The organism is Saccharothrix mutabilis subsp. mutabilis (assembly GCF_039521145.1).
Lineage (GTDB): Bacteria > Actinomycetota > Actinomycetes > Mycobacteriales > Pseudonocardiaceae > Actinosynnema > Actinosynnema mutabilis.
In genome coordinates this window covers 54,882-105,110 of the sequence record NZ_BAAABU010000027.1, presented here as the reverse complement: position 1 = coordinate 105,110, position 50,229 = coordinate 54,882, and the positions used below count along the sequence as shown (strand labels likewise).

Genomic DNA, 50,229 nt, shown 5'->3' with positions numbered 1-50,229 from the left:
ACGCCTCCGCCGCCCCTGGCCACAGTCGATACGTCGGACCTTCCGATCATCATGCCGCTTAAGTAAGCGGCATTGGCCCGAAGGGCTACCACAGATTCGCCTGGGTGCAGCCGAAATTTTTGTGAGGGACGAGCAAAAATTTCAGCGGCACCCAGGCGAATCTGTGGTTGGCTCCGCCAGGCCATACGGGGAGGACGGAAAAGCCCCCTCTTTTGCTCTTCCTCCCCGGCGGCCTGCCCGCCGGCGAGGCTCTCTTGATCTTTGAACTCACGCTGTCGCTCTCAAGCCCTCGCTTCGCGGGTCCTAACAGGACGCGCTCCGCTCTCTTGACCTCGGACGCGCTTCGCGCTCTTGAGCGCTTCGCGCGTTGAAGGACGCGCTGGCGCGCTCTAAAGCTAAAAGCGGCCGGGAGGCCTCCAGTGGGGGGAAGGGCCTGCGTGTTCCCCACCGCATGACCTGGCGGAGCCGACCACAGATTGCCGGGGTCGGTCGAAAAACTTTGCTCGTTCCTCGCAAACTTTTTGGCCCGACCCCGGCAATCTGTGGTAGCCCTTCGGGCAGGTCATACGGTGGGGAACACGGAGGCCCCTTGTGGCTGGGAGCCCAGCCCGCCGCGCGGAGCGCGGCGAAGAACGCCGCTGCGCGGCGAAGAACCGCCGCTGCGCGGCGAAAGGCCGCGCGCCGCGCGAAAAGAAGCGTCGATTGCGGCGTCAACGGCGGCGGGATCGTGAGCGGTGTTCCCGAACGGGTTCCGCCACCCGAGGGCCGCCGTTCACCCGCAACCCCTCCACCACCCGCACGATGGTGCGCTCGACCTCCGCACTCGCCTTCTTCGGGTCAGCCGCCCCGGCGATCATGCTCGCCCCGGCCGACAACGACCCGAACAGCAACCGGGCCATCGTCTCGACCGGCAGCTGCTCCAACTCGCCACTGGTGATCAACACCTCGATGGTCGACCGCAGCAGCCCGTAGCTGAAGTGCTCCTCCGCCTCGCGCCACCGCTCCCAGCCCATCACCACGGGAGCCTCGTGGATCACGATCCGCTGGTACGACGGCTCCAGGCACACCCGCACGTACGCGCGCAGGCCCGCGATGGCCGTGTCCCACGGGTCGCCGGGTGCGCTGACGATCTCGCCGAGCTTGCGCATGAACGCGTTCTCGACCGAGTCGAAGGCGGCCTCGAACAGCGCCTGCTTGCCGCTGAAGTGGTGGTACAGCGCGCCCTTCGTCAGGCGGGCCCGCTTGGCGACCTCGTCCAGCGAGGTGCCGGCGTACCCCCGTTTGGTGAACAGCTCGACGGCACTGTCCACCAGGGCCTGCCTGGTGGACTCCGAGTACTCGACACGCCTGGACCGCACTGTCACCACGTTCACAACCGTACGACATACCGACGGTACGTACTCGTGGTATGTTCGCCCTATCGGCCATACCGGCGGTATGCCAGAGACCTCAGGTATGAGCCGCATCACGAGAGGAGGGCGTGATCATGAGCTGGACCGACTTCTACCGACGGCGTGACGCTCTGGACGCCGTGCTCGACGCCGCGTCCGACGACCCCGCGGCGCCCCTGACCTTCGACCACGACCTGTTCGCCACCGAGGACGAGCTGCTCGCGGCCCTGCACTACCGGTGGATGCAGCAGCTCACCGGGCGCCTGGGCGTCGCGCTGGAGGACGCCGCGGGCGACCGCGTCGAGACCGTCACCCACACCTGGCGCGCGCTGGCCGCCGAGCAGCCCGTCCTGCGGGCCGTGCTGGACGAGCACCTGACCGCCCAGGACGCGGTCGAGCGCGAGCAGCGGCTGCTCGCCCTGACCGCCGGGCTCGCGGACCTCACCGAGCCGTCCGACGAGATCGCCAAGGTCGGCGCCGCGTTCCTGGCGCTGGTCCGCAACGCGCCGCGCGCGAAGGCCCCGGCCCGCCACCGCAGGCTCGCCAAGAGCGCCTGACTTGCTGTTGGGTGGTGACCATGGCGAAGTGGACCGAAGCGGACATCCCCGACCAGACCGGCCGCACCGTGCTGGTGACCGGGGCGAACTCGGGCCTCGGGCTGCGCACCGCCGAGGTGCTGGCCGGGAAGGGCGCGCGCGTCCTGATGGCCTGCCGGTCGCCTGAACGCGGGCAGCGCGCGCTGGAACGGGTCGGGAACAAGGCCGAGCTGGTCGAGCTGGACCTGGCCGACCTGGGCTCGGTGCACGACGCCGCGAAGGCCGTCCGCGAGCGCACCGACCGGCTCGACGTGCTGGTCAACAACGCCGGGGTGATGGCGGTGCCGCCGGGGCGCACCGCCGACGGCTTCGAGCGCCAGTTCGGCACCAACCACCTGGGCCACGCGGCCCTCACCTGGCTGTTGATGCCGCTGCTCAAGGCCACCCCGCACGCCCGCGTGGTCACCGTGTCGAGCATGGCCCACCAGCTGGGCGCGATCGACCTGGCCGACCCGAACTACGAGGTCCGCCGCTACTCGTCGTGGGGCGCGTACGGGCAGTCCAAGCTGGCCAACCTGCTCTTCGCGCGCGAGCTGGAACGCCGGTGCCGGGCCGCGGGCGTGGACGTGACGTCGGTCGCGGCCCACCCCGGAGTGACGGCGACCGAGCTGAGCACCAACATGGCCCGCTCGCGGCGCAACCCGGTCATGTCGGTCGGGGCCAAGATCAGCGACTTCTTCGCCCAGTCCGTCGAGATGGGGACGTTGCCGCAGCTCTACGCGGCGACCGCGCCGGACGTCGTCGGCGGCGCGTACTACGGCCCCGACGGGTTCCGCGGGATGCGCGGGCACCCCACCCGTTCGGGGTCCACGGCGGCGGCCAAGGACGAGCTGGCCGCGAGCCGCCTGTGGGACCTGACGGCCAAGCTCACGGGCGTCGCGCCGGACCCGGCGTGACGTAGTGTTGAGGCCGTGACCGTCGTACCTGAAGGTCGGAAGCTGCTGCGCCTAGAGGTGCGCAACAGCCAAACGCCCATCGAGAAGAAGCCCTCGTGGATCAAGACCAAGGCGAAGATGGGCCCCGAGTACCGGGAGCTCAAGGGTCTGGTCAAGCGCGAGGGCCTGCACACGGTGTGCGAAGAGGCCGGTTGTCCCAACATCTACGAGTGCTGGGAAGACCGGGAGGCCACCTTCCTCATCGGTGGCGAGCAGTGCACCCGACGCTGCGACTTCTGCCAGATCGACACCGGCAAGCCCGCGGACCTCGACCGCGACGAGCCGCGCCGGGTCGCCGAGTCCGTCCAGGCCATGGGCCTGCGCTACTCCACCGTCACGGGTGTGGCGCGTGACGACCTCGAAGACGGCGGCGCGTGGCTGTACGCCGAGACCGTCCGCCAGATCCACGCGCTCAACCCGGGCACGGGCGTCGAGCTGCTGATCCCGGACTTCAACGCGGTGCCCGAGCAGCTGGCCGAGGTGTTCGACTCGCGCCCCGAGGTGCTCGCGCACAACCTGGAGACCGTGCCGCGGATCTTCAAGCGCATCCGCCCGGCGTTCCGCTACGAGCGGTCGCTGGAGGTCATCACGAAGGCCCGCGAGGCCGGCCTGGTGACCAAGTCGAACCTCATCCTCGGCATGGGCGAGACGCCGGAGGAGGTGACCGAGGCGCTGCACGACCTGCACGACGCGGGCTGCGAGATCATCACGATCACGCAGTACCTGCGCCCGTCGCCGCGGCACCACCCGGTCGAGCGCTGGGTGAAGCCGGAGGAGTTCGTGGTGCACAAGGAGACCGCCGAGGGCATCGGCTTCTCCGGCGTCATGGCGGGCCCGCTGGTCCGCTCCTCCTACCGCGCGGGACGCCTGTACGCGCAGGCCGTGCAGAAGCGCGGCGACGTGCTCCCGGAGAACCTGCGCCACCTGCTGGAGGCGGGCGGCGCGGCCCAGGAGATCACCTCGCTGCTGGCCCGCTAGGCAGCTCGTCGGAAGCCCCCGGCCGGCGCGGTCGGGGGCTTCGTCATGCCGAAGACCGCCGCCGCACCACCGCGGCCCCCACGACGAACAACGCGCCCACCACGGTCACCGGCGCGGCCCAGGCGAGCCGCTCCACCCGCAGCCGCGAGCAGATCTCGACCAGCGCGCCCCCTTCGGCCTCGACGGCGACCTCGTCGAACCCCATGCCCACGCTGTTGCCGCACGAGACGGCGACGCCCGAGGGCGAGTCGGTGGACAGCGGCAGCAACATGATCAACAACCCGGCCAGGAAGAAAGCGACCCCCACCACCGCGGCGACCGTCTTGGGCGACATGGCGGACAAGCTACGTCCTGAACGCTGTTAGGCATAGGGGGCGCACCACCCCCGCAGCCCCGGTTGGCAACCCCTAATCCGGCGTGGCGAGGCGTCGGGAGGGCGTGCGGACGGCTCAGCGGCGGTCGGCCGTCCCCCGCGCCACCGCGTCGACCAGGAGCGGCGTCACGTCGTCCACGCCCCACAGTTCGAGCAGGCTGGACACGGCGTGACGGATGCCTTCGTAACTTTCCGTCGGCAGATCCGGGGGGAGCTTGACGTGGAGCTCCGGGTTGTGCATCGGTCCAGCGTCCCTGTCGGCGTAACCGGTCCGCAATACCCTGATGGTGGACATCGCGGGTGCGGAATTGCGAAATGCCGCGACCGCCTCGGGAAGGCGATTACCGGCGATTTGTGAAATACCCCACACTGGTGGGCGCGACAGGATTCGAACCTGCGACCGCTCGGGTGTAAACCGAGTGCTCTTCCGCTGAGCTACACGCCCGGTCCGGGGTCGGCCGACCGGCCGACTCCGGGGCAAACGCTATCAGGCCCCCAGCTCGGCGACGGCCTTCTTCCACGCCTCCTGGTCGCGCGCCTCGCCCGGCGCGTTGACCTCGGCGTAGCGGACCACGCCCTCGGTGTCGATCAGGAACGTGCCGCGGTTGGCCAGGCCCGCGGCCTCGTTGAACACGCCGTACTCCGTCGCGACCTTGCCGTGCGGCCAGAAGTCGGAGAGCAGCGGGAAGGTGTAGCCCTGCTGCTCCGCCCACGCCTTCAGGCTGAACGGCGTGTCCACGGACACGCCGATGACCTGCACGTTCTCGCCCTCGTACGTGGCCAGCTCGTCGCGCACCTGGCACAGCTCGCCCGTGCAGATGCCGCTGAACGCGAACGGGTAGAACACCAGCAGGACGTTGCGCTCGCCGCGGAACGACGACAGCGTCACCGGCTGCTTGTTGTAGTCGTTGAGCGTGAAGTCCGGAGCCTGCGAACCGACCTCGACCGACATTCCTCGCCCTTCCGCCAAGTGGAAATGTGCCCAGCCCAAGAAGACGGGCTCCGTGCGGAGCCCGCCGTCGAGCCTAGCGGCACGGGTCGGGGCGGCCGAATGCGACGTCTCAGCGCTTGGACTTGGCGGATTTCGGCGAGACCAGCTTGGTCGCCGCCCAGTCCGCGCTCGCGCTGATGGCGGAGGTCTGGGCGAGCCCCGCGGTCGGCACGGCCTCGGCGATGTCGCTCGGCTCGACGTACCCGGGCCGCCCGGTCTTGGGCGTCAGGACCCAGATCACGCCCTCGTCCGCGAGCGGGCCGATGGCGTCGACCAGGGCGTCCACCAGGTCGCCGTCGTCCTCGCGCCACCACAGCAGGACCACGTCCACGACCTCGTCGGCGTCCTCGTCGAGCAGATCGCTGCCGATGCGCTCCTCGACCGCCGCACGGAGGTCGTCGTCGACGTCCTCTCCCCAGCCGATTTCCTGGACCACAGCGCCCGGGTCGATCCCGAGCCTCTCGGCGACACCGACCTTGCCGGCGTCTTCCGCGGCGACCACGGCTTCCACTCCTCCAAGTACACAAGAGCGGCAGCCGGGTTCGACTGCCGCGCGACATCACTACCAGTCGCGGCTAGCGAACACTGTCACACCAGGCAAGCGCAACCGTAAGGGCCGGGACACGCCGCATCGGGTACCCCCGGATGCGGTCCACCATCCGGATGAGGCAGGCTCTACATACCTCCTATTCGCGCGCGCGAGGGACACGATCCAGAACTACTCACCGGTAGCGGTGACGGGACGGTGTCTTGAAGGCAACGATGGGAACCAGAGAACCCCGGATTGAGGAGATCCCTTGAGCCCGCAGAACACTCCCGAACGGGTGCGCGTCATCCGTGACGGCCTGGCCGCCCACCTGCCGGACATCGACCCGGAGGAGACCGCGGAGTGGCTGGAGTCGTTCGACGCCGTGCTCAAGGGCGGCGGTCAGCAGCGAGCCCGGTACCTGATGCTGCGCCTGTTGGAGCGGGCCCGCGAGAGCCACGTCGGCGTCCCCTCGCTGACCAGCACGGACTACGTCAACACCATCCCCACCGAGCGGGAGCCGTGGTTCCCCGGTGACGAGGAGGTGGAGCGGCGCTACCGGGCGTGGATCCGGTGGAACGCGGCGATCACCGTGCACCGCGCGCAGCGGCCCGGCGTCGGTGTCGGCGGTCACATCTCGACCTACGCCTCCAGCGCGAGCCTCTACGAGGTGGGTTTCAACCACTTCTTCCGGGGCAAGGACCACCCGGGTGGTGGTGACCACGTGTTCATCCAGGGCCACGCGTCACCCGGTGTGTACGCGCGGGCGTTCCTGGAGGGCCGCCTGAGCGCCGAGCAGCTCGACGGCTTCCGCCAGGAGCACTCGCACGCCGGCCCCGGCGGCGGCCTGCCGTCCTACCCGCACCCGCGGCTGATGCCGGACTTCTGGGAGTTCCCGACCGTCTCCATGGGCCTGGGCCCGATGAACGCGATCTACCAGGCGCGGTTCAACCGCTACCTGCACGACCGCGGCATCAAGGACACCTCCGACCAGCACGTGTGGGCGTTCCTGGGCGACGGCGAGATGGACGAGCCGGAGTCGCGCGGCCTGCTCCAGGTCGCGGCCAACGAGCAGCTGGACAACCTGACCTTCGTGGTCAACTGCAACCTGCAGCGCCTGGACGGCCCGGTCCGCGGCAACGGCAAGATCATCCAGGAGCTGGAGGCGTTCTTCCGGGGCGCCGGCTGGAACGTCATCAAGGTCATCTGGGGCCGTGAGTGGGACGCCCTGCTGCACGCCGACCGCGACGGCGCGCTGGTGAACCTGATGAACACCACGCCCGACGGCGACTACCAGACCTACAAGGCCAACGACGGCGCGTACGTCAAGGAGCACTTCTTCGGCCGCGACCCGCGGACCAAGGAGCTGGTCGCGCCGATGTCCGACGACGAGGTGTGGAACCTCAAGCGCGGCGGCCACGACTACCGCAAGGTCTACGCGGCGTACAAGGCGGCGGTGGAGCACCACGGCCAGCCGACGGTCATCCTCGCCAAGACCATCAAGGGCTACGGCCTGGGCCCGCACTTCGCGGCGCGCAACGCCACCCACCAGATGAAGAAGATGACCCTGGAGGACCTCAAGCTCTTCCGGGACAGCCTGCGCATCCCGATCTCCGACGCCGACCTCGACCCGTACCTGCCGCCGTACTACCACCCCGGCGACGACGCCCCGGAGATCCAGTACCTGCTGGAGCGCCGCAAGCAGCTCGGCGGGTTCGTGCCCGAGCGCCGGGCGAAGTCCAAGGCGCTGGTGCTGCCCGGCGACAAGGTCTACGACGTGGTGCGCAAGGGCTCGGGCAAGCAGGAGGTCGCCACCACGATGGCGTTCGTCCGGCTGGTCCGCGACCTGGCCAAGGACCCGGAGATCGGCGGCCGGATCGTGCCGATCATCCCGGACGAGGCGCGCACGTTCGGCATGGACTCGATGTTCCCGGCGCAGAAGATCTACAACCCCAACGGGCAGATGTACACGTCCGTGGACGCGCAACTCATGCTGGCGTACAAGGAGTCCGAGCAGGGGCAGATCCTGCACGAGGGCATCAACGAGGCCGGTTCGACGGCGTCGTTCACCGCCGCCGGCACGTCGTACGCGACGCACGGCGAGCCGATGATCCCGATCTACATCTTCTACTCGATGTTCGGGTTCCAGCGGACCGGTGACGGCCTGTGGGCGGCGGCGGACCAGATGGCGCGCGGCTTCGTGCTGGGCGCGACGGCGGGCCGCACGACGCTGACCGGCGAGGGCCTCCAGCACGCCGACGGCCACTCGCTGCTGCTCGCGCACACCAACCCGGCGGTGATCGCCTACGACCCGGCGTGGTCGTTCGAGGTGGCGCACATCGTCAAGGACGGCCTGCGGCGGATGTACGGCGAGAACGCCGAGAACGTCTTCTACTACATGACCGTCTACAACGAGCCGTACCAGCAGCCGGCCGAGCCGGCGGACCTGGACGTGGAGGGCCTGCTCAAGGGCCTCTACCGGTACCAGGCGGGCGGTTCGGCGTCGGGTCCGCGCGCGCAGGTCCTCGCGTCGGGCGTGGCGATGCCGTGGGCGGTCAAGGCGCAGCGGATGCTGGCCGAGGAGTGGGGCGTGCAGGCCGACGTGTGGTCGGCGACGTCGTACTCGGAGCTGCGCCGCGAGGCCGTCGAGGTCGACCGGCACAACCTGCTGCACCCCGACCAGGAGCCGCGCGTGCCGTACGTGACGCAGGTGCTGGCCGACGCGGCCGGCCCGGTCGTGGCGGTGTCGGACTGGATGTCGGCGGTGCCGGACCTGATCCGCCCGTACGTGCCGACCGACATGGTCACCCTGGGCACCGACGGGTTCGGCTTCTCCGACACCCGCCCGGCCGCGCGCCGCCACTTCCTGGTGGACGCGGAGTCGGTCGTGGTGGCCACGCTGCAGGCGCTGGCCAAGCGCGGCGAGGTCGACCAGGCGAAGGTCGTCGAGGCGGCCCGCCGCTACAAGATCGACGACGTGTCGGCGGCCGGCCCGTCCACCACGGACGCGGGCCTCGCCTGACGCACGCGCCGCCGGCGGCGGTGCGCTCGGACGCGGACGCCGGGGATTCCACTCGATCAGGTGGAGTCCCCGGCGTTCGCCGTTCCCGGCCCTGAGCGGCCCGCTGACGGCCGCGACGCCCCTACCGGGGGTCCCGGGAGCCCTCAGACGATCTCCAGGGCCCTGCGGGTCCCTGGCGGTCCGCGCGACAGCGGTGAACCCCCTGTGATCCACGCCATAGAATGGGGTGAGCCCGGCGACGAGGGGGGCAATGGGGACGCCTCGACCCGCCGTCCACCGCACGATGCTGGCCGTGGACGTGTCCGGTTTCGGCGCGCGCGGGCGCACCGGGCAGGAGGCGGTGCGGCGCGGGCTGTACGAGGCGTTGATCCGGGCGTTCGCCGAGTGCGGCGTCCCGTGGACCGACGACTGGGACGGCACCTACCACGAGGACCGGGGCGACGGGCTGTTCGTGCTCATCCCCCACGACGTGCCCAACGGCCGCGTCGTCGGGTCCCTGCCGCACGTGCTGGCGGGCCAGCTGCGCAAGCACAACAAGGCCGCCGCGCCGGACGCCGTGATCCGGCTGCGGGCCGCGATCACCGCGGGCGAGGTGTCCAACGACGGCAACGGCGTGATGGGCGACGGCCTGGTGCTGGCGTTCCGGCTGCTGGAGTCGACGGCGCTGCGCGAGGAGCTGCGCCGCCGGCCGGGCGAGCTGGCGCTGATCGTGTCGGACCGGTTCTTCCGGGACGTCGTGCGCGACGACCCGGTGTGCGACCCCGACTCCTACCGCGAGGTCGCGGTGGACGTGAAGGAGGTCCGCGGCAAGGCGTGGATCAGCCGGCCCGACCACCCCAAGGCGCAGCCGCGCCGGTCGTGGCCCCGGCCCCGGTGGTCGGTGGTGGCGCTGGTCGGGCTGCTGGCCGTGCCGCTGTCGTGCGACGCGCTGGCGGCCCGCGCGCCCGAGGCCGTGCCGTGCCCGGAGCCGGTGCAGGTCAACGTGCTGTCGTCGGCGGAGAAGGCGGACGTGGTGCGCGGGTTGGCGGCGGACTTCGCCGACACCTATCGCGACGGCACGGGGTGCGCGCGGGCGCGGGTGCACGTGACGTCGCGCCCGTCGGCGGCGTCGGTCGCGGCGCTCGGGCGGGGCTGGCCGGACCTGGACCTCGCGACCAACGGCCCGGAGCCGCACGTGTGGCTGCCGGACGTCCGGTGGGAGTGGGACGAGGCGGTGCGGGTGCTGCGGGACACCGGCCGCCGGGACGTCGAGCTGCTCGACCGCGGCACGATCGCGCACTCGCCGCTGGTGCTGGGCGTGCCGCCGAACCGGGCGCCGGCGGACGGGTCGTTCCACTGGCGGGACCTCCCCGCGTTCCGGTTGGCCGACGTGGACCCCTCGGCGTCGGGCGCGGGGCTGGCCGCGGCGGTGGCCGTGGTGGGAGCCGAGCTGGGCTCGACCGCGCTGGACGACCCGACGGCGGCGCGCCGGTTGCGGGAGGCGGCGCTGCGCACGTCCCCGGGGCCGGTGTGCCCGGACGCGACCGGTGCCGTGCTGGCGTCGGAGCGGGCCGTGGGGCGCGCCGACCTGCCGTGCCTGACCCCGCTGTACCCGGTGGAGGGCACGTTCGACCTGGACCACCCGTTCGTGGAGGTGCGGCGCGGGAACCGGCCGCCCAACGAGCGGCGGCAGGCGGCGGTGGCGGCGTTCCGGGAGCACCTGCTGGCCGACGGCGGGCAGAGCGCGTTCCGGCGGGCCGGGTTCCGCGACGCGGACTGGAACCCCGGCGTGCACGAGCGGGTGCGGCACGACAAGCCGGAGCTGGTGCGGCCCGCGGTGGACCCGGCGGCGGCGCGCGCGGCGTGGCGGGCGGCGGCCGACCCGACCGGGGTGGTGCTGGCCGTGGACGGGTCCGCGCCCGCCCGCGCCCTGGCCGACCGGGTCGCGGCGCTCGCGCCGGGCGCGCCGCGGGTCGAGTTCACGCCGGCGGGCGCCGCCGACGTGGTGGCCGAGGCGGTGCGGCGGCACGGCCCCGAGCGGCCGGTCGTCGTGATCACCGCGGCCACGACGCCGGTGCGGCCGGGCGCGGTGGTGGACCGCTCGATCGACGTGCACGGGATCGGGCTGGTGGCGGGGGCGTGCGCCGCGACGACCCAGTTGGGGGCGTTCGCCGCGGCCTACCCCGGCGACTGCGCGGAGTCGGCCGACCCGGACCGCGCGCTGGACTGGGTGGCCGACCGGCTGTGGGGTGCGCGGTGATCCGGTGGTTGGTGGTGTGCCTGCTGGTGGCGGCGTGCGGCGCGCCGGCGGTGGACCCGGCGCGCGAGGGGCGCGGGCGGATCACGTTCGTGGACAGCCACGACCTGTCGTCGTCGGGGCCGATCCGGCAGCGGGTGGAGGCGTGGAACGCGCGGGCCAGCTCGGTGGAGCAGGTGACCTACGTGCCGATGCCCACGCCGACCGACGACTACCGGGCGCAGCTCATGGCGCGGGCCGGTGACCTGGCGGGCCGGCGGGGCGCGGACGCCCGGTCGCAGTGCTACGACGTGGTCACCCTGGACGTGGTGTGGACGGCGGCGTTCGCGCAGGCCAACTACCTGGCGCGGTGGCCCGAGGGCGAGATCGGGCCGGACCGGTTCCTGCCCGCGGCCGTCGAGTCGGCCCGGGTGGACGGGACGCTGTGGGCGGTGCCCTGGCGGGCGGACGCGGGCGTGCTGTTCTACCGCGGCGACCTGCTGGCCCGGGAGGGCGCGAGCCGGCCGACGTCGTGGGACCAGTTGGAGCGGCAGGCGGCGACGATCGCGCCGAAGTACGGGGTCGCCGGGTTCGTCGGGCAGCTCGGGCAGTACGAGGGCGTGACGGTGAACGCGTTGGAGGCGGTCTGGGGGCACGGCGGCAGCGCGGACGACTGGGCCGGTCCGGGCGCGCGGGCCGGGGTCGGGCGGCTGGCCGGCGGGGTGGAGCGGGGCTGGATCCCGCAGGAGGCGTTGCGCTACGACGAGGCGGCGAGCCTGCGGGAGTTCCTGGAGGGGCGGGCGCTGTTCCTGCGGACCTGGCCGTACGCGCGGGCGGAGCTGGAGGCGTCGCCGTTGAACGGGAAGTTCGGGATGGCGGCGTTGCCGGGGCCGGCGGCGCTGGGCGGGTGGAACCTGGCGGTGTCGCGCTGCTCGGCCCACCAGGCCACCGCGCGGGACTTCATCCGGTTCCTGACCGACCCGGACAGCCAGGCCGCGCTGCTCACCCAGGCGGGCTACCCGCCGACGCTGACCAGCCTGTACCGGGAGCCCGAGCTGCGGGCCCGCCTCCCCCACCTGGTGGTGCTGGAGGCCGCGGTCCACAACGCCCGGAACCGACCGCGGACGGCGCACTACGACAACGTGACCAGGGTGGTGCAGCAGGCGGTGCACAACGTGCTGCGCAACCCCAAATCGCTGGACGCCGAGCTGCGGCGGTTGGCCGAGGACGCGGCGCGCGCGTCAGCCGGTCGCTAGCCCGATCGCCAGCCCGCGCGTCAGCCGGTCGCCAGTCCGGGGTCGTTCGCGAGGGACTTCGCCGCCCGCCTGGCCTCGCGGTTCCAGTCGATCCAGCCGCGGATCACCAGGACCGCGAAGATCGTGTAGACCAGCGCGCTGAAGTACAGGCCCGACTGGATCTGCAGCGGCACGCCGATCGCGTCCACCACCAGCCACACCAGCCAGAACTCGACCAGGCCGAAGCCCTGGAGGGTGAAGGCGAGGACGGTGCCGACGAACAGCGCGGCGTCCGGCCAGGGCGCCCAGGAGGCGTTGAGTGCGTCCAGGACCAGGGCGAAGGCCGTGGTGCCCACCGCGAAGGCGGCGACGACGGCGAGGCGTTCCTTCACCGTGCCCTTGCGGACGACGACGCCGAAGACCGGGTCGCGCCGCTTGGTCCAGGCCCACCAGCCGTAGAGGGTGATCAGGGCGATCACGACCTGCCGGGCCGCGGTGCCGCCCAGGTGCGCGGAGACGTACACGACGAAGAGCAGGGTGACCGAGACCAGCTGCACCGGCCAGGTCCACAGCGAGCGCCGCTGGGCGAGGTACACGACCACGAGGGCGAAGACCTGGCCGATGAACTCGGCGTAGGACACCTTCTGGCCGAAGACGGTGAAGCCCTGATCCAGCAAGACGTGCATCGCGTCCTCCAAGCGTCTACTGCGCGGCAACACCTGGCCGGCGCCGTGTGTTCCTGCCGTCGGTGTGGCGCGTGACATGGCCTTGCGTGCTTGCGGTCTCGCGTACACCTTGCCGTCAGCGGGCGTACATCGGTGGTGCGTACTTTGCCGCGAATGCGAGCCCTTGTCCTGGCCTTTGTGCCGTTGCTGGCCGTCGCACCCGTGGCGGCGGCGTCCCCTGACCCGGTGGTCGTGCCGGTCGCGCAGACGCGTGCGTTCGTGGACGACGCGTCCGGCGCGCCGGCGAACGCCGACGCCGACGACCCCGCGATCTGGGTGCACCCCTGTTCCGCCGAGCGCAGCGTGGTGCTGGGGACGTTGAAGGAGGGTGGCTTGGCGGCGTTCGACCTGCGGGGACGCACGCTGGGCACCTACCCGGCGCCCCGGCCGCCGCACCCCGACGCCAAGCCCGGCCGGTACAACAACGTGGACGTGCTGCGGGCCGCCGTGGGCGGTGTCCGCCGTGACCTGGCGTTCGTCAGCGACCGGGGCCGGGACCGGGTGCGCGTGTACGAGATCGACGGCCGGGGTTCGGCGGCGGGTTCGGCCGTGGTCAGGGATGTCACCGACCCGGCGGCGCGGCCGGTGTTCTCGGCGTCCGAGGAGGAAGTGGACGAGCAGCGCACGGTGTACGGCCTGGCGGCGGGACAGGTGGACCGCACGCCGGTGGTCGTGGTGAACCGGCGCGACGAGACCCGGGTGGCCCTGCTGCACGTCGTGCCCGCGGCCGGCGGGACGGTGGGCACGAAGGTCGTGTCCACTGTGGACCTGCCCTCGACGTTCCCGCTGCCCGACGGCACGTCGTGGACGCCGTGCGGCGAGCCGGGCGAGGGTCCGCAGTTGGAAGGCATGGTCGTCGACTCGGCCAACCGCGTGCTCTACGCGGCGCAGGAGGACGTGGGCATCTGGCGGATCCCGCTGGCGGCGGACGGGTTCGGGACGCCGAAGCTGATCGACCGGGTCGGGTCCTTCGGGGTGCCGCGGACGTACGACCCGGAGACGGAGGAGTGCTCGGTGTCGGGTCCGGACCCGGGCTTCGGCGGGCGGCACCTGGAGGCGGACGCGGAGGGCCTGACCATCGGCGGCGACCACCTGGTGGCGTCGAGCCAGGGCGACTCGCGCTTCGTGGTCTACGAGCGGACCGGCCGCAACCGGTACGTGGGCGGGTTCGCGGTGGGCGCGGGCGACGGGAAGGACTCGGTCGAGCACTCGGACGGGGCGCAGCTGGTGGTGGGCGACCTGGGCGACGAGTACGAGGAGGGCTTGCTGGTCGTGCACGACGGCGAGCGGACGCCCGCGGTGGGTGACCTGGCGACCACCGGGTTCGCGTACGTGAGCTGGGAAGACGTGCTGGACGAGCTGTAGCCGGGGCGGACGGCTGCGGAGTGGCGGTGGCGCGCGTGAGCCCCGTCCGGTGGTTCCGAACGGGGCTCCGCGAGCGTGCCTGAAGCCGGCCTGCCCGGGTCAGCGCGCCCGGGTCAGCGCGCCCGGGTCAGCGCGCCCGGGTCAGCGCGCCCGGGTCAGCGCGCCCGGGTCAGCGGCCGTCGGCCGGGGGCATGGGCATCCCGGCCGGCGGGGTCGGGGTGTCCATCGGGGACGTGCGGGCGCCCGCACCCACCCGCGTCGCGGACTGCGGCTGCGACATGGGGTCCTGGGACTGCCGGGGCCGCGGGGCGCTCTTCGCCTCCTCCTGCATGCGGTCCAACCAGCCCTCCCAGCGTTGCTGCATCGGGCGCACCAGGCCGCCGCCCACGCCGATCACGATGACGCCCGCCACCGTCGCCAGCACCGTGATGAGCACCGGCATGGTCACCGACACCGCGATGCCCAGCTGGTTCAGCGCCGCGATCACGCCCAGCGCCACGACGAACCCGTACGTGATGCCGCCCAGCATCCGCGTGTACGGCCGCGCGCCCAGCGCCCCGGTCACCAGCCCGCGCAGCGCCTTGCCGATCGCGGCGGCCACCAGGACCAGCACGATCGCCACCACGATCCGCGGCAGGTAGGCGATCACGTCGTTGAGCAGCGCGCTGACCGCGTTGCCGGTGCCGAACACCCCGAACGCCATCTGCAACGCGATGAGCAGCACGAAGTAGTAGACGATCTTGACGATCAGCCCGGACGCGTCGATGGGCGTCTGCGCCATCGCCCCGCGCAGGCCGGACCGCTCGACCAGCCGCTCGAACCCGACCCGGTTCAGCAGGAACCCGACGGCCTTGGCGAGCGCCTTGGCGATGAGCCAGCCGATGAACAGGACCAGCAGGAAGCCGAGGAGCTTCGGCACGAACGTGGCCACCATCGCCCACGCCTGTCCGAGTCCTTCGGTGATCTGGGAGCCCACGACGCCCCTCCTCAGAAACGAATGTGCCGAAACGCTTGCCGAGATCGTTTCCCACCCCGCATCACCCGGCAACCTGAAGTGGTGGCACGAAAGGGTGACTGACGTGGCACTTCGGCCGGCGACAGTCCAGAGTGGAGTCACCGGTGGGGACCGGGGAGAGGGAAACGCCCGGCGCGCTTCGTGCGTGCCGGGCGTTTCCGGCTGTGGGGGCGTTTCCGGCTGTGGGGGCGTTTCCGGCTGTGGGGGCACAGCGCGACGCCCGGCACCGGGAGGGCGCCGGGCGTCGCGGTGACCGCTCAGAGGCCGGTGAAGGCGGCCAGCCCGCGGTTGTCCAAGTAGGACCGGACGTGGTCGACCGAGGTCACCAGCGACGGGTTCGGCCGCGGGTCGCCCGGACAGCTCGAACTGCTGTCCGGCAGCACCCCGTCCACCAGGTACCGGTCCACCTCGCGGTCCACGCACGCGTTGCCGCCGCCGTAGATGCCGTGCCGCCCCTCGTCCCGCACGGTCAGCAACTGGTGGCCGAGCCGGGTCGCCATCGCCGGACCGCCCTCGTACCGGGTCTGGGTGTCGCCCTCCGCCTGGATGACCACACCCACCGGGTAGCCGTCGCGCTTCAGCTCGACCGCGGGCTCCGGCGGCGTGAACGAGCGGTAGGTGCACGTCGTGGGCGCCGCGCGGACCACGCCGAAACCGTACGGGTAGCGCTCGCGGAAGATCCTCATGTCCTCGAAGTAGGTCTGGACGTCGGCCGGCCAGTCGACCTCGCAGATGACCGTGCTGAACACGCCGGGCACCAACTCCTGCTTCACCGAGTCGGCCAGCACGCGCGCGGACTCCGCGGCCGTGCCCGCGGCCAGCTGCCGCACGACCGCCGCCAGGTCCGCCCACAGTGGACGGTAGCGGGAGCCGACGCCCACGGCCGCGTCGAACATCGTGCGCGTCTGGCCCGCGACGGGCTTCACGGCCAGCGCCGACGCCACCGCCTCCAGCCCGGTCATCACCTCGTCGGCGGTGGCCCCGAGCTTGAGCACCGCGTGGTGCTCCGCCGCCCACGCCGCCCACAGGTCCACGTTGCGCCGGTACGCCACGGCCTGCGCCCCGAACTGCTCGCGCCAGATCCACTCCGGGTGCACCGACGAGTCGAGCACGTTGCGGTCCAGGCGCTGCGGGAACAGGCTGCCGTACACGGCGCCGAGGTAGGTGCCGTAGGAGTAGCCGAGGTAGTTGAGCTTCTCCTCCTTGAGCACCGCGCGCACGACGTCCATGTCGCGGGCGGTGTTGGGGGTGTTGACGTACGGGCGGATGCCGCCGGCCGCGCGCCGGCACGCGTCCTCGGCGGCCTGCGCCTCGGCGGCCCACTTGTGGAACTCCGTGTCCGGCGGCCGGGTGTCCACGGCGGCGAAGTCGGGGGCGGGTTGGCAGGCCAGGGCGGTGGACCCGCCGACGCCGCGCGGGTCGAACCCGATCAGGTCGTAGACCTGGGCGGGTTTGGTCTTGGCCAGGAACACCGGCATGCCGACGCCGGACCCGCCCGGCCCGCCGGGGTTGAGCACCAGGATGCCCCGCCGCCGCGCCGGGTCCTGCGCCTTGAGCCGGCTGATGCGCACCGCTATGCGGTCGGCCTCGGGCCGGGTGTAGTCGAGCGGGACCACGACCTCCGCGCACTCCAGGGCGGGAACGTTCGCGCTGCACGACTTCCAGGTGAGCTGCTGCGAGGTGTAGGGCGCCAGCGGGTCGGCGGTGGCGAACGACGGGACGACGGCTGTCGTCAGCGTGGTGATGAGCGCCAAGCCAACGGACACGTACCTGCGCACGGGCAACCTCCCACGGGTCGCTGGGGTGTTCCCCGAAGGTAGGACGGGCAGCGCCCCGGTTCAGGCTGTGTCACTCGTTGGTGGACCGCGCAGGCACGTCCGGGTGGTGTGCGATGGTGGTGCCCATGAGCGGCTCGGAGGTCCTGCCGGTGTTGTCGAAGGAGACGCTGCGCACGTTGCAGCGCGCCTCCGGCGACCTGGCGGCGTCCAGTGTGGCCGCGATGGAGGAGCAACTGCCGTGGTTCCGGCGGATGCCGGCCGAGCAGCGCGCGGGCGTGCTCCTGTTGATCCAGAACGGGGTCGCGGGGTTCGTGTCGTGGCTGCACGACCCGCAGCAGGCGATCCGGCTGACCGCCGAGGCGTTCCGGTCCGCGCCCAAGGACATCTCGCGGTGGGTGAGCCTGCGCCAGACCGTCGAGCTGGTGCGGATCGCGCTGGAGCTGTTCGAGCACCAGCTGCCCCGCCTGGCCCGGGACGAGGCGGAGCGGGCGCTGCTCACCGAGGGCGTGCTGCGCTACGGCCGGGAGATCGCGTTCTCCGCCGCCACCTCCTACGCCGCCGCCGCCGAGGCCCGCGGCGCGTGGGACGCCCGGCTGGAGGCGCTGGTCGTGGACGGCATCGTGCGGGGCGACGCGGAGGAGTCGCTGCTGTCGCGGGCCACGGCGCTGGGCTGGGACCCGGCGTCGGAGGCGACCGTGCTGGTGGGCAACCCGCCCTCGGACGACCCGCCGGCGGTGGTGTTCGAGGTGCGCAGCCGGGCGGCGCGCATCTCCCGGCCGGTGCTGCTGAGCGTGCAGGGGTCGCGGCTGGTGGTCGTGCTGGGCGGGGAGACCGAGAGCGGGGACGCCCTGGTGCGGCTGTCCGACGCGTTCGGGCCGGGTCCGGTGGTGGCGGGGCCGACCGTGACGAGCCTGGCCGACGCGCACCGCAGCGCCGGTGACGCGCTGTCGGGGCTGCGGGCGGTGGTCGGGTGGCCGGCCGCGCCGCGCCCGGTGCGGTCGCTGGACCTGCTGCCCGAGCGCGCGTTGGCGGGCGACCCGGAGGCGGAGTGGCAGCTGGTGGACCGCATCGCCCGGCCGCTGGAGGACGCGGGCGGGTCGCTGTTGGAGACCGTGGACGCGTTCCTGGAGGTCGGGGGCGTGCTGGAGGCGTGCGCGCGGAAGCTGTTCGTGCACCCGAACACGGTCCGGTACCGGTTGCGGCGGGCCACCGAGCTGACCGGGCGCAACGCCAACGACCCCCGGGACGCCCTGGTGCTGCGGGTGGCCCTGTCCGTGGGCCGCCTGGCGAGGGCGCGCGGCCTCTGGTGAACCACACGACCGGGTGATCATCCGGGCCGGTGTGATGGAGAACGCATGTCCCATTTGGGTGCGGATGAGCTGCCCCCGACAACACGTGACGTGGTTCAACGTTCATCCGCGAGTCACATTTGTGGAGACCCTACAAACCCGTAGTCGCGGTTTCGTCAGCTCCGGCATCCCGCGAAGCCGCCGGGAACGTGTTCAGTGAGCGGGTGATCGCGCTGCTCGCCCCCGGACAGGGGTCCCAGACACCCGGCATGCTCGCCCCCTGGCTCGAACTGGAGGGGGCCGGGCAGCGCGTGGCCGCGTGGTCGGAGGCGACCGGGCTGGACCTCGCGCGCCTGGGCACCACGGCCGACGCGGACGAGATCAAGGACACCGCGATCACCCAGCCGCTCGTCGTGGCGCTCGCGCTGCTCGCGTTCGAGGAGCTGCGCCGCCGGGTCGAGCTGCCCGCCGACACCGTCGTCGCCGGTCACTCCGTCGGCGAGCTGGCCGCCGCGGCGGTCGCGGGCGCGCTGTCCGCGGACGACGCCGTCGCCCTCGCCGCCGTGCGCGGCGCGGAGATGGCCGCCGCGTGCGCCCTGGAGCCGACCGGCATGGCGGCCGTGCTGGGCGGCGAGGAGGCCGACGTGCTGGCCCGCCTCGACGAACTCGGGCTGGTCGGCGCGAACCGCAACGGCGCGGGCCAGATCGTGGCCGCCGGGCCGCTGCCCGCGCTGGACAAGCTCGCCGAGAACCCGCCCGAGCGGGCGAAGATCCGCAAGCTGGCCGTCGCGGGCGCGTTCCACACCGCCTACATGGCCCCCGCCGAGGAGGCGCTGCGGGCCAGGGCCGCGGGCATCGCCGTGGAGGACCCCACGCTGCCGCTGCTGTCCAACGCCGACGGCGCCGAGGTGACCTCCGGCGCCGAGGTGCTGAACCGACTCATCGCGCAGGTCACCCGCCCCGTGCGGTGGGACTCCTGCCAGGCGACGCTGGGCGCGAAGGGCGTGACCGCCGTGGTGGAGCTGCCGCCGGCGGGCGCGCTGACGGGCCTCGCGAAGCGCGAACTGAAGGGCACCCCCACGTTGGCACTGAAGACCCCCGACCAGCTGGACCAGGTCGTGGCGCTGCTCGGGGAGGCCTGACGCATGGCCTCCTTCGCCGTCCCCACCGGCCACGCGGGCACCCGCGTCCTGGGCCTGGGCAGCTACCAGCCCGACACCGTCGTGAGCAACGACGACCTGACCAAGGTCATGGACACCTCCGACGAGTGGATCCGGGACCGTGTCGGCATCGCCAACCGCCGGTTCGCCGCCAAGGACGAGAAGCTCGTCGACATGGCGGTCGAGGCGGGCGCGAAGGCCGTCGCCGACGCCGGGCTCTCCCCCTCCGACATCGGCGCGGTGCTGGTCGCGACCTGCACCATGCCCTCGCAGATCCCCAACGCCGCCGCGCAGGTCGCCGACCGGATCGGCGTGAAGGCCGCGCCCGCGTTCGACCTGAACGCCGCGTGCGCGGGCTTCTGCTACGCCGTGGCCATGGGCTCGGACCTGGTCCGCGCCGGCACCGCGAAGCACGTGCTGGTGATCGGCGCGGAGAAGCTCACCGACTGGGTGAACCCGACCGACCGGTCCACCGCGATCATCTTCGCCGACGGCGCGGGCGCGGCCGTGATCGGGCCGGCCGACGAGCCGGGCATCGGCCCGGTGGCGTGGGGCAGCGCCGGCGACCTGGTGGACATGATCCACGTGGCCGACCGGGACTCGTTCATCTTCCAGGAGGGCCAGTCGGTCTTCCGCTGGGCGACCACGCAGATCGCGCCGATCGCGTTGCGGGCGGTGGAACTGGCCGGCATCGAGGTGTCCGACGTGGACGTCCTCGTGCCGCACCAGGCGAACCTGCGCATCGTCGAGGCGATCGCGAAGCGCCTGCGCGCCAAGGGTGCCCGCGAGGACCTCGTGATCGCGCGTGACATCGTGGACTCCGGCAACACGTCCTCGGCCTCCATCCCGCTCGCGCTGGACCACATGCGCGCGTCGGGCGAGGTCAAGAGCGGGGACGTGGCGCTGCTCGTCGGCTTCGGGGCCGGCCTGTCCTACGCGGGACAGGTCGTCCGACTGCCGTGACCAACCCCAGGACTCCGGTGGGACAGCCCAGCCGGCGGATGCAAGAAGGAAGGGATTTTCAGTGAGCAACGAGGACATCCAGAAGGGGCTCGCCGAGATCGTCGAGGAGGTCGCCGGTGTCGAGGCGGCCGACGTGACGGCTGACAAGTCCTTTGTGGACGACCTGGACATCGACTCGCTGTCCATGGTGGAGATCGCCGTGCAGGCCGAGGACAAGTTCGGCGTGAAGATCCCGGACGACGAGCTGGCCAACCTCAAGACCGTGGGCGATGCGGTGAACTACATCGCCAGCAACGCATGACCACTGGCAACGACGTCGTCGTCACCGGGCTGGGTGCCACCACCCCGCTCGGTGGCGACGTCGCCTCCACCTGGGATGCTCTGCTCGCGGGCCGCAGCGGCGTCAAGCCGCTGGAGACCGACTGGGTGGAGCGGTTCGAGCTGCCCGTGCGCATCGCCGCGCAGCTCGCGGTCGAGCCGACCGAGGTGCTGCCGCGCGTCGAGGCGCGCCGGCTGGACCGCTGCGAGCAGGTCGCGGTGGTCGCCGCCCGCCAGGCGTGGGCGGACGCCGGGCTCGGCGAGGACGGTGTCGACAAGGAGCGGCTGGGCGTCGTCGTCGGCACCGGCATCGGCGGCGCGCTGACGCTGCTGAACCAGGACGACCTCATCGAGGAGTCGGGGCTGCGCAAGGTGTCCCCGCTGACCGTGCCCATGCTCATGCCCAACGGCCCGGCCGCGCACGTCGGCCTGGACCTGAAGGCGCGGGCGGGCGTGCACGCGCCGGTGTCGGCGTGCGCGTCGGGCGCGGAGGCCCTCGCGTGGGCGTGGCGGATGCTGCGCTCCGGCGAGGCCGACGTGGTCGTGGCCGGTGGCGCGGAGGCGTGCATCACGACGATCACCATGGCGGGCTTCATCCAGGCCCGGACCATGAGCACCCGCAACGACGACCCGACGCGGGCGTCCCGCCCGTTCGACGTGGACCGCGACGGTTTCGTGCTCGGCGAGGGCGCCGGGATCATGGTGCTGGAGCGCGAGGAGTTCGCCCGCGCCCGCGGCGCCCGGATCTACGGCAAGCTGGCCGGCATCGGCACGTCGTCGGACGGCCACCACATCACCGCGGCCGACCCGGAGGGCCTGGGCCAGTCCCGCGCCATCGCGGCGGCCATCCGCACGGCGGGCCTGTCGCCGACGGACATCGGCCACGTGAACTGCCACGCGACGTCCACCCCGGTGGGCGACGTGATCGAGCCGCAAGCCGTGAAGCGCGCGATCGGCGACCACGCGGTGCTGACGGCGCCGAAGGGCAACCACGGCCACCTGCTCGGCGCGTCCGGCGCGGTGGAGGCGATCACGACCCTGTTGTCGGTGCGCGACGGCATCGTGCCGCCGACGCTGAACCTGGACAACCAGGACCCGAAGGTGCAACTGGAAGTCGTGACCGGCGAACCGCGCAAGATCGACCTGGTCGCGGCGGTCAACAACTCCTTCGGCTTCGGCGGCCACAACGTGTCCCTGGTGTTCACCGGCGCCTGACCGGTCTTGGTGCACGACCCCGCGGCCCGGCTCCTTCCGCCGGTCCCGGGGTCGTTCGCTGTCCGGGGTTCGCGAGGCGGCGGTGCGGCGGCGGCTTCGCGGGCTTGGCGCGGCTTGGCTTGGCGGGCTCGGCTTGGCGCGGCGCGGCGCGGTGCGGTGCGGGGCGGCGGCGGGCGGGGCGGCGGCGGCGAAGCGGAGGTGTGTGTGGGCTTGGCGGTTGGCTCTGGTGGTTGCGGGTTCGTGGTCAGCAGGCGGTGAACTGGGAGCTTGAGCCCTCTGTGCCCAGGTCCACCCGCAGCGAGCCCGCCTCCTCCTGCAACGGGTAAACCACCCGCCACCGGATGCAGTCCGCCTGCAACTCCGCCGGCGCCTTCGCCACGTCCTGCGTGCTGACGAACGTCATCAGCACCCGCAGCCGCCCCGCCGTCACCGTCTCCACCCGGTGCACCTGGATCGTGCCGTCCCGCGAACTCTCGTAGTCCGCCTCCCAGCGGATGCGGGGTGTCCGGTTCACGCGGTCCGCCGTGACCGTCTTCGCCCACGCCTCGTAGTCGTGGTCGTTGATGGCGTCGAAGTAGCGCTGCAGGACCTCGCGCACCCGCTGGCCGTCCGGGTGCAGGGCGGCGTCGATGCTCAGTTGCACGGTCGGCGGACCCGGCTGCGCGCTGCGCGGCACGGACGACGACGCGGTGGGCAGCGCGATCTGGTCGCCCACCGCCTGAAGGGGTCGCCGGTAGGCCTCGCGGGCCAGGACGCCGGCGCCGGCGGTCAGGGCGGCGACCACCAGCACGGTGGGCAGCAGCAACCGGGACGACACCACCAGAGGGTGCCATATGAGCCCGAACCCCCGGGTCGCCACCCGGACGGAGCAGCCCACTACCCGATCTCTGCGGGTGGTTCAACCACCGCCGACCACCGCAATTCGGTAAACACGAATTTCGGCGTAGATTTCACACCCTATCGGCGCACCGCCGGACCCGTTTCCGGAGTAATCGACGGCACTATCCCCCGATGGGACCAGCGCACCACGCGCGGTGACGCGACCGCAAAACAGCGGATTGCGAAACAACGTGCCTGGTCGCACACAACCAACCATTTGAACGATCCAGTGCCGTTTAGCGACGACACGCCGACGACACCGCTCGGACCAGCACTAAACATGGCGTTCGGGTGGTTTCGGACCGTCCGGTCGCACGGATGGTGCGATTCCGGGCAACCCGTGCACGCACGAACGGCGCAGCACCCTCGCCGGTCTGGCGGATTGGCCGGAAGTGCACCCACGTGCGGGAATACACCGGTCGAAAGAATCCTGGGGAGGGGAATTCCGGTGGATCTCCGCTATGAGGCTTACTGCTTCGCGGACCGTCTCTTCTACGACGTGCAAAGCCACGCGGAAACCGCCGTCGACGATTTCTCGCAGGTGCTCCCGGCGCTACCGGCCGGCTGGTCGCGGACCGACCTCACCATCTGGCGCTACCTCCAGCCCGACGGCGCGACCCTCCCCCGCCAGGGCTGGAAGGTCCACGTCTCGGCGACCGTCAAGAACGCCGGCGAGGTGCTGCTGACCGCCTACGAGTACCTGGTCGCGCGCCGCATCCCCTTCAAGTACCTGCGCACCCGGTCCATCGTGCTGGCGCGCAACTCCAAGTACGCCCCGCGCGAGGCCAGCGGCAAGCTCATCACCATCTACCCGGCCGACGAGGCCCAGCTCGACACCACCCTGCGCGAGCTGGACGCCCTGCTGTCCGGCAAGCCCGGCGCGTACATCCTCAGCGACCTCCGTTACGGCGCCGGCCCGCTGTACGTGCGCTACGGCGGGTTCGTCGAGCAGTGGCTGGAGCTGGACGGCCGACGCGTGCTGGCGATCGAGGGCCCCGACGGGGAACTGGTGCCGGACAGGCGCAAGCCCACGTTCTCCGTCCCCGAGTGGGTCGCGCTGCCGTCCTTCCTGGACGAGCACCTGGCCGCGCGCAAGGCCGGCGACGCCGAGTCGTTCCCGTACCGGGTGACCGGGTCGCTGCACTTCTCCAACGGCGGCGGCGTCTACCGCGCCACCCGCAAGTCCGACGACGCGCCCGTCGTCCTCAAGGAGGCCCGGCCGCACGCCGGGCTGGACCGGGACAACGTGGACGCCGTCACCCGGCTGCGGCGCGAGCACGACATCCTGACCCGGCTGCGCGGGGTGCCCGGCGTGCCGGCGGCGTTGGACTACTTCACCGCGTGGGAGCACGAGTTCCTCGCGATGTCGCCGGTCCCGGGCCGCCCGGTCGGCCAGTGGCTGGGCCGCCACTACCCGCTGACCCACCACGAGACCACGCCCGAGCAGATCGCCGAGTACACCGGGCGCGCGCTCAAGATCGTCGAGAAGGTCGAGGACATCGTGGCCCGCGTCCACGAGCGCGGCGTCGTGTTCGGCGACCTGCACCCGTTGAACGTGCTGGTGGACGAGGACGACTCGGTGTCGCTCATCGACTTCGAACTGGCCTCCACGCTGGAGGAGGGCCGCAAGCCCACCCTCGGCTCCCCCGGCTTCCAGGCCCCGCCGGACCGCTCCGGCTTCGAGATCGACCAGTACGCGCTGGCGGCCCTGCGGCTGTACCTGTTCCTGCCGCTCAACGCGGTCGTCGAGCTGGCCCCGGTCAAGCTGCGCAACCACGTCGAGTTCGTCCGCCGCCGCTTCGACCTGCCCGAGGACTACTGCGCCCGCGTCCTCGACGTGCTGACCCCGCGGGTGGACGCGCCCGCGCCGGCCTCGACGCCGCTGGAGGAGCCGCGGCCGGACTGGAAGGTCGTGCGCAAGTCGATCGCCGCCGCGATCCTGGCCTCCGCCACCCCCGAGCGCGCCGACCGGCTGTTCCCCGGCGACATCGAGCAGTTCGAGGTGGGCGGCGCGGGGTTCGCCTACGGCGCGGCGGGCGTGCTGCACGCGTTGGACGCCGCCGGCGCGGGCCGGTTCCCCGAGCACGAGCGCTGGCTGCTGGACAAGGTCCGCCGCGACCCGCCGAAGGAGCCCGGTTTCTACACCGGCGCGCACGGCATCGCGTACGTGCTGGAGAACTTCGGCTACCGCGACGAGGCCGACGAGATCGTGTGCGCGTACCACCGGCTGCTGCCCTCGCTGAAGGACCACGGCCTGAACTCGGGCCTGTCCGGGGTCGGCCTGAACATGCTGCACTTCGCGTGGACCCGGCAGGACGAGGTCTACGCCGACCAGGCCGTGGAGATCGGCGCGAAGCTGGTCGGGATGCTCGCCGAGGCCGCGCCGCCCGGCGACAAGGCCAAGGCGGGCCTGCTGCACGGCTGGTCCGGCCCGGCGCTGCTGTTCACCCGCCTGTTCGAGCACACCGGCGACCGGGCGTGGCTGGACGCGGCGGAACGCGCGCTGGAACGCGACCTCGCCGAGTGCGACACCGCCCTGGACGGCTCCACCCAGGTCCGCGACGGCAACTTCCGCACCCTGCCCTACGTCGGCATCGGCAGCGCCGGCATCGCCCTGGCGCTCAAGGAGTTCTCGCGGGTCGAGCCGGACGCGCCGTGCGTGCGGCGGCTGCCCGAACTGGTGGCGGGCCTGACCGGCGAGTTCGTGATCCAGCCCGCCCTGGCCCTCGGCCGCGCCGGTCTGCTCGCGTCCCTCGTGCACACCGGCGGGCCGCGGGAGGCGGTCGAGCGGCACCTCGCCGCGCTGGCCTGGCACGCCGTCCCCTTCCAGGAGGGCACGGCGTTCCCCGGCATCCAGTTGCGCCGGCTGTCGATGGACCTGGTCACCGGCGGCGCGGGCGTCCTGCTCGCGCTCGCCTGCGCACTGGACGGCAGCCCCGTGCTGCCGTTCCTCAAGGCCCCGGCCCACGCGGGTCGGTCGTAGTAACAGCAACACCCTTCGTCCCCCCGGAATGAGGAGTTCGAGATGGAGTTCATCCTCGACCTGCAGGACCTGGAGACCCCCGAGGTCCAGGACAGCGCGATGGCCAGCGGCGGCAGCGGCGGTGGCGGCAGCACCACGGCGTCCAACGCGTCGCTGCTGCTCCCGTGCAGCCACTCGACGGTGAGCCTGCTCGCCTGCTGACGCCTGCGCCAGGTCGAACACCGGTGAGCGGCGCAGGCGAAGTGCGCCGCTCACCAGCCACACGAGGGTCCGGCGAACGGTGAGGCCGCGTCGGGTTGTCGGGTCGCCTTTCCCGCCGATCACGCTCTTCGATCGGCGGGAATCGCGACGCGACGAGCCGACTACCAGGCGGCCTCGCCCGCGACGCCGGAGGCGGCGCAATCGACCCGGTCCCCCGGCTCGCACCCGGGCGGCCGACGTCGGGCCCTCACCCATGATGCGCCCCCTTCGGACGGTGTGGAGCGGGAATGTTGTTGCGGACGGTCGTCCGGCGGGACCCGAGGTGGCTGCTGCTCGCGCTCAACGCGCTGCTGGCGACCACGGCGGGCCTGCTGCTGCCCACGGCGCTGGCCCGCGCGGTGGACCTCGCGCTGGGCGGCCGGCTCGACACCGGCGCGGTGCTCCTGCTGGTCGGGCTGGCCGGGGTCGAGGTGGTGGGCGACGCGGTCGGCGTGGTGCTGGCGGCGGCGATCACCGCGCGCGGCACGGCGTGGCTGCGCGACCGGCTGGCCGGGCACCTGGTGGCGCTGGGCCACCCGGCGCGGTTCGAGCCGGGTGACGCGATCAGCCGGTTGACCGGCGACAGCGCCATCGCGGGCGGGTTCGCGGTGCTGCTGGTGAACCTGGGCGTCACGGCGCTGACGGCCGGTGGCGCGGTGCTGGCGCTGGCGTTGCTGGACTGGCGGCTCGCGGTGGTGTTCCTGCTGAGCGTGCCGCTGGCGACGCTGCTGGTGCGGTCGCACCTGAAGCTGACCGCCGAGGACGTGACAGCCTACCAGGAGGTGTCCGGCGAGCTGTCCGCGCGGCTGGTGGACGCGGTCGGCGGGTTGCGCACGATCGCCGCGTCCGGGCGGGCCGAGCAGGAGGCGCGGCGCGTGCTGCGGCCCCTCCCCCGGCTCGCGGCGGCGGGCATCGGCATGTGGCGGACGCAGGCGAAGATGATCTGGCGGGCGGGTCTGCTGCTGCCCGCGGTGGAGCTGGCCGTGCTGACCGCCGCCGGGTTCGGCGTGGTCGCGGGCCGGTTGAGCGTCGGTGACGTGCTGGCCGCCCTCGGCTACGCGGGGCTGGGCATGGCGGTCGTCGGGCAGGCGACCGTGCTGACGGCGGTGCAGCGGGCGCGGGCGTCGGCGGCGCGGATCGACGAGGTGCTGCTGACCGAACCGGAACCCGTTGTCACGCACGGGTTTTCCGCGCCCGGCGTGGTGGAGCTGCACGGCGTGTCGGTGGGTGACGCGTTGCGCCAGGTGGACCTGTCGGTGCCCGCCGGGACGTTCCTGGCCGTGGTGGGCCGGTCCGGCGCGGGCAAGTCGGCGCTGGCGGCGGTGCTCGGCGGGTTGACCGCGCCGTCCTCGGGACGGGTGCTGCGCGGCGGGTCGGTCGGGTACGCGTTCGAACGGCCGGCGCTGCTGGGGGCGACCGTCGCGGACGCCGTGTCCTACGGCGCGGCGCTGGAACGGGACGAGGTCGTGGCGGCGTGCCGGGCGGCGCAGGTGCACGACGTGGTGGTCCGCCTCCCGCACGGCTACGACACACCGCTGGCCGAGACCCCGTTGTCCGGTGGCGAGGCGCAACGGCTCGGGCTGGCGCGGGCGGTCGCGCGCGATCCCCGCGTGCTGGTGCTGGACGACGCCACGGCGAGCCTCGACACCGTGACCGAGTCCACTGTGGAGCGCGCGTTGGCATCGGCTTTGCCCGGTCGCACAAGGGTTGTCGTGACGCACCGGGCCGCGACCGCGCGGCGGGCGGACCTGGTGGTGTGGCTTGAGGACGGTCGGGTGCGGGCGAGGGGTCCGCACGAGGTGCTGTGGGACGACGCGGAGTACCGGGCGGTGTTCGGCTGATGGGACCGTACCTGCGGGCGTTGGCCGCTCAGCGGCGCGCGGTGCTGGCGCTGCTGGGCTGGTCGGTGGTGGAGGGCGTGCCGGCGCTGCTGTCCGGGCGGCTGGTCGGGTTGGCCGTGGACCGGGGTTTCGCGGTCGGCGACGTGCGGACCGGCGTGCTGTGGCTGCTGGCGTTCGCGGTCGTGGCGGTGCTGGGCGGGTTCGGGCTGCGGCAGGTGTTCATGCGCCTGGGCGAGGTCGTGGAGCCGTTGCGGGACGCGCTGGTCGGGGTGGTCGTGCGGGGCGTGCTGCACTCGTCGCGGCGGCAGCCCGACGCCGGTGCCGTCGCGCGGATCACCCGGCACGTCGAGGTGGTGCGCGACGCGACCGCCGGGTTGCTGGTGCAGGCGCGGGCGTTGCTGGTGACCACCACCGCGGCTCTGGTGGGTCTGGCGACGTTGGTGTCGTCGGTGGCGTGGCTGGTCGTGCTGCCGGTGGTGGCCTCGCTGGTGCTGTTCGGCGCGTTGCTGCCGATGTTGGCGCGCGGGCAGCGGGCGCTGGTGCTGGCCGACGAGGACGCGGCCGAGGCGGCGGGGTCGGTGCTGCTCGGGATGCGCGACGTCGTGGCGTGCGGGGCGGGCGCGCGGGCGGTCGCCGACGTGCGGCGGCAGGTGGACCGGCAGGCGGCGGCGACCGTGCGGCTGGCGTGGGCGACGGCGGTGCGCGGGATCGTGATCTCGGTCGGCGGCTTCGCGCCGCTGGCGCTGCTGGTGGTGCTCGCGCCGGGGTTGGTGGCGCGCGGCGAGCTGACCGCGGGCCAGGTGCTGGGCGCGGTCGTGTACCTGAGCACCAGCGTGCAGCCGGCGCTGCGGCGGCTCGCGGACACCGTCGGCACGGTGGTGCTGCGGTTGGCCGTGGCGCTGCGCCGACTGGCCGAGGCGGCGCCGGTTCCGGAGGACCCGCCGGGTGAACTCGTTCCGGGGGGTGACGAGGTCGAGCTGCGCGGGGTGACGTTCGGGTGGGGCGCGGGCGTGCCGGTCGTGCGGGACCTGTCGCTGCGGTTGGCGCCCGGGTCGCACCTGGCCGTGGTGGGGCCGAGCGGCATCGGGAAGTCGACGTTGGCCGGGCTGCTGACGGGGTTGATCGCGCCGCACGCCGGGGACGTGCTGTTCGGCGGCGTGCCGGTGCGGGAGGTGGAGCCTGCGGTGCGGCACTCGCGGATCGCGCTGGTGCCGCAGGAGACGTACCTGTTCACCGGGACCGTGCGGGAGAACCTGGCGTTGTTCGCGCCTTCGGCTTCGGACGAGGCGTTGCTGGCGGCCGTCTCGGCGGTGGGCGCTTCGGGCGTCGTCGCGCGGTTGGGCGGGTTGGACGGGGTCGTCGGGCACGGTGGCGGCGGGTTGTCGGCCGGCGAGGCGCAGTTGCTGGCGGTGGCGCGGGTGTACGCGTGCCCGGCGGACGTCGTGGTGCTGGACGAGGCGACGTCCAACCTGGACCCGGCGGCGGAGGCCGTGGTGGAACGGGCGTTCGCGGCGCGGGGCGGGGTGCTGGTGGTGATCGCGCACCGGCTGTCGTCCGCTTTGCGTGCTTCGTCGGTATTGGTGATGGACGGCGGCGAGCCGTTGCTGGGGTCGCACGAGGAGTTGCTGCGCCGGTCGGCGGCGTACCGGGACCTGATGGCGGCGTGGCAGCCCGTGGCGTGATCTATTGGGCCGGTGGACGCCTCCGAAGAACACCGGCCGCGCCTGAAGGCCGTGGCGTACCGGATGCTGGGTCCTTCGCCGACGCGGAAGACGCCGTGCAGGAGACGTGGCTGCGGTACTCGCGTTCTCCGTCGGACGTGGACAACCTGGCGGCGTGGCTGACGACCGTGGTGAGCCGGGTGTGCTTGAACGTGCTGCGCTCGCGGGAGCGGCGGCGGTAGGCGCTGGGCGTGTCGGTGCCGGACCCGGTGGTCAGCGGCCCGGACGAGGACGTGGCGCTGGCCGACGCGGTCGGGTTGGCGCTGATGGTGGTGCTGGACGCGCTGGCGCCGGCCGAGCGGGTGGGGTTCGTGCTGCACGACATGTTCGCCGTGCCGTTCGAGGAGATCGCGGGGCTGGTGGACCGGTCGCCGGCGTCCGTGCGGCAACTGGCTTCGCGGGCGCGGCGACGGGTGCGGACGTCGGCACCCGCGCCGGACGCTTCCCGTGCGGAACAACGCGAGGTGGTGGACGCGTTCTTCGCCGCCGCGCGTGAGGGGTCGATCGAGGGGTTGCCGGCGGTGCTGGACCCGTCGGTGGTGCTGCGGTCGGACGCGGGGGCGGGTGCTCCGCTGTCGGTGCTGCTCGACGGGGCGTCGGTGGTCGCCGGGCAGGCCGCTTCGTGGGGCTCCCTGTCGCCGCTCGCCCGGCCGGCGCTGGTCAACGGGGTGCCCGGAGTGGTCGTGGCCGGGCCTCGGGGGCCGTTGTCGGTGATGGCGTTCAGCGTGGTGGGTGGGCGGGTCGTGGCGATCGACGTGATCGCGGACGCGGCGCGGTTGGGGGTGTTGGACCTGTCGGCGGTGGGTGCTTGAGGTGTTGGCGCCCGGAATTGTCGTGGGCCGTCGGTAGAATGGATACCGGGGGCCGTGGCCCGGCGTGTCGGCGAAAACGCGCCGAAATGCGCCGACCCGGCTCCACAGCGCGACTTGGCCCAGCCCGGCGGATCAACACACCCGGCTCGGCGGTCAGCGCGGCTCGGCGATCAGCACGGCTCGGCGATCAGCACGGCTCGGCGATCAGCACGGCTCGGCGATCAGCACGGCTCGGCGATCAGCACGGCTCGGCGATCAGCACGGTCCGGCGATCAGCACGGTCCGGCGACCAGTGGCGGCGAAGGCGGGCGGACGAGCGGCGGGTTCGCATGAGTCGCAGCGAGCGGGGCGGTGGCAAGCGTTTGCGCCGCAGGTGTTGGAGCGGGTGTGTTTCCGCCTGTGTTGTGGCGATTTCGCGCGCACGGCGGGCCACGGCCCCCCGGTATCCATTCTACCGGCGGGGTCCGACAAATCCGACGATCCGCGCGCAACGGCGAACATTGGCGCGCGACGGCCGGCGGTCAGAGCACAACGGCCGACTATCCGCGCGCAACGGCCGCCGGTCAGAGCGCGACGGCCGACCATCCGCGCAGAGGTCAGCCCACTCGGTGCAGCCACGTCACGGGAGCGCCGTCACCGGCGCGGCGGAACGGCTCCAGGGCGTCGTCCCAGGCCGCGCCCAGGATCTCGTCCACGCCGTGCGCGAAGGACTCGCCGCCGCGGCTTCTCGCCGCCAGGGTCCGCAGCTGGTCCTCGGACACGACGATGTCGCCGTTGGCGCTGGTGCGCGCGTGCCACAACCCCAGCACGGGCGCGAAGCAGTACCGGACGCCGTCGACGCCGGGGCTCGGGTCCTCCGTGACCTCGAACCTCAGCATCGGCCACGCCCTGAGGGCGGCCACGAGTCGGGCGCCTGTGCCGGCTTCTCCGGACCAGGCCGCCTCGGCGCGCAACTGCCCCGGCGCCGCGGGTTGGGCCGCCCACTTGAGGTCCGCCCGCTCGCCGAGGGTGCCCGAGATCGCCCACTCGACGTGCGGACAGACCGCAGACGGCGACGAGTGGACGTAGACCACGCCACTGGTGCTGCCACGGGTGCTCACGTTGACCTCCGCTACTCGACGAGGGACGTCTTCCCCTACGGCCTGTCGAGGTGCTGCGGACGATCTTGCGAATTCCCGACCCGGCCATTCTGCCCGCGATCGCAGCGGTCCGCCAGAAGAACCAGCACGTTCATCACCCGGGCGGGTCAGATACAGGACTTTAGACCCTGATTCGCGACCCCTCGGCCCAGTTCAGTGGGGCCGAGGGGTCACTTTCCGAGATCAACCGGACACGATCACGTGATCTACTGCGCACGCAGCGAGGTGACCGCCGCCACCACGTCCACCAGACCCGTTCCGCGGTCGAAGCTGCTCGTGTACGCGCCGGCCGGCACGTAACCGCCGCCGTACTTGTGGGCACTGGCCTTCAACGCCGCCTCGATCTGGCCGGGGGTGGCGTTCGGGCGCGCCTGGAACAGCTGGGCCACGATGCCCGCGATGTGCGGGGCCGCCATGGACGTGCCGGAGATCGTGTTGAACGTCCCGAGGTCGAGCAGGCCGGGGCCGTTCTGCGGCTTGAGGCCCGTCGCGCAGATCACCAGGTACGGCCGGCACGCCGCCGTGATGTTCTCGCCCGGCGCGGAGATGTCCGGCCACGTCGACGGGTCGGTGGCCAGGCCGCGCGACGAGTAGTCCGACACCGCGCCGTCGCGGGTGCCGGTGTCCCGGTCGTTGTAGGACGCGACCGAGATCACGCCGGGTGTCGGGTCCTGGCCGGGCGGGTTGGACAGGCTGGTCGTCCCGTCACCGCCGTCGTTGCCGTTGGCCCACACGGTCACCACGCCCTGCGCGGCGAGCGCCCGCTGGAGCTTCGCGGTGGCCGAGTTCGGGTCGAACGCGCCACCGCCGACCGGGCCGTAGGAGTTGTTGACCACCTTGATCGGCGGGCACGTCGAGGCCGGCACGCCCGCGCCGCACGGGGCGGCGTGGTTCTCCAGCACCCAGTTCAGCGCCGCGTCGGCGCCGAGGATCAGCAGCGCCGCGCCGGTCGAGACGACCACGGTCTTCGCGCCGGGGGCCGCGCCGCGCACCACCGTGCCGTCGGTCAGCTTCACGTCGCTGCCCACGGCGATGCCGGTGACGTGCGTGCCGTGGCCGCCGACGGACAGCGTGTCGGTGTCCACCGACGTGGGCACGTCCACGATGCAGCCGGTGCCGGTGGACGACTCGTCCACGCACAGGCTCTTGAGGTTGCGGACGACCTTGGTCTGGCCGCTCGCGGTGCGGAACGCCGGGTGCGTCGGGTCCACGCCCGAGTCGATGACGGCGACGGTGACGCCGCTGCCGTCCAGGGCGAGGCCGTTGGCGCCGGTCAGGGTCTGGCGCGCTTCGAGGCCTCGGGTGGCGGTGTGGGAGGTGGAGCCGGTGAAGCGGATCGGCTGGTCGGCCTCGACGTAGGTCACGCCGGGCACGGCCCGCACGGCGGCGATCCCGGCCGCGCTGCCGCGGGCGGCGACCACGCCGATGCGGTTGAACGCGGTGATCCGGGTCAGGCCGGCCTGGCCGACCGCGCGTTCGGCGGCGGCCAGGTCGGTGCCGTGCACCAGGACGGTGCCGGAGTAGGTGGGGCCGAGCAGGGCCGAGACGGGCGCGAGCAGGCCCGCGTTGGCGGAGGGGGCGGCGGTCACGGAGAGTGCCAGGACTCCCGCGGCGGCCAAGGCGACTTTGCGCATGGCGTTGGAACCTCCGGTGCAGGGTTGAGCAACCCTTCTAACGATCGACCCCCGTTCCGGTGATGGCAGTCACTGAAAGTGTCAAGTCGCCCTCCTCGCCGCCGATCGGGTGCCGCCGGCGCTACGGTGTCCGATCGTGTGGAACGGTGTGTTCTCGTGCGCCTGATCAAACTCGGGGCCGAGCCCTCGGCGGTCGGCGCCGACGTGCGGGCCGCGCTCAGCACGTGGGGTCACGGCGACTCCGTGCTGGGCGGTGTCGCGCTGCTCGGCGTCACGCCACCGGACTGCCCGCGCCCGCTGGACGCGGTGGTCGTGCTGCCGCGCGGCGTGCTCGTGGTGGTCGGCGTGGACCTGCCGGACCCCGCCATGCGCCTGGAGGCCCCGCTGGCCGGCCAGTGGACGATCGACGGCTGGCCGCTGACCCGCCCGGACGGCGCGACGAGCCCCGCCGCCGAGGCGCTGGAGGCCAGCGCCGCCGTCACCCGCCGCATCCAGGACATGCGCGGCGAACCGCTCCCCGTGGCCACCGTCGTCGCCGTCGGCCCGTACGTGGGCCAGGTCGTGCAGCCGACCGTGGACCTCAACCGGGGCGTGCGCGTCCTGCACCCCAAGCCCACCTCGTTGCTCGCCGCCGCCCGCGAACTGGCCACCAGCGACCGCCCCTGCTCCGCGGGCCACGCGGCGAAGCTGCTCGCCGTGCTCGCGCCCACCGGCACCCCGCCCGCGGTCCGCGACCTGGTCGCCGAGGGCTTCCCGGACGCGGCGACGGACCTGGCGTCGGCCAGCACCATGCTCCTGCCGCGCGTCGCGCCCGCGCCCCGACGCCCGAAGTGGCTGCCGTACGCGGCGGCGGCCGTGGTGGTGGCGCTGCTGATCGTCGCCGCGTGGGCGTTGCTGTCCTCCGGCGGCTCGACCGAGGCGTCGTCGGCCACCAGCACCGCGCCGCAGCCGACGACCGTCGTCGTGGACGGCCGCAACTACTCGCCCAGGGGCGCGGACCGGACGGAGAAGTGCGCGGACCACGCGTTCGGCGACATCCAGGTCTGGCTGGCGGGGCACATGTGCCTCCAGCTCAAGCGCGCGGTGTACGAGACCACGATGGACGGTCGCAAGGTCGGCATCGCGGTGTCGGAGCTGAACCTGCCGGACGGCACGCGGGCCGCCGAACTGCACGCGGTCACGTCGGCGGCCGGCACCGGCGGGATCACGCCGCTGGTCAAGGAGGGCAAGTCCTGGCCGGGCGGCCCGGCCACGTTCGACCACTCGGCGATCAAGACGCTGGTGAAGGACTCGCAGGTGCGGATCACGCAGGCGGTGTGGGCGGAGGGCGAGTCCGACCCGGCCGACCCGATGCTGGTGGCCCTGGCCCAACAAGCCATGCGCCTGCCGGTGACGCAATAACCCACCGACACGCGAGATCGTCGCTGACGCGCGAGACCGTTGGTGCCACGCGGATTGTCGTCGGTGCCACGCGGACTGTCGGTGCCACGCGGACTGTCGGTGCCACGCGGACTGTCGGTGCCGCGTGGACTGTCGGTGCCGCGCGGAATTGTCGGTGCCGCGTGAGACGATCGACTCGGGGGCCGCAGGCCGCCGAGTCAGCGGCCGGTCCGGGCCAGGCCGATCGCGATCAGCCCGAACGTCACGTGCAGCACGATCGCCAGCCCGGCCGCCGTGCTCGTCAGCTCCGTCCCCGGCCGCCCCGCCAGCGCGCCGCACGAGAACAGCCACCCCGCGACCGCCACCGCGAACCCGGCCCCCAGCCACGCCCGCGGCACGTGCGCCAGGCACAACAACGCGTGGCTGCGCGCCCGCAGCAACGTGTAAGCCACCACGGGCACGACCAGGAACCCCGGCAGGTACGCCGCGATGGGCGCGAACGCCGGTCCACCCGGCACGAACGTCGACGCGATGACCAGCACGCACCAGAACACCGCACCGCTCGCGAGTGCAACGGTTCCCCTGGTCACCTCCCCCAGTGTAATGAGCCGAAGCCGCAATTCGCGGAGGTGACGCCTGATGGCGCACCACACCTACGGCACTCGGCGTACCCCTGCGCACGCAACGAAACCGCAGGCACACCGACCGTCAAAGGCCGTACGCCTCCAGCAGCCGCAGCCACACCTCGCTGATCGTCGGGTACGCCGGGACCGCGTGCCACAACCGGTCCACGGTGATCCCACCGACGATCGCCACCGTCGCCGCGTGCAGCAGCTCGGCGGTGTCCGGACCGGCGAACGTGACGCCGACCAGCGTCCGCTTCGACTCGTCCACGATCATCCGCGCCTTGCCCCGGTACCCGTCCGCGTGCAGCGACGACCCGGCGACGGCGATGTCCAGGTCGACCACCCGCACGTCCAGCCCGGCCTCGCGCGCCTGCGCCTCGGTCCACCCGACCGCCGCCACCTCGGGATCGGTGAACACGACCTGCGGCACGGCGGTGTGGTCGGCGGTCGCGACGGGGGCCGTCCACGGCTGCGGGTTCTGCGCGCCGGTCGCGATGGCCGTCCCGACCGCGCGGGCCGCGTACTTGCCCTGGTGGGTGAGCAGGGCGCGGCCGGTGACGTCCCCCGCCGCGTACAGCCAGTCCAGGCCCTCGACCCGGCCGGTGTCGTCCACGGGCAGCGCCTCGCCGGCGGTGAAGCCGAACCGCTCCACGCCCAGGTCGAACGTCGCGGGCTGCCGCCCGGTGGCCACCAGCAGCTTCGCCCCGGACACGGAGCTGCCGTCCGACAGGGCCAGCGTCACCTCACCGTCCACAGAGGACACACCGGTCGCCTTGACGCCCGTGCGCAGCGTGACGCCGTCCTCGCGCAACCCGTCGGCCACCAGGTCCCCGGCGAACGCCTCGAACTTGGGCAACGGCCGCTCGCCGGACACCACCAGCGTCACCGCGGACCCCAGCCGCGCCCACGCCTGCGCCAGCTCGACGCCGACCACGCCACCGCCGAGGACCACCAGCGACGACGGCACCTCCTGCGCCGACGTGGCCTCGCGCGAACCCCAGAAGTCGACCTCCGCCAGGCCCGGCAGGTTCGGCGTGCGCGGCACGCTGCCCGTGCACACCACGACCGCGCGCCGGGCGGTGAGCACGCGGCCGTCGACCTCGACGGTCCGCTCGCCGGTCAGCCGACCCCGGCCGCGCACCACGTCCAATCCGGCCCCCACGGCCCAGTCCACCTGACCCGAGTCGTCCCAGTTGGACGTGAACTCGTTGCGCCGCTTCAGGACGGCCGCGGCGTCGAGCGCCTCCCCCACCGGCACGCCGGGCACGCGACGCGCGGCGGCGAGCGCGTGACCCGGGCGCAGCAGGGCCTTGCTGGGCATGCACGCCCAGTACGAGCACTCACCACCGACCCGTTCGGCCTCCACCAGGGCGGTCCGCAGGCCGCCGGCGGCGGTCCGGGCGGCGGCGTTCTCACCCACCGGTCCGCCGCCGATCACGATCACGTCGTAGGTCTGGTCGCCGTCCGCGGCACGGGAGTCGCTCACCGTTCCACCCCACACCACCCGGACCGGCGGAGCAAGTCACGCGGCGTTCGGTCCGGAGCGCGGTGGGCAGGGGGTCACGCCGGGTCGAACACCCCGGCGAGCATGCGCATGATCACGCCGTCGGCGGTGCGGAGGACCACCGGCCGCTCGTCGGGCGCGACCCGCTCGGCGAGCTTGTACAGGGCGTCCGCGGTCTGGGTGGCCATGCGGAAGGTCAGGGCCACGGGCGCGTCGCCGCGCACGGTGAACCGGGCGACGAACAGCTCGCGCAGCCGCTCGGCCATCAGCTCGTACTGGTCGACGCTCGCGTCGAGCCGGTGCCCGTCGAACAGGTCGCTGAACCGCACCCGGCCGAAACCGGGCATTTCGACGAGCATCCGCAGGTAGACCGCGACCACCTGCTGCACCGCTTCCCGCCAGTTCGCGGACAGCCCGCCTTCGGTGAACAGGGTTTCCACCCGCGCGAGGTACTCCTCCATGCCGCGCAGGGCCAGGGCGTGCACAACAGAACGCTTGTCCGGGAAGTATTGGTAGAAGGACCCAATTGGCACGCCGGCCAGCTCGACGATCCGGGCGGTGGTGATGTCGTCGTAGTCGTACTGGTTCAGCAACTGGGCGCACGCGTCGACAATGGCGGTCACCGTCGCGGCGCCCCGCTGCTGCACAGGCTGACGGCGCATCACCTTGGCTAAGCGGTTTTCGGCGGGATTTTGATGCACGCGGACATCTTGATGGATACGGACCGGTAATCCCAAACACAGGATTGGCGACAGCTTCATCACGGATCGTCGCACGTCTGCGCAGGACTGCGGACTGCCATGTGAGAAACGCTCATCTTGTTGGACAACCCGGCCGAAAAGACCAGGTGCAAAGGCCGCGCGCGCCTGAACAATTGGGTATGAAACGATTCCACGCCGGAGGATTCACCGGTGCGCCCGACCGCGCCGACTAGCCCGATCGCGGCCGGGAACTCACCGGCACCGGTTCCGCGCCCGGTCCGCGCTGGTGCGGCAATGCGCCGCCGATCCCCGCGGACGACTCCTCTTTCCGTTCAGAACGCGGGCGCGGCGGCCGGGTGACATAGGGGCGCAGCAATCCGGCGACCACCAGACCCGGCGCGATCAGCGGCACGACGGCCGACAGCGCCACGGCGGTCGCGGCGGCCCGCGCCACGTCGCCGGGGATCAGCGCGACCCGGTCCACCACGAACGCGCGCCGCCCGGGGATGGACGCCAGCCCCACCACCGCCAGGAACACCGCGAGCGCCAGCAACGCCCGGTGCACCGCGCCGTAGCCGGTGGACTGCGCGGCGGCCATCACCGCGAGCCACCCGCCCAGCGCGGGCAGCTGCCGCCGGGTGGTCGTCATCGCCCACAGCAGCCCGCCGACCGGGGCCAGCCAGCCGGTGCGGCCCGCGCACCACGCGGCGACGGCGTCCAGCCACCCCACCGGGACCCCGGCCCACGCGAGCGGCGCGCGGGCCACGTCCACCGGGCTCGGCCCGCCGAACGGCTGCCCCGCCACCCAGGCCAGCGACCACACCGACACCACGACCGCGAGCCCGAGCTGCCACCGCGGCCGGTCGACCGCGCAGCGGCACAGCCGGACCAGTTCCCGGCGCTGTTCCTTCACCCCCTCCACCCTGCCGGGTTCACCGGCCGGTGTGCTCGGGCTTCACCCACGTGCCTCCGGGATCCCGCTCTTCGGGTGCCGCGGCTCTCACCCGGCGTGCCGCCAGGGCCGCGCCGATGTGCTGGAGGTCGGCCGGGTTGCCCGGATCGAGACCGGTCAGCGCCACGATCCGACGCAGCCGGTAGTCGACGGTGTTGGGGTGGACGTGCAGCAAAGCCGCAGTTCTGCGGCGGTTGAGGCCTTCCGCGAGGTACAGCTCCAGCGTCGGCAGCAGGTCGGGGTTGTCCCCCAACGGGTCCAGCAGCGCGGCCAGCCCCGCGGTCGCGGGCGTCTGCCGGCCCAGCTGGTACTCCAGCAGCACGTCCGCGAGCCGGTACAGGCCCGGCGGGCGTCCCAGCCGCAGCACCACGTCGAGCACCTCGCGGGCCCGTTGGTGGGCGGCGGGCAGCTCGGCCGTCGCCGCCCGCTCCCACGCCGCCGTCACGCCCACCACCGACTGCAACCGCCGCACCACCCCGGTCACGTCGGCCTCCGGCGGCAGCACGGCCACCCCGCCGCGCGGGTCCACCGAGTTCGGGCCGACCGGGTCGAGTTCGGCCTGCACGCGCCGCACCTTGCGGCGGGCGGCGATCTGCGCGCCGGTGCCCGGCGTGGCCTCGTCCGGGTGGGCGGCGAAAGCGAACACCACCACGACGTGCGACGGACCGACTCGCGTGGCCGTCGGCCGCCCCTCCAGCAGGGCCGACAGCAGCTCGCGCCGCGCCTCCCGCTCGTGGCCGACGATCGTCTGCCGCTCCTCGGCGTACGCGGTGGCCACCACGGACACCGCGACCTCCTGGTAGCGCAGGACGAGGTCGGTCGCGGCGAGCGCGTCGGCCAGGTCGTCGGGGCCCGCGTCGGCGAGCACGGCGTGCCACATCACCCGCAGGCCCATGCTGTACGCGGCGAGCACCGCGCCCAGCGGCACGCCCTCGGCGGCCCGCACGGCGGCGGACTCGGCCAGCTCGCCGAGGTCGTCCACGCCGGGCACCTCGCCCGTGCGCAGCATCCGCGCCACGATCCGCAGGTTGGCCGCGGTGATCCGGGTGATGTCGCCGTCCAGCTCCTCGCGGGGCAGCGCCGCGTAGAGCGGGATCTCGGCGGTGAACCGGGTGACCAGTTCGCGCGCGATCACCCGGTGCGGTGTCAGCCGGGCGTGGACCGGCCGACCGTTGATGGTCAGGTTGTGACGGGTCACAACAGCTCCTCGCCGAGTCTGCGCGATCTCCCAGGTGTCGGGGCGTGCCGCAGGCCACATCATGTCACCGGCACCACTCTCGATTACGTGAAGGAGGCGACCGTGCGCAGGCTGCTACCGGTGTTGCTGGCGGCGTTGTCGATCACCTGGACGGGGACGGCCGCGGCTGCCGCTCCGGCGGAACTGGAGTACGTGGCGCTCGGCGACTCCGCCGCCGCCGGGCCGCTGATCCCCGCCCAGGAGCTGATGGACCTGGGCTGCCTGCGCTCGACGCGCAACTGGCCGAGCGTGCTGGCCGCGAAGGTCGGCGCGACGACGTTCCGGGACGTGAGCTGCTCCGGGGCGACCACCGACCACCTGACCACCTCCCAGTCGACGTTCACCGGGCCGCAGCCGCCGCAGCTCGACGCGCTGACCCCGACGACCGACCTGGTGACGATCACCATCGGCGGCAACGACATCGGCCTGGTCGGGGTGGCGCTGGGGTGCGTCAACGTGTTCCCCGAGCCGCTCGGCATGTCCTGCAAGGACCGCCTGACCGCGGGTGGCGACCAGATCGCGGCGAAGATCGACGCCTACGCGGCCGAGTTCGCCGCCGGCCTGGACGCCGTCAAGGCGCGGGCGCCGCGGGCGGAGGTCGTGGTCGTCGGGTACGGCACGTACATCCGGCCCGGCGGGTGCTACCCGAAGGAGCCGATCTGGGCGCGCGACGCCGACTACCTCCAGGCGTCGGTGCACCGGTTGAACACGGTGCTGGGCAAGGTGTCGGCCGACCGCGGCGCGACGTTCGTGGACATCGAGCCGCCGAGCGTGGGCCACGACGTGTGCGCGCCGATCACCGAGAAGTGGTTCGAGGGCCTGGTGCCGACGTCGGCCGCCGCTCCGCTGCACCCCAACGCGCGGGGCATGGCGGGGATCGGGGGGTTCGTCGCCGGGTCGCTGGGCGTGAGCCGCCTGTGAAGGTTTCTTGAACCGGTAGACGCCGCCGTGGCCGTCGTCGCCGAGCCCGAGTGCGCACTTCGCGGCGCACAACCGCTCGGCGACGGCGGCCACCGGCGCATGTGCCGGTCGGCCGACTTCGGGCGGCGAACCCGAGATCCTTGAGCTTGAGCCCCGCGGCGTCCCCCGCGCCGACCGGCGCGGCCATCGGCCACCACGACCCGCCCGACACCGGGTCGTGGCGCGCCGTCCTAGCGTGAAGGCGCGTGACCCGCCGGCCGGGCCCGAACACGTGAGCGCGGCGGCGATCCACCGTGTAGATTGGTCGTTCTGCGCGCGCAGAGAGAAGTCAGGCGAAAAGCGGCACAGCCTGATAAAACACGCTATCCAGAAATGAGGCACGTTGTCAAGCCCCTCCGATGACCTCCGGCTCGCGGAAATCGAGTCGGAGCAGGAATACGTGTCGATGCTGTACGGAAGGCTGGACGACCTCCGCGAACTGAGCTCAAAGCGGCTGGCCGGCGCGCTTCGGGAAACCGGTGGGACGCACCAGATGCGCTCCGAGCGGGACACCTCGGTGGCCATGTACTCCGACCAGTTGGCGCAGTACAGCGCGGTCGAGAACGGGTTGTGCTTCGGGCGGCTCGACTTCCACGAGGGGGAGCGGTTCTACATCGGCCGGATCGGCTTGTTCGACGAGGACAAGGAGTACGAGCCGCTGCTGATGGACTGGCGGGCGCCCGCCGCGCGGCCGTTCTACCTCGCCACCGCCGCCGCCCCGGACGGCGTCAAGCGCCGCCGCCACCTGCGCACCAAGCAGCGCAAGGTGGTCGGGTTCGACGACGAGGTCCTCGACATCAACTCCGTGGACCCCAACCGGCACGAGGGGCTGACCGGCGAGGCGACCCTGCTCGCCGCCGTCAACGCCAGCCGCACCGGCCAGATGGGCGACATCGTCGCCACCATCCAGGCCGAGCAGGACAAGATCATCCGGACCGAGCTGAACGGCGTCGTCGTCGTGCAGGGCGGCCCCGGCACCGGCAAGACCGCCGTCGCCCTGCACCGCGCCGCCTACCTGCTCTACACCCACCGCCGCCAGCTGGCCAAGCGCGGCGTGCTGGTGGTCGGCCCGAACGCCACGTTCCTGCGCTACATCGGGCAGGTGCTGCCGTCGCTGGGCGAGACCGGCGTGCTGCTGTCCACCGTGGGCGAGCTGTTCCCGAACCTGACCGCGACCGGCCGCGAGTCCGCCGAGGCCGCCGCGCTCAAGGGCCGCATCGAGATGGCCGACGTGGTCGCGCACGCGGTCAAGGACCGGCAGGAAGCGCCCGCCCTGGTCGAGGTCCCGTTCGAGCAGGACGTGCTCAAGCTGGACCGCCGGGCGATCACCGCCGCGCGCGGCCGGGCCCGCCGCACCCGCCGCCCGCACAACGAGGCCCGCCGCACGTTCCTGCGCGAGATCATCTCCACCCTCGCGTCCCAGGCCGTGAGCCGGCTCGGCCGGCACCTGCTGGACCAGGCCGACGTCGACGACATCCGCCGCGAGCTGCGCGAGGACCCCGGGGTGCGGGCCGCCGTGGAGCGGCTGTGGCCGACGCTGTCCCCGCAGCAGCTCCTGGAGGACCTCTACGCGACCCCGCGCCTGCTGGCCAAGGCCACGCCCAAGCTGTCCCCGGAGGAACGCGCCCTGCTGGCCCGCCCGCGCGGGTCGGAGTGGACGCCCGCCGACGTGCCGCTGCTGGACGAGGCCGCCGAGCTGCTCGGCGAGGACGACACCGAGGCCAAGGCCCGCGCCGAGCGGCAGCGCCGCCAGGCGATCGACTACGCGCAGGGCGTGCTGGACATCCTCGACCTGGAGGACGACGCCGACCCCGAGATCCTCATGGCGACCGACCTGGTCGACGCCTACCGGCTGGCCGAGCGGCACGGCGTGGAGCGCTACGAGACCGCGGCCGAGCGCGCGGCGGCGGACCGGACGTGGACGTTCGGGCACATCATCGTGGACGAGGCGCAGGAGCTGTCGGCGATGGCGTGGCGGACGCTGATGCGCCGCTGCCCCAGCAAGTCCATGACGGTCGTCGGCGACATCGCCCAGACCGGTGACATCGCCGGGGCGTCGTCGTGGCACGAGGTGCTCTCGCCGTACGTGATGGACCGCTGGAAGCTCACCGAGCTGACCGTCAACTACCGGACGCCGTCGGAGATCATGGCCGTCGCGGCGGACGTGCTGGCGGGCGTCGACCCGGACCTGGCGCCGCCGGCGTCGGTGCGCGACAGCGGTCACCAGCCGTGGAGCCTGAAGGTCGCGTCCGCGGCGGCGGCCCTGCCCGGCCTGGTCGCCGAGGAGGTCGAGGCCATCGGGGACGGCAAGCTCGCCGTGATCGTGCCCGCCGCGCAGGTCGCGGAGCTGCGCGCGGTGGTGCCGGGCGCGTCGGACGACCTGGACGCGCAGGTCGTCGTGCTCGGCGTGGTGGACGCGAAGGGCCTGGAGTTCGACGCCGTCCTGGTGGTGGACCCGGCGGGCATCCTGGCCGAGTCGCCGCGCGGCGCGAGCGACCTGTACGTGGCGCTGACCCGGGCCACGCAGCGGCTGGGCGTGGTGCACGAGGGCGAGCTGCCCGCCGTGCTGGACCGGCTGGCTCAGAGGTCGGCGAGCACCGTGTAACCGAGCAGGGCCGCGCCCACGCCCGCGACCACGCTGACCGCCACGTTGGCGACGGCGTGGAAGTGGGCGCGGTTCTCCAGCAGCCGCACGGTCTCGTAGCCGAACGTGCTGTAGGTGGTCAGGCCGCCGCACAGCCCGGTGCCCAGCAACGCCGCCGTGCCCGGCGAGACGGCGGCGCCGGCGAGGCAGCCCAGCGCGAACGAGCCGACGACGTTCACGGTGAGCGTGCCCCACGGGAACGCGGAGTCGTGGCGGGACTGCACGAACCGGTCCACGAGGTAGCGCAGCGGCGCGCCGATCGCCGCGCCCAGGAACACCAGCAGCGCCGTCACGCGACCGCCCTCCGGGTGACCGCCACGGCGAGCGCGGTCGCGGCGACGGCGGCCACCAGGGTCAGCACGAGGTAGCCGAACGCCACCGGGACGCCGCCGGGCGCCAGCAGCCGCCGGAAGTCGTCGGTGTGGGTGGAGAACGTGGTGAACCCGCCCAGCACGCCGACCCCGAGGAACGGCCGCGCCAACGGGTGCGCCCGCCACCGCTCGGTGATCAGCACCATGAGCACGCCGATCAGCGCGCCGCCCACGACGTTGACCAGGAGCGTCCCCCACGGCCCCGGCACGAGCAGCCCGACGCCGTAGCGCGCCAGGCCGCCGAGACCGCCGCCGAGGGCGATCACCGCGAGCACGCCGCCGTGCGTCCGGGCCAGTTCCCGCCGCTGCGCCGGGACGTGGAGGTCGATGTCGGGGTCTACGGGCTCAGTGGGCACGCAGGTGGTCCACCAGGTGGTCCAAAGCGGACAGTGCGCGGACCACGTCCGCCCGCTCCCCCGGGTCCAGCTTGTCCAGCGCGGTCCCGATGCGCTTCTCGTGCGCGGCCTGCCAGACGGCCAGCTGCTCGTGCCCCTGGGGCGTCACCGACAGCCGCGCGACGCGCCGGTCGGTCGGGTCGCCGGCGCGGGACACCAGGCCGCCCTCGATGAGCTGGCCGACCAGCCCGCTCACCGTGTTGGGCGCGAGCCGCAGCTCGGCGGCGAGGTCGCCGACCCGCATGGGCGGGCGCTCGGCCAGCGTCTGGAGCAGCTCGACCTGGGCCATCGGCAGCGAGTCCCAGGGCCATTCCGACCTGATGCTGGTGCGCAGCGCGCGCCGGAGCCGGGTGACCACGTCCGTGAGCGTGCGTGCCTCGTCTGACATGGGCGAATGGTACTGGCTGCGGTTGTGTCGGACACCGCCCGAATCAGGGTCCGGCGGGTGTTCCCGTCGGGCGTCCGGCCGCCGGATCGCCTTGCCGCACAAGGGATGACCGCGTCGCCGGCACCCGCCGGGCACACCATCGTGGCACTGCGGTCCGGCGTCCACATCGCGGGATCACACGCACGGTGATCGCCTTCCCGACCGGTGTACGCCGATCGGGGACAAGCGGGCGCGGGCACTGCCGACCGGTGTCGCCCCCTCAGTAATCTCCTCCCGCGAGGACCGGGTCCGGTCCCATCCACGGGGAATGCGGAGTGGCGGAGTGGCGCGGATCGGCAGCCGGGTCCCGGGCGAGGCGGACCCCGGTCTCCCCAGTGCCGCCCGCGTCTGCGACTACCTGCTCGGCGGCGGCCACCACTTCGCCGCCGACCGGGCGCTGGCGCGGGAGTTCCTGCTCGCGCAGCCCAACGCGCGCACCATCGTCCGCCTCGACCGGTCGTTCCTGCGCCGCGCCGTGCTGCACCTCATCGACCGCGGCGTCCGGCAGTTCCTGGACCTGGGGTCGGGCCTGCCCAGCGTCGGCAACGTCCACGGGAAGGACGTGACCGACCCGCGCACCGTGCCGGCTGCCGTCCGCCGCACCGGTCTGCTGGACTTCGCCGAGCCGATCGGGGTGCTGGCCGTGGGCGTGTTCCACTTCGTGCCGCCGGAGTGCGGCCCGGTCGGCGTGCTCGGGGTCTACCGCGACGCCCTCGCGCCGGGCAGCGCGCTGGCGTTGTCGCAGTTCACGTCGGACTTGCAGCCCGCGGAGATGGCGGGGATCGTCGAGGTGATGAGGAAGAGCCCCAACCCGGTGTTCCCGCGCACCCACGCGGAGATCACCGCGCTCTTCGACGGGTTCGAGGTCGTCGAACCGGGTGTCGTGCCGCTGCCCCGGTGGCGGCCGGAAGAGGGGGTCGCCGGGCGTGACGACCCGGACCGGGCCGGCATCTTCGCGGGAGTGGGCCACAAGCGGTGAGACCACATGACGCCACCGGCTAGACCGCGGCGGCGGGAACTCGCCCGGGAGTGGCTGCGGGCCGTCTACCCGACGGCCTACGTGCCGCTGTCCCCGGCGGAGATCGAGGAGTTCCTGCTCGGCCTGGTCGACGTGATCGCCGACGCCGTGCAGGCCGACCCGTTCACCGTCGATCCCGTCGCCGTGGTCGGCGAACGGCTGGTGAAGGCGCACTTCAACGGACCGGACACGTTGCAGCGCACGGTGGAGGTCCTCGGCCGCACGCTGCTGTTCACGCCCGAGCTGGAGGACGTGCCGCAGCTGCCCGAGAAGGTCGTGGCGATCCTGGGCAGCCTGAGCACCAGCTTCGCCATCGCCATGCGGCTGGACGCGTTCGACCAGCAGGAGGAGATCAAACGCGCGCTGATGGCCGCCAAGACCCGCGCCGAGCGGGTGGCGAGGGTCAGCGAGAGCCGGTTCCGCGAGGTGTTCAGCACGGCCGCGTTCGGCATCGCGATCACCGACCTGCGCGGGGTGTGCGTGCAGGCCAACGACGCGCTGGGCGAGATGCTCGGCGTGCCGCACGAGGAGCTGCCGGGCCGCAGGCTGGTCGAGGTCTTCCACCCGGACGACCGCGAGGCGCTGGCCGGCGGGTACCGGGCCGTGGGCGCGGGCCGGGTGGACCGCTTCCGCGAGCAGCGCCGGCTGCTCGGCGGGGACGGCGACCCGGTGTGGGTGCACCTGGCGGTGTCGCTGCTGCGCGACGCCGACGGCGCTCCCGCGTACCACGTGACGATGGCCGAGGACGTCACCGAGCTGCACCTGCTGCAGAAGAACCTCGACCACCAGCTGCTGCACGACCGGCTCACCGGCCTGTCCAACCGGCAGCACTTCGTGACCAGGCTGGAGGCGATGCACCGGTCGGCGGCCGGCGGGATCACGCTGTACCACCTGGACCTGGACGCCTTCAACGTGGTGAACAACGGGATGGGCCACGCGAAGGGCGACGAGCTGCTGCGCGAGGTCGCGAGACGCCTGAAGACCGTGTTCTCCGACGAACGGGCCGTGGTGGCGCGGATCGACGGCGACGAGTTCGCCGTGGTGGTCGCCAACCGCCCGGACACGCCCAAAGTCCCGCAGATGGTCGAACGCATCACCGCCGCGTTGGCAGCCCCGATGTCCTGCGGGGCGGCCTTGAGCACGGGGATCGGCGTGGTGGACCGCCCGGCCCAGGGCTGGCCCGCCGAGGAGCTGCTCCGCGCCGCCAACGCCACCCTCCGCCGCGCCAAGGCGAAGGGCAAGGGCCAGTGGCAGACCTACGACCGGCCCCAGGACACCACGTCCCGGTCCTGGCTGGCCCTGGCCGCGCGGATGCCCGGCGCGCTGCGGGACTCGGAGCTGGAGGTCGAGTTCCGGCCGGTGCTCGACCTGGCGTCGCGGACCCCGCTGGGCCGGCTGGCGCGGTTCCGCTGGGACGACCTGGACCACCGGGACTGCGTGAAGATGGCCGAGACCAACGGCCTGTCGCTGAAGCTGGGCCAGTGGGCGCTGCGCGAAGCCGCCGAAGCCGCCGCGCTGTGGTCGGCGGGCACGCTGCACTTCGAGCTGTCGCCCATGCAGTCCCGCGACGAGGACCTGGTCGCCACGGTCAAACGGGTGTTGGACGAAACGGGCTTACCGGGCGCGAACCTGCGCCTGTACCTCGACACCCGGGCCATGCTCGACGAGGACGGCGACAACGCCGAAGTGCTCCGGGAGATGGGCATCGCCCTGGCGCTGTCCGGCTTCAACGGGGGCCAGGCGGAACTGTCCCTGCTCGGCGAGCTGCCGGTGGACGCGCTGGTCCTGGCCCCGTCGGTGGTGGACCGCCTGGCGGGGGAAGAGGAATCGTTGCCGCACCGGGCGATCGGCCAGATGATCGAGACGATCCGGGCCGCCGGCTACGCCGTGTGCGTCCCGGACGTCCCGACTCCGCACCTGGCGGACTGGTGGGCCGCGAAGGGCGCCGACGCGGCCTTCGGCCCGTTCACCGGCCCACCGTCCCCGGGTTACGAGCTCTAGAGGCTCTTGACCGCCGCGAGCAGCTTGGTGAGCGAGTCCTTGGCGTCGCCGAACAACAGCGTGGTCTTGGGGTTGTAGAGCAGCTCGTTGTCGACGCCGGCGAAACCGGGCCGCATCGACCGCTTCATGAACACCACCGACTTGGCCTTGTCCACGTCGAAGATCGGCATGCCGTAGATGGGGCTCGACGGCTCGTCCCGGGCGCCGGGGTTGACCACGTCGTTGGCGCCGACCACCAGCACCACGTCCACGCTGCCCATGCCGGGGTTGACGTCGTCCAGCTCCTTCAACTGCTCGTAGGGCACGTCCGCCTCGGCCAGCAGCACGTTCATGTGGCCGGGCATCCGGCCGGCGACCGGGTGGATGCCGTAGTCCACCGAGATCCCGCGCGACTCCAGCAGCTGCGCCAGCTCGCGCGCCGCGTGCTGGGCCTGGGCGACGGCCAACCCGTACCCGGGCACCACCAGCACCGAGTGCGCGTACCCGAGCAGGATGGCGACATCCTCGACGGTCCCGGCGCGGACCGAGCGCTGCTCCCCGCCGCCGGCGGTGGGCGGCGCGGCCTTGAAGGCGCCGAAGAGGATGTTCGTCAGCGGTCGGCCCATGGCCTGGGCCATCAGGCGGGTCAGGATGGTGCCGGACGCGCCGACGAGCGTGCCCGCCACGATGAGCAGGGTGTTGCCCAGGACGTAACCGGACGCGGCGACGGCCAGGCCGGTGAAGGCGTTGAGCAGGGAGATCGCGATCGGCACGTCCGCGCCGCCCACGGGCAGCACGAACAGCACGCCGAGGGCGAGACCGGCGACCGCGAGCAGCACCAGCAGCGCACTCGAACCGGTGAACACCACGGCCAGGGCGAGCAGCGCGCTCACGGCGGCGACGGCGGTGCCGACGATCTGGCCCGCCGGCAGCAGCACCGGCCGCGTGGTCATGATCTCCTGGAGCTTGAGGAAGGTCACGACGCTGCCGGAGAAGCTGACCGAGCCGATCAGGACGGTCAGCACGGTCGCCACGTCGAACAGCACGCCGCCGTCGGCGACCTCCAGGAACTCCGTCAGCGCCACCAGCGCCGCCGCCGCGCCGCCCACGCCGTTGAACAGGGCCACCATCTGCGGGATGGCGGTCATCTTGACCTGGCGGGCCGCCGGGATGCCGACGACCGTGCCGGCGGCCACGGCCACCAGGATGAGGACCAGGTTGTGGGTCACCGAGAAGAAGGCCGTGACGACCGCCAGGGCCATGCCCGCCGCGCCGACGAGGTTGCCGGCGCGGGCGTACCGGGGGGTGCTCAGGCCCTTGAGCGCCAGGATGAAGCACAGCGCGGCGGCCAGGTAGGCGAGCTGGACCCAGTTCATCGCTTGTGCCCCTTGAACATCTCCAGCATCCGGTCGGTGACCACGAAGCCGCCGACGACGTTCACCGTGGCCAGGAAGACCGCGAGCAGGCCGAGCACCAGCTCGATCCCGCCCTCGGCCTGGCCGGTGATCAGGACCGCGCCCACGAGGATCACGCCGTGGATGGCGTTGGCGCCCGACATCAGCGGGGTGTGCAGGATCGTGGAGACCTTCGAGACCACCTCGAAGCCCACGAACACGGCCAGCACGAAGATCGTCAGGAGATCGATCACAGCAGCTCCCTGGTGGGCGCGTGCCGGACCTCGCCGGCGTGGGTGAGGCAGGCCCCGGCGAGCACCTCGTCGTCCAGGTTCGGCACGACCCGGCCGTCCGCGGTCATCAGGCCGAGGAAGTTGGCGACGTTGCGCGCGTACAGGCGGCTGGCGTGGACGGGCATGCTGCTGGGCAGGTTGCGGACGCCGTGCACGAGGACCTCGCCGACCCAGACCTCCTCGCCGGGCCGCGAGCCCACGACGTTGCCACCGGTCTCGGCGGCCAGGTCCACCACGACCGAGCCCGGGGTCATCGCCTTGAGCATGTCGGTGGTGACCAGGACCGGCGCCTTGCGGCCGGGGACGGCGGCGGTGGAGATGACCACGTCGCTCTGGGCGACGCGTTCGGCGATGAGTTCGCGCTGGCGTTCCAGGAACTGCTCGGACTGGGCGGCGGCGTACACGCCGTCCTGGGACTCCAGTTCCAACTCCAGGAACTTCGCGCCGAGGCTGCGCACCTCCTCGGCGGCGGCCCGGCGCACGTCGTAGGCCTCGACCACCGCGCCCAGCCGGCGGGCGGTGGCGATCGCCTGCAACCCGGCCACGCCCGCGCCCAGCACGAGCACCTTGGCGGGCGGGACGGTGCCCGCGGCGGTGGTGAACATGGGCAGGAAGCGGGGCAGGTGCTGCGCGGCGAGCAGGACCGCGCGGTACCCCGACACCAGGGCCTGGGAGGACAGCGCGTCGGCGCTCTGCGCCCTGGTGACGCGCGGGAGGAGGTCGAGGCTGAACGCGGTGACGCCGCGCTCGGCGAGCGTGCGGACCAGGTCGAGTTCGGCGGACGGTGAGAGGAAGCTGACGGTGATGTCGCCCTCGCGCAGCTTCCTGGCCTGCTCGACTTCGAGCGGCTGCACGGAGACCACGACCTCGGTGGTCCCCGCGGGATGTTGGGGGACGACCTCTGCACCGGCCGCCCGGTAGGACTCGTCCGAAGCGCGGGCGTGCACGCCCGCTCCGGACTGCACGTCCACGGCGAGGCCGGCGCCGATCAGCGTGGTCACCGTTTCC

At 72.8% G+C, this 50,229-nt stretch carries 43 protein-coding genes, 1 tRNA gene and 1 pseudogene (1 of these 45 cut by a window edge); 22 read left to right on the top strand and 23 right to left on the bottom strand.

From position 1 onward, the window contains the following. Nucleotides 1–710 precede the first annotated feature (710 nt). Nucleotides 711–1,358 carry a TetR/AcrR family transcriptional regulator gene (locus tag ABD126_RS34720; RefSeq protein ID WP_343939120.1) on the bottom strand — a complete coding sequence of 216 codons (648 nt, stop codon included), beginning with the start codon at nucleotides 1,356–1,358 and terminating at the stop codon, nucleotides 711–713. Between the two features lie 128 nt (nucleotides 1,359–1,486). Here ABD126_RS34720 and ABD126_RS34715 point away from each other — a divergent pair, with 128 nt between their 5' ends. Genes ABD126_RS34715 through lipA form a run of 3 tightly spaced genes read left to right on the top strand, consistent with a single transcriptional unit; the run spans nucleotide 1,487 to nucleotide 3,900 of the window. Then, nucleotides 1,487–1,948 (top strand): hypothetical protein, encoded by a 462-nt coding sequence (locus ABD126_RS34715; RefSeq protein ID WP_343939106.1) that lies wholly within the window; start codon nucleotides 1,487–1,489, stop codon nucleotides 1,946–1,948. Between the two features lie 20 nt (nucleotides 1,949–1,968). Next, on the top strand, nucleotides 1,969–2,883 hold the full coding sequence (locus tag ABD126_RS34710) for an oxidoreductase (protein ID WP_343939104.1): 915 nt from the start codon (nucleotides 1,969–1,971) through the stop codon (nucleotides 2,881–2,883). Nucleotides 2,884–2,898: 15 nt separating this feature from the next. Then, nucleotides 2,899–3,900, top strand: a complete 1,002-nt coding sequence (gene lipA, locus ABD126_RS34705; RefSeq protein WP_309112963.1) for a lipoyl synthase — start codon at nucleotides 2,899–2,901, stop codon at nucleotides 3,898–3,900. 43 nt (nucleotides 3,901–3,943) lie between these two features. Here lipA and ABD126_RS34700 read toward each other — a convergent pair whose 3' ends face one another. The 5 genes from ABD126_RS34700 to ABD126_RS34680 form a co-directional block, all read right to left on the bottom strand. Next, entirely contained in the window at nucleotides 3,944–4,234 is a 291-nt protein-coding gene (locus ABD126_RS34700; RefSeq protein ID WP_343939102.1) for a hypothetical protein, read from the bottom strand. Between the two features lie 115 nt (nucleotides 4,235–4,349). After that, complete coding sequence (locus tag ABD126_RS34695) at nucleotides 4,350–4,514, bottom strand: hypothetical protein (RefSeq protein WP_343939100.1); 165 nt, start codon at nucleotides 4,512–4,514, stop codon at nucleotides 4,350–4,352. Between the two features lie 129 nt (nucleotides 4,515–4,643). Next, nucleotides 4,644–4,718, bottom strand: a tRNA-Val gene (locus ABD126_RS34690). Between the two features lie 42 nt (nucleotides 4,719–4,760). Continuing rightward, complete coding sequence (locus ABD126_RS34685; RefSeq protein WP_343939098.1) at nucleotides 4,761–5,225, bottom strand: peroxiredoxin; 465 nt, start codon at nucleotides 5,223–5,225, stop codon at nucleotides 4,761–4,763. A gap of 109 nt (nucleotides 5,226–5,334) precedes the next feature. Then, entirely contained in the window at nucleotides 5,335–5,766 is a 432-nt protein-coding gene (locus ABD126_RS34680; RefSeq protein WP_343939096.1) for a DUF3052 domain-containing protein, read from the bottom strand. Between the two features lie 295 nt (nucleotides 5,767–6,061). On the opposite strand from ABD126_RS34680, the gene aceE reads away from it, so the two are divergent. From aceE to ABD126_RS34665, 3 genes are all read left to right on the top strand, one after another. Continuing rightward, nucleotides 6,062–8,812: a pyruvate dehydrogenase (acetyl-transferring), homodimeric type gene (gene aceE / locus ABD126_RS34675; RefSeq protein ID WP_343939094.1), complete on the top strand. Its 2,751-nt coding sequence runs from the start codon at nucleotides 6,062–6,064 to the stop codon at nucleotides 8,810–8,812. 250 nt (nucleotides 8,813–9,062) lie between these two features. Further along, nucleotides 9,063–11,051 carry a substrate-binding domain-containing protein gene (locus ABD126_RS34670; RefSeq protein ID WP_343939092.1) on the top strand — a complete coding sequence of 663 codons (1,989 nt, stop codon included), beginning with the start codon at nucleotides 9,063–9,065 and terminating at the stop codon, nucleotides 11,049–11,051. Beyond that, nucleotides 11,048–12,283, top strand: coding sequence for an ABC transporter substrate-binding protein (locus ABD126_RS34665; RefSeq protein WP_343939090.1), 1,236 nt, complete (start codon nucleotides 11,048–11,050; stop codon nucleotides 12,281–12,283). Before ABD126_RS34670 ends, ABD126_RS34665 begins: the two co-directional genes overlap by 4 nt. Nucleotides 12,284–12,303: 20 nt before the next feature. Here the strand turns inward: ABD126_RS34665 and pnuC are convergent, their stop codons facing one another. Continuing rightward, on the bottom strand, nucleotides 12,304–12,948 hold the full coding sequence (gene pnuC / locus ABD126_RS34660) for a nicotinamide riboside transporter PnuC (RefSeq protein ID WP_343939088.1): 645 nt from the start codon (nucleotides 12,946–12,948) through the stop codon (nucleotides 12,304–12,306). A gap of 153 nt (nucleotides 12,949–13,101) precedes the next feature. On the opposite strand from pnuC, the gene ABD126_RS34655 reads away from it, so the two are divergent. After that, a complete protein-coding gene (locus ABD126_RS34655) occupies nucleotides 13,102–14,352 on the top strand; it encodes a phytase (RefSeq protein WP_343939086.1) in 1,251 nt (416 codons plus the stop codon). Between the two features lie 169 nt (nucleotides 14,353–14,521). Here the strand turns inward: ABD126_RS34655 and ABD126_RS34650 are convergent, their stop codons facing one another. Together ABD126_RS34650 and ABD126_RS34645 are read right to left on the bottom strand one after the other, a co-directional pair. Then, entirely contained in the window at nucleotides 14,522–15,328 is an 807-nt protein-coding gene (locus tag ABD126_RS34650; RefSeq protein ID WP_343939084.1) for a mechanosensitive ion channel family protein, read from the bottom strand. A 296-nt stretch (nucleotides 15,329–15,624) separates the two neighbouring features. Continuing rightward, on the bottom strand, nucleotides 15,625–17,145 hold the full coding sequence (locus ABD126_RS34645) for an alpha/beta hydrolase (RefSeq protein ID WP_343939082.1): 1,521 nt from the start codon (nucleotides 17,143–17,145) through the stop codon (nucleotides 15,625–15,627). Nucleotides 17,146–17,270: 125 nt separating this feature from the next. Between ABD126_RS34645 and ABD126_RS34640 the strand changes: the two genes are divergently transcribed. The 5 genes from ABD126_RS34640 to ABD126_RS34620 all read left to right on the top strand — a co-directional run bounded on the left by ABD126_RS34640 (nucleotide 17,271) and on the right by ABD126_RS34620 (nucleotide 22,090). Next, nucleotides 17,271–18,455: a PucR family transcriptional regulator gene (locus ABD126_RS34640; protein WP_343939080.1), complete on the top strand. Its 1,185-nt coding sequence runs from the start codon at nucleotides 17,271–17,273 to the stop codon at nucleotides 18,453–18,455. A gap of 188 nt (nucleotides 18,456–18,643) precedes the next feature. After that, the gene (locus tag ABD126_RS34635) at nucleotides 18,644–19,576 is read left to right on the top strand and encodes an ACP S-malonyltransferase (RefSeq protein WP_343939078.1); all 933 of its coding nucleotides are present in this window, start codon (nucleotides 18,644–18,646) and stop codon (nucleotides 19,574–19,576) included. A gap of 3 nt (nucleotides 19,577–19,579) precedes the next feature. Further along, entirely contained in the window at nucleotides 19,580–20,557 is a 978-nt protein-coding gene (locus ABD126_RS34630) for a beta-ketoacyl-ACP synthase III (protein WP_343939076.1), read from the top strand. A gap of 61 nt (nucleotides 20,558–20,618) precedes the next feature. Then, entirely contained in the window at nucleotides 20,619–20,858 is a 240-nt protein-coding gene (locus tag ABD126_RS34625; RefSeq protein WP_053720023.1) for an acyl carrier protein, read from the top strand. Continuing rightward, entirely contained in the window at nucleotides 20,855–22,090 is a 1,236-nt protein-coding gene (locus ABD126_RS34620; protein WP_343939071.1) for a beta-ketoacyl-[acyl-carrier-protein] synthase family protein, read from the top strand. Before ABD126_RS34625 ends, ABD126_RS34620 begins: the two co-directional genes overlap by 4 nt. A 244-nt stretch (nucleotides 22,091–22,334) precedes the next feature. Here ABD126_RS34620 and ABD126_RS34615 read toward each other — a convergent pair whose 3' ends face one another. Further along, nucleotides 22,335–22,907 carry a hypothetical protein gene (locus ABD126_RS34615; protein WP_343939069.1) on the bottom strand — a complete coding sequence of 191 codons (573 nt, stop codon included), beginning with the start codon at nucleotides 22,905–22,907 and terminating at the stop codon, nucleotides 22,335–22,337. Between the two features lie 510 nt (nucleotides 22,908–23,417). Between ABD126_RS34615 and lanKC the strand changes: the two genes are divergently transcribed. From lanKC to ABD126_RS34590, 5 genes and pseudogenes are all read left to right on the top strand, one after another. Further along, a complete protein-coding gene (gene lanKC / locus ABD126_RS34610; protein WP_343939067.1) occupies nucleotides 23,418–25,952 on the top strand; it encodes a class III lanthionine synthetase LanKC in 2,535 nt (844 codons plus the stop codon). A gap of 42 nt (nucleotides 25,953–25,994) precedes the next feature. After that, nucleotides 25,995–26,153, top strand: coding sequence for a SapB/AmfS family lanthipeptide (locus ABD126_RS34605; RefSeq protein WP_343939065.1), 159 nt, complete (start codon nucleotides 25,995–25,997; stop codon nucleotides 26,151–26,153). A gap of 287 nt (nucleotides 26,154–26,440) precedes the next feature. Beyond that, the gene (locus tag ABD126_RS34600; RefSeq protein ID WP_343939063.1) at nucleotides 26,441–28,033 is read left to right on the top strand and encodes an ABC transporter ATP-binding protein; all 1,593 of its coding nucleotides are present in this window, start codon (nucleotides 26,441–26,443) and stop codon (nucleotides 28,031–28,033) included. Then, complete coding sequence (locus ABD126_RS34595; protein ID WP_343939061.1) at nucleotides 28,033–29,715, top strand: ABC transporter ATP-binding protein; 1,683 nt, start codon at nucleotides 28,033–28,035, stop codon at nucleotides 29,713–29,715. Before ABD126_RS34600 ends, ABD126_RS34595 begins: the two co-directional genes overlap by 1 nt. A 63-nt stretch (nucleotides 29,716–29,778) precedes the next feature. Further along, nucleotides 29,779–30,566 (top strand): annotated as a pseudogene (locus tag ABD126_RS34590) (sigma factor). 596 nt (nucleotides 30,567–31,162) lie between these two features. Here ABD126_RS34590 and ABD126_RS34585 read toward each other — a convergent pair. Both ABD126_RS34585 and ABD126_RS34580 read right to left on the bottom strand, forming a co-directional pair. Then, on the bottom strand, nucleotides 31,163–31,666 hold the full coding sequence (locus tag ABD126_RS34585; protein WP_343939059.1) for a DUF3145 domain-containing protein: 504 nt from the start codon (nucleotides 31,664–31,666) through the stop codon (nucleotides 31,163–31,165). Between the two features lie 245 nt (nucleotides 31,667–31,911). Continuing rightward, nucleotides 31,912–33,339, bottom strand: a complete 1,428-nt coding sequence (locus ABD126_RS34580; protein WP_343939057.1) for a S8 family peptidase — start codon at nucleotides 33,337–33,339, stop codon at nucleotides 31,912–31,914. 156 nt (nucleotides 33,340–33,495) lie between these two features. Here ABD126_RS34580 and ABD126_RS34575 point away from each other — a divergent pair, with 156 nt between their 5' ends. Then, on the top strand, nucleotides 33,496–34,740 hold the full coding sequence (locus tag ABD126_RS34575; RefSeq protein ID WP_343939055.1) for a hypothetical protein: 1,245 nt from the start codon (nucleotides 33,496–33,498) through the stop codon (nucleotides 34,738–34,740). 197 nt (nucleotides 34,741–34,937) lie between these two features. Here the strand turns inward: ABD126_RS34575 and ABD126_RS34570 are convergent, their stop codons facing one another. The 5 genes from ABD126_RS34570 to ABD126_RS34550 form a co-directional block, all read right to left on the bottom strand. Beyond that, entirely contained in the window at nucleotides 34,938–35,309 is a 372-nt protein-coding gene (locus tag ABD126_RS34570; RefSeq protein ID WP_343939053.1) for a hypothetical protein, read from the bottom strand. Between the two features lie 118 nt (nucleotides 35,310–35,427). Continuing rightward, the gene (locus ABD126_RS34565) at nucleotides 35,428–36,789 is read right to left on the bottom strand and encodes a dihydrolipoyl dehydrogenase family protein (RefSeq protein WP_343939118.1); all 1,362 of its coding nucleotides are present in this window, start codon (nucleotides 36,787–36,789) and stop codon (nucleotides 35,428–35,430) included. A 116-nt stretch (nucleotides 36,790–36,905) separates the two neighbouring features. Beyond that, a complete protein-coding gene (locus ABD126_RS34560; RefSeq protein WP_343939051.1) occupies nucleotides 36,906–37,511 on the bottom strand; it encodes a TetR/AcrR family transcriptional regulator in 606 nt (201 codons plus the stop codon). 268 nt (nucleotides 37,512–37,779) lie between these two features. Further along, nucleotides 37,780–38,463 carry a hypothetical protein gene (locus ABD126_RS34555; RefSeq protein ID WP_343939049.1) on the bottom strand — a complete coding sequence of 228 codons (684 nt, stop codon included), beginning with the start codon at nucleotides 38,461–38,463 and terminating at the stop codon, nucleotides 37,780–37,782. A 19-nt stretch (nucleotides 38,464–38,482) separates the two neighbouring features. Next, nucleotides 38,483–39,700, bottom strand: a complete 1,218-nt coding sequence (locus ABD126_RS34550; RefSeq protein WP_343939047.1) for a PucR family transcriptional regulator — start codon at nucleotides 39,698–39,700, stop codon at nucleotides 38,483–38,485. An 87-nt stretch (nucleotides 39,701–39,787) separates the two neighbouring features. On the opposite strand from ABD126_RS34550, the gene ABD126_RS34545 reads away from it, so the two are divergent. Together ABD126_RS34545 and ABD126_RS34540 are read left to right on the top strand one after the other, a co-directional pair. Then, a complete protein-coding gene (locus ABD126_RS34545) occupies nucleotides 39,788–40,660 on the top strand; it encodes an SGNH/GDSL hydrolase family protein (RefSeq protein WP_343939045.1) in 873 nt (290 codons plus the stop codon). A gap of 382 nt (nucleotides 40,661–41,042) precedes the next feature. Further along, entirely contained in the window at nucleotides 41,043–43,304 is a 2,262-nt protein-coding gene (locus ABD126_RS34540; protein ID WP_343939043.1) for a HelD family protein, read from the top strand. Here ABD126_RS34540 and crcB read toward each other — a convergent pair. The 3 genes from crcB to ABD126_RS34525 are packed head-to-tail and all read right to left on the bottom strand — an operon-like array spanning nucleotide 43,280 to nucleotide 44,497. After that, nucleotides 43,280–43,636: a fluoride efflux transporter CrcB gene (gene crcB / locus ABD126_RS34535; RefSeq protein WP_343939041.1), complete on the bottom strand. Its 357-nt coding sequence runs from the start codon at nucleotides 43,634–43,636 to the stop codon at nucleotides 43,280–43,282. The two genes, ABD126_RS34540 and crcB, sit on opposite strands and share 25 nt — an antisense overlap. Then, the gene (locus ABD126_RS34530; protein WP_343939039.1) at nucleotides 43,633–44,070 is read right to left on the bottom strand and encodes a fluoride efflux transporter FluC; all 438 of its coding nucleotides are present in this window, start codon (nucleotides 44,068–44,070) and stop codon (nucleotides 43,633–43,635) included. The genes crcB and ABD126_RS34530 overlap by 4 nt, the downstream gene beginning before the upstream one ends. Further along, the gene (locus ABD126_RS34525) at nucleotides 44,060–44,497 is read right to left on the bottom strand and encodes a MarR family winged helix-turn-helix transcriptional regulator (protein WP_343939037.1); all 438 of its coding nucleotides are present in this window, start codon (nucleotides 44,495–44,497) and stop codon (nucleotides 44,060–44,062) included. The genes ABD126_RS34530 and ABD126_RS34525 overlap by 11 nt, the downstream gene beginning before the upstream one ends. Nucleotides 44,498–44,804: 307 nt before the next feature. On the opposite strand from ABD126_RS34525, the gene ABD126_RS34520 reads away from it, so the two are divergent. Continuing rightward, the gene (locus ABD126_RS34520; protein WP_343939035.1) at nucleotides 44,805–45,515 is read left to right on the top strand and encodes an SAM-dependent methyltransferase; all 711 of its coding nucleotides are present in this window, start codon (nucleotides 44,805–44,807) and stop codon (nucleotides 45,513–45,515) included. A 6-nt stretch (nucleotides 45,516–45,521) separates the two neighbouring features. Beyond that, nucleotides 45,522–47,555 (top strand): diguanylate cyclase domain-containing protein, encoded by a 2,034-nt coding sequence (locus ABD126_RS34515; protein WP_343939033.1) that lies wholly within the window; start codon nucleotides 45,522–45,524, stop codon nucleotides 47,553–47,555. Here the strand turns inward: ABD126_RS34515 and ABD126_RS34510 are convergent. The 3 genes in view from ABD126_RS34510 to ABD126_RS34500 are tightly spaced (each overlapping or abutting the next) and all read right to left on the bottom strand, a layout consistent with a single transcriptional unit that may run on beyond the window. Continuing rightward, nucleotides 47,552–48,910 carry an NAD(P)(+) transhydrogenase (Re/Si-specific) subunit beta gene (locus ABD126_RS34510; RefSeq protein WP_343939031.1) on the bottom strand — a complete coding sequence of 453 codons (1,359 nt, stop codon included), beginning with the start codon at nucleotides 48,908–48,910 and terminating at the stop codon, nucleotides 47,552–47,554. The genes ABD126_RS34515 and ABD126_RS34510 overlap by 4 nt on opposite strands. Then, a complete protein-coding gene (locus ABD126_RS34505; RefSeq protein WP_343939029.1) occupies nucleotides 48,907–49,182 on the bottom strand; it encodes an NAD(P) transhydrogenase subunit alpha part 2 in 276 nt (91 codons plus the stop codon). The genes ABD126_RS34510 and ABD126_RS34505 overlap by 4 nt, the downstream gene beginning before the upstream one ends. Next, on the bottom strand, nucleotides 49,179–50,229 hold the 3' portion of the coding sequence (locus tag ABD126_RS34500) for an NAD(P) transhydrogenase subunit alpha (RefSeq protein ID WP_343939027.1). It continues 59 nt past the right edge of the window; the window shows 1,051 of its 1,110 coding nt (coding positions 60–1,110); its start codon lies beyond the right edge, outside the window; it ends in the stop codon at nucleotides 49,179–49,181. The genes ABD126_RS34505 and ABD126_RS34500 overlap by 4 nt, the downstream gene beginning before the upstream one ends.

Bases quoted from the DNA above. Each gene is read 5' to 3' on its own strand.
- ABD126_RS34620 (WP_343939071.1), top strand. From the start codon at position 20,855: ATGACCACTGGCAACGACGTCGTCGTCACCGGGCTGGGTGCCACCACC.
- ABD126_RS34630 (WP_343939076.1), top strand. From the start codon at position 19,580: ATGGCCTCCTTCGCCGTCCCCACCGGCCACGCGGGCACCCGCGTCCTG.
- ABD126_RS34560 (WP_343939051.1), bottom strand. From the start codon at position 37,511: ATGCGCCGTCAGCCTGTGCAGCAGCGGGGCGCCGCGACGGTGACCGCC.
- ABD126_RS34595 (WP_343939061.1), top strand. From the start codon at position 28,033: ATGGGACCGTACCTGCGGGCGTTGGCCGCTCAGCGGCGCGCGGTGCTG.
- ABD126_RS34700 (WP_343939102.1), bottom strand. From the start codon at position 4,234: ATGTCGCCCAAGACGGTCGCCGCGGTGGTGGGGGTCGCTTTCTTCCTG.
- ABD126_RS34525 (WP_343939037.1), bottom strand. From the start codon at position 44,497: ATGTCAGACGAGGCACGCACGCTCACGGACGTGGTCACCCGGCTCCGG.
- pnuC (WP_343939088.1), bottom strand. From the start codon at position 12,948: ATGCACGTCTTGCTGGATCAGGGCTTCACCGTCTTCGGCCAGAAGGTG.
- ABD126_RS34515 (WP_343939033.1), top strand. From the start codon at position 45,522: ATGACGCCACCGGCTAGACCGCGGCGGCGGGAACTCGCCCGGGAGTGG.
- ABD126_RS34600 (WP_343939063.1), top strand. From the start codon at position 26,441: ATGTTGTTGCGGACGGTCGTCCGGCGGGACCCGAGGTGGCTGCTGCTC.
- ABD126_RS34710 (WP_343939104.1), top strand. From the start codon at position 1,969: ATGGCGAAGTGGACCGAAGCGGACATCCCCGACCAGACCGGCCGCACC.
- ABD126_RS34685 (WP_343939098.1), bottom strand. From the start codon at position 5,225: ATGTCGGTCGAGGTCGGTTCGCAGGCTCCGGACTTCACGCTCAACGAC.
- ABD126_RS34510 (WP_343939031.1), bottom strand. From the start codon at position 48,910: ATGAACTGGGTCCAGCTCGCCTACCTGGCCGCCGCGCTGTGCTTCATC.
- ABD126_RS34640 (WP_343939080.1), top strand. From the start codon at position 17,271: ATGAGCGGCTCGGAGGTCCTGCCGGTGTTGTCGAAGGAGACGCTGCGC.
- ABD126_RS34695 (WP_343939100.1), bottom strand. From the start codon at position 4,514: ATGCACAACCCGGAGCTCCACGTCAAGCTCCCCCCGGATCTGCCGACG.
- ABD126_RS34580 (WP_343939057.1), bottom strand. From the start codon at position 33,339: ATGCGCAAAGTCGCCTTGGCCGCCGCGGGAGTCCTGGCACTCTCCGTG.
- ABD126_RS34520 (WP_343939035.1), top strand. From the start codon at position 44,805: ATGCGGAGTGGCGGAGTGGCGCGGATCGGCAGCCGGGTCCCGGGCGAG.
- ABD126_RS34670 (WP_343939092.1), top strand. From the start codon at position 9,063: ATGGGGACGCCTCGACCCGCCGTCCACCGCACGATGCTGGCCGTGGAC.
- ABD126_RS34715 (WP_343939106.1), top strand. From the start codon at position 1,487: ATGAGCTGGACCGACTTCTACCGACGGCGTGACGCTCTGGACGCCGTG.
- ABD126_RS34655 (WP_343939086.1), top strand. From the start codon at position 13,102: ATGCGAGCCCTTGTCCTGGCCTTTGTGCCGTTGCTGGCCGTCGCACCC.
- ABD126_RS34605 (WP_343939065.1), top strand. From the start codon at position 25,995: ATGGAGTTCATCCTCGACCTGCAGGACCTGGAGACCCCCGAGGTCCAG.